Source organism: Pseudomonas sp. SF2 (assembly GCF_036858055.1).
Lineage (GTDB): Bacteria > Pseudomonadota > Gammaproteobacteria > Pseudomonadales > Pseudomonadaceae > Aquipseudomonas.
On record NZ_JAMBDI010000015.1, the window covers coordinates 1 to 51,268 of the forward strand.

50 protein-coding genes, 1 tRNA gene and 1 riboswitch are annotated in these 51,268 nt (G+C 63.5%); of the genes, 28 read left to right on the forward strand and 23 right to left on the reverse strand.

Annotated elements, in window-relative coordinates:
- Positions 1-850 precede the first annotated feature (850 nt).
- The 8 genes from ychF to M2S36_RS10985 form a co-directional block, all read right to left on the reverse strand.
- On the reverse strand, positions 851-1,951 hold the full coding sequence (gene ychF / locus M2S36_RS10950) for a redox-regulated ATPase YchF (protein WP_063911218.1): 1,101 nt from the start codon (positions 1,949-1,951) through the stop codon (positions 851-853).
- Positions 1,952-1,974: 23 nt separating this feature from the next.
- A complete protein-coding gene (pth, locus tag M2S36_RS10955; protein ID WP_008099045.1) occupies positions 1,975-2,559 on the reverse strand; it encodes an aminoacyl-tRNA hydrolase in 585 nt (194 codons plus the stop codon).
- A 79-nt stretch (positions 2,560-2,638) separates the two neighbouring features.
- A complete protein-coding gene (locus M2S36_RS10960; RefSeq protein ID WP_087502895.1) occupies positions 2,639-3,232 on the reverse strand; it encodes a 50S ribosomal protein L25/general stress protein Ctc in 594 nt (197 codons plus the stop codon).
- Between the two features lie 121 nt (positions 3,233-3,353).
- Complete coding sequence (locus M2S36_RS10965; protein ID WP_016391678.1) at positions 3,354-4,295, reverse strand: ribose-phosphate pyrophosphokinase; 942 nt, start codon at positions 4,293-4,295, stop codon at positions 3,354-3,356.
- Between the two features lie 47 nt (positions 4,296-4,342).
- Positions 4,343-4,417: transfer RNA gene (locus M2S36_RS10970), tRNA-Gln, on the reverse strand.
- A gap of 20 nt (positions 4,418-4,437) precedes the next feature.
- On the reverse strand, positions 4,438-5,298 hold the full coding sequence (ispE, locus tag M2S36_RS10975) for a 4-(cytidine 5'-diphospho)-2-C-methyl-D-erythritol kinase (RefSeq protein ID WP_207832422.1): 861 nt from the start codon (positions 5,296-5,298) through the stop codon (positions 4,438-4,440).
- A 3-nt stretch (positions 5,299-5,301) separates the two neighbouring features.
- The gene (gene lolB / locus M2S36_RS10980; RefSeq protein ID WP_207832423.1) at positions 5,302-5,919 is read right to left on the reverse strand and encodes a lipoprotein insertase outer membrane protein LolB; all 618 of its coding nucleotides are present in this window, start codon (positions 5,917-5,919) and stop codon (positions 5,302-5,304) included.
- Positions 5,920-5,923: 4 nt separating this feature from the next.
- Positions 5,924-7,645, reverse strand: coding sequence for a tetratricopeptide repeat protein (locus tag M2S36_RS10985; protein WP_333957166.1), 1,722 nt, complete (start codon positions 7,643-7,645; stop codon positions 5,924-5,926).
- A 270-nt stretch (positions 7,646-7,915) separates the two neighbouring features.
- Here M2S36_RS10985 and hemA point away from each other — a divergent pair, with 270 nt between their 5' ends.
- The 6 genes from hemA (at position 7,916) to M2S36_RS11015 (ending at position 13,261) form a co-directional block, all read left to right on the forward strand.
- Positions 7,916-9,193, forward strand: coding sequence for a glutamyl-tRNA reductase (gene hemA, locus M2S36_RS10990; RefSeq protein WP_333957167.1), 1,278 nt, complete (start codon positions 7,916-7,918; stop codon positions 9,191-9,193).
- Entirely contained in the window at positions 9,190-10,272 is a 1,083-nt protein-coding gene (gene prfA, locus M2S36_RS10995) for a peptide chain release factor 1 (protein WP_013970909.1), read from the forward strand. Before hemA ends, prfA begins: the two co-directional genes overlap by 4 nt.
- The gene (gene prmC, locus M2S36_RS11000; protein WP_207832427.1) at positions 10,272-11,102 is read left to right on the forward strand and encodes a peptide chain release factor N(5)-glutamine methyltransferase; all 831 of its coding nucleotides are present in this window, start codon (positions 10,272-10,274) and stop codon (positions 11,100-11,102) included. The genes prfA and prmC overlap by 1 nt, the downstream gene beginning before the upstream one ends.
- Positions 11,096-11,851 (forward strand): molybdopterin-synthase adenylyltransferase MoeB, encoded by a 756-nt coding sequence (locus tag M2S36_RS11005; protein ID WP_013970911.1) that lies wholly within the window; start codon positions 11,096-11,098, stop codon positions 11,849-11,851. The genes prmC and M2S36_RS11005 overlap by 7 nt, the downstream gene beginning before the upstream one ends.
- Complete coding sequence (gene murI / locus M2S36_RS11010; RefSeq protein WP_207832429.1) at positions 11,844-12,641, forward strand: glutamate racemase; 798 nt, start codon at positions 11,844-11,846, stop codon at positions 12,639-12,641. The genes M2S36_RS11005 and murI overlap by 8 nt, the downstream gene beginning before the upstream one ends.
- A gap of 101 nt (positions 12,642-12,742) precedes the next feature.
- On the forward strand, positions 12,743-13,261 hold the full coding sequence (locus M2S36_RS11015) for an acyloxyacyl hydrolase (RefSeq protein WP_207832431.1): 519 nt from the start codon (positions 12,743-12,745) through the stop codon (positions 13,259-13,261).
- 123 nt (positions 13,262-13,384) lie between these two features.
- Here M2S36_RS11015 and M2S36_RS11020 read toward each other — a convergent pair whose 3' ends face one another.
- From M2S36_RS11020 to M2S36_RS11040, 5 genes are all read right to left on the reverse strand, one after another.
- Positions 13,385-14,083: an SDR family oxidoreductase gene (locus tag M2S36_RS11020; protein ID WP_333957168.1), complete on the reverse strand. Its 699-nt coding sequence runs from the start codon at positions 14,081-14,083 to the stop codon at positions 13,385-13,387.
- A complete protein-coding gene (phrB, locus tag M2S36_RS11025; RefSeq protein ID WP_233693840.1) occupies positions 14,080-15,522 on the reverse strand; it encodes a deoxyribodipyrimidine photo-lyase in 1,443 nt (480 codons plus the stop codon). Before phrB ends, M2S36_RS11020 begins: the two co-directional genes overlap by 4 nt.
- Positions 15,513-16,412, reverse strand: coding sequence for a MerR family transcriptional regulator (locus M2S36_RS11030; protein WP_207832437.1), 900 nt, complete (start codon positions 16,410-16,412; stop codon positions 15,513-15,515). The genes phrB and M2S36_RS11030 overlap by 10 nt, the downstream gene beginning before the upstream one ends.
- Positions 16,402-17,370, reverse strand: coding sequence for a YbgA family protein (locus tag M2S36_RS11035; protein WP_333957169.1), 969 nt, complete (start codon positions 17,368-17,370; stop codon positions 16,402-16,404). The genes M2S36_RS11030 and M2S36_RS11035 overlap by 11 nt, the downstream gene beginning before the upstream one ends.
- A gap of 101 nt (positions 17,371-17,471) precedes the next feature.
- Positions 17,472-18,458, reverse strand: a complete 987-nt coding sequence (locus tag M2S36_RS11040) for an NAD(P)/FAD-dependent oxidoreductase (RefSeq protein WP_063911231.1) — start codon at positions 18,456-18,458, stop codon at positions 17,472-17,474.
- Between the two features lie 187 nt (positions 18,459-18,645).
- Between M2S36_RS11040 and M2S36_RS11045 the strand changes: the two genes are divergently transcribed.
- Positions 18,646-19,551, forward strand: a complete 906-nt coding sequence (locus M2S36_RS11045; RefSeq protein ID WP_207832441.1) for a TIGR01777 family oxidoreductase — start codon at positions 18,646-18,648, stop codon at positions 19,549-19,551.
- 13 nt (positions 19,552-19,564) lie between these two features.
- Positions 19,565-20,578: a ferrochelatase gene (hemH, locus tag M2S36_RS11050; RefSeq protein ID WP_207832442.1), complete on the forward strand. Its 1,014-nt coding sequence runs from the start codon at positions 19,565-19,567 to the stop codon at positions 20,576-20,578.
- 132 nt (positions 20,579-20,710) lie between these two features.
- Here the strand turns inward: hemH and M2S36_RS11055 are convergent, their stop codons facing one another.
- On the reverse strand, positions 20,711-21,985 hold the full coding sequence (locus tag M2S36_RS11055; protein WP_046616023.1) for a uracil-xanthine permease family protein: 1,275 nt from the start codon (positions 21,983-21,985) through the stop codon (positions 20,711-20,713).
- Positions 21,986-21,987: 2 nt separating this feature from the next.
- Positions 21,988-22,626 carry a uracil phosphoribosyltransferase gene (upp, locus tag M2S36_RS11060; RefSeq protein ID WP_063911234.1) on the reverse strand — a complete coding sequence of 213 codons (639 nt, stop codon included), beginning with the start codon at positions 22,624-22,626 and terminating at the stop codon, positions 21,988-21,990.
- Between the two features lie 160 nt (positions 22,627-22,786).
- On the opposite strand from upp, the gene M2S36_RS11065 reads away from it, so the two are divergent.
- From M2S36_RS11065 to M2S36_RS11080, 4 genes are all read left to right on the forward strand, one after another.
- Positions 22,787-23,344: a hypoxanthine-guanine phosphoribosyltransferase gene (locus M2S36_RS11065; RefSeq protein ID WP_003256346.1), complete on the forward strand. Its 558-nt coding sequence runs from the start codon at positions 22,787-22,789 to the stop codon at positions 23,342-23,344.
- A 2-nt stretch (positions 23,345-23,346) separates the two neighbouring features.
- On the forward strand, positions 23,347-23,820 hold the full coding sequence (locus tag M2S36_RS11070) for a WbuC family cupin fold metalloprotein (RefSeq protein ID WP_233693841.1): 474 nt from the start codon (positions 23,347-23,349) through the stop codon (positions 23,818-23,820).
- A gap of 77 nt (positions 23,821-23,897) precedes the next feature.
- Complete coding sequence (locus M2S36_RS11075; RefSeq protein ID WP_013970925.1) at positions 23,898-24,368, forward strand: hypothetical protein; 471 nt, start codon at positions 23,898-23,900, stop codon at positions 24,366-24,368.
- A 68-nt stretch (positions 24,369-24,436) separates the two neighbouring features.
- Positions 24,437-24,727 (forward strand): PA4642 family protein, encoded by a 291-nt coding sequence (locus M2S36_RS11080; RefSeq protein WP_063911237.1) that lies wholly within the window; start codon positions 24,437-24,439, stop codon positions 24,725-24,727.
- Positions 24,728-24,901: 174 nt separating this feature from the next.
- Here M2S36_RS11080 and mqo read toward each other — a convergent pair whose 3' ends face one another.
- Together mqo and M2S36_RS11090 are read right to left on the reverse strand one after the other, a co-directional pair.
- On the reverse strand, positions 24,902-26,410 hold the full coding sequence (gene mqo, locus M2S36_RS11085; protein ID WP_063911238.1) for a malate dehydrogenase (quinone): 1,509 nt from the start codon (positions 26,408-26,410) through the stop codon (positions 24,902-24,904).
- A 600-nt stretch (positions 26,411-27,010) separates the two neighbouring features.
- Positions 27,011-27,244 (reverse strand): hypothetical protein, encoded by a 234-nt coding sequence (locus tag M2S36_RS11090; RefSeq protein ID WP_063911239.1) that lies wholly within the window; start codon positions 27,242-27,244, stop codon positions 27,011-27,013.
- 145 nt (positions 27,245-27,389) lie between these two features.
- On the opposite strand from M2S36_RS11090, the gene M2S36_RS11095 reads away from it, so the two are divergent.
- The gene (locus M2S36_RS11095) at positions 27,390-27,974 is read left to right on the forward strand and encodes a YajG family lipoprotein (protein ID WP_013970929.1); all 585 of its coding nucleotides are present in this window, start codon (positions 27,390-27,392) and stop codon (positions 27,972-27,974) included.
- Positions 27,975-28,254: 280 nt separating this feature from the next.
- Positions 28,255-28,515 carry a hypothetical protein gene (locus M2S36_RS11100; protein ID WP_207832446.1) on the forward strand — a complete coding sequence of 87 codons (261 nt, stop codon included), beginning with the start codon at positions 28,255-28,257 and terminating at the stop codon, positions 28,513-28,515.
- A gap of 34 nt (positions 28,516-28,549) precedes the next feature.
- Here the strand turns inward: M2S36_RS11100 and M2S36_RS11105 are convergent, their stop codons facing one another.
- Positions 28,550-29,716, reverse strand: coding sequence for a 1-acyl-sn-glycerol-3-phosphate acyltransferase (locus tag M2S36_RS11105; protein ID WP_024086266.1), 1,167 nt, complete (start codon positions 29,714-29,716; stop codon positions 28,550-28,552).
- 125 nt (positions 29,717-29,841) lie between these two features.
- Here M2S36_RS11105 and M2S36_RS11110 point away from each other — a divergent pair, with 125 nt between their 5' ends.
- The 4 genes from M2S36_RS11110 to M2S36_RS11125 all read left to right on the forward strand — a co-directional run bounded on the left by M2S36_RS11110 (position 29,842) and on the right by M2S36_RS11125 (position 31,938).
- Positions 29,842-30,027, forward strand: a complete 186-nt coding sequence (locus tag M2S36_RS11110; RefSeq protein WP_063911241.1) for a CPXCG motif-containing cysteine-rich protein — start codon at positions 29,842-29,844, stop codon at positions 30,025-30,027.
- Complete coding sequence (locus M2S36_RS11115; RefSeq protein WP_133970277.1) at positions 30,027-30,287, forward strand: putative signal transducing protein; 261 nt, start codon at positions 30,027-30,029, stop codon at positions 30,285-30,287. The genes M2S36_RS11110 and M2S36_RS11115 overlap by 1 nt, the downstream gene beginning before the upstream one ends.
- Positions 30,288-30,302: 15 nt before the next feature.
- Positions 30,303-30,923: an SOS response-associated peptidase gene (locus M2S36_RS11120; RefSeq protein WP_207832449.1), complete on the forward strand. Its 621-nt coding sequence runs from the start codon at positions 30,303-30,305 to the stop codon at positions 30,921-30,923.
- 199 nt (positions 30,924-31,122) lie between these two features.
- Positions 31,123-31,938 (forward strand): M48 family metallopeptidase, encoded by an 816-nt coding sequence (locus M2S36_RS11125; protein ID WP_207832451.1) that lies wholly within the window; start codon positions 31,123-31,125, stop codon positions 31,936-31,938.
- A gap of 36 nt (positions 31,939-31,974) precedes the next feature.
- On the opposite strand, the gene M2S36_RS11130 is transcribed toward M2S36_RS11125, so the two are convergent.
- The 3 genes from M2S36_RS11130 to M2S36_RS11140 form a co-directional block, all read right to left on the reverse strand.
- Positions 31,975-32,559 (reverse strand): TMEM165/GDT1 family protein, encoded by a 585-nt coding sequence (locus M2S36_RS11130; protein WP_207832452.1) that lies wholly within the window; start codon positions 32,557-32,559, stop codon positions 31,975-31,977.
- An 87-nt stretch (positions 32,560-32,646) separates the two neighbouring features.
- A riboswitch (yybP-ykoY riboswitch) is annotated at positions 32,647-32,787 on the reverse strand.
- A gap of 39 nt (positions 32,788-32,826) precedes the next feature.
- The gene (locus M2S36_RS11135; protein ID WP_233693844.1) at positions 32,827-33,825 is read right to left on the reverse strand and encodes a class I SAM-dependent methyltransferase; all 999 of its coding nucleotides are present in this window, start codon (positions 33,823-33,825) and stop codon (positions 32,827-32,829) included.
- A gap of 54 nt (positions 33,826-33,879) precedes the next feature.
- On the reverse strand, positions 33,880-34,845 hold the full coding sequence (locus tag M2S36_RS11140; RefSeq protein WP_333957170.1) for a 2-hydroxyacid dehydrogenase: 966 nt from the start codon (positions 34,843-34,845) through the stop codon (positions 33,880-33,882).
- Positions 34,846-35,157: 312 nt separating this feature from the next.
- Here M2S36_RS11140 and M2S36_RS11145 point away from each other — a divergent pair, with 312 nt between their 5' ends.
- From M2S36_RS11145 to M2S36_RS11180, 8 genes are all read left to right on the forward strand, one after another.
- The gene (locus M2S36_RS11145; RefSeq protein ID WP_233687301.1) at positions 35,158-36,840 is read left to right on the forward strand and encodes a fatty acid--CoA ligase; all 1,683 of its coding nucleotides are present in this window, start codon (positions 35,158-35,160) and stop codon (positions 36,838-36,840) included.
- A 332-nt stretch (positions 36,841-37,172) separates the two neighbouring features.
- Positions 37,173-39,056, forward strand: a complete 1,884-nt coding sequence (locus M2S36_RS11150; protein WP_333957171.1) for a DUF1302 domain-containing protein — start codon at positions 37,173-37,175, stop codon at positions 39,054-39,056.
- 25 nt (positions 39,057-39,081) lie between these two features.
- Positions 39,082-40,446 carry a DUF1329 domain-containing protein gene (locus M2S36_RS11155; RefSeq protein ID WP_233687299.1) on the forward strand — a complete coding sequence of 455 codons (1,365 nt, stop codon included), beginning with the start codon at positions 39,082-39,084 and terminating at the stop codon, positions 40,444-40,446.
- A 338-nt stretch (positions 40,447-40,784) separates the two neighbouring features.
- Complete coding sequence (locus M2S36_RS11160) at positions 40,785-43,496, forward strand: LuxR C-terminal-related transcriptional regulator (RefSeq protein ID WP_333957172.1); 2,712 nt, start codon at positions 40,785-40,787, stop codon at positions 43,494-43,496.
- A 159-nt stretch (positions 43,497-43,655) separates the two neighbouring features.
- The gene (locus M2S36_RS11165) at positions 43,656-45,263 is read left to right on the forward strand and encodes a response regulator (protein ID WP_207832464.1); all 1,608 of its coding nucleotides are present in this window, start codon (positions 43,656-43,658) and stop codon (positions 45,261-45,263) included.
- Positions 45,260-45,952 carry a sensor histidine kinase gene (locus M2S36_RS11170; RefSeq protein WP_063911252.1) on the forward strand — a complete coding sequence of 231 codons (693 nt, stop codon included), beginning with the start codon at positions 45,260-45,262 and terminating at the stop codon, positions 45,950-45,952. The genes M2S36_RS11165 and M2S36_RS11170 overlap by 4 nt, the downstream gene beginning before the upstream one ends.
- Before the next feature lie 146 nt (positions 45,953-46,098).
- Positions 46,099-46,743, forward strand: a complete 645-nt coding sequence (locus M2S36_RS11175) for an MBL fold metallo-hydrolase (RefSeq protein ID WP_063911253.1) — start codon at positions 46,099-46,101, stop codon at positions 46,741-46,743.
- Positions 46,744-46,851: 108 nt separating this feature from the next.
- Positions 46,852-47,571, forward strand: a complete 720-nt coding sequence (locus M2S36_RS11180) for an OmpA family protein (protein WP_087503383.1) — start codon at positions 46,852-46,854, stop codon at positions 47,569-47,571.
- A 42-nt stretch (positions 47,572-47,613) separates the two neighbouring features.
- On the opposite strand, the gene pta is transcribed toward M2S36_RS11180, so the two are convergent.
- Complete coding sequence (gene pta, locus M2S36_RS11185) at positions 47,614-49,701, reverse strand: phosphate acetyltransferase (protein ID WP_207832467.1); 2,088 nt, start codon at positions 49,699-49,701, stop codon at positions 47,614-47,616.
- Between the two features lie 31 nt (positions 49,702-49,732).
- Positions 49,733-50,035, reverse strand: a complete 303-nt coding sequence (locus M2S36_RS11190) for a DUF3565 domain-containing protein (RefSeq protein WP_233687297.1) — start codon at positions 50,033-50,035, stop codon at positions 49,733-49,735.
- On the opposite strand from M2S36_RS11190, the gene M2S36_RS11195 reads away from it, so the two are divergent.
- Both M2S36_RS11195 and M2S36_RS11200 read left to right on the forward strand, forming a co-directional pair.
- Positions 50,034-50,519 (forward strand): FKBP-type peptidyl-prolyl cis-trans isomerase, encoded by a 486-nt coding sequence (locus tag M2S36_RS11195; protein WP_003259610.1) that lies wholly within the window; start codon positions 50,034-50,036, stop codon positions 50,517-50,519. The genes M2S36_RS11190 and M2S36_RS11195 overlap by 2 nt on opposite strands.
- A gap of 144 nt (positions 50,520-50,663) precedes the next feature.
- Positions 50,664-51,146: a glutathione peroxidase gene (locus tag M2S36_RS11200; RefSeq protein ID WP_207832471.1), complete on the forward strand. Its 483-nt coding sequence runs from the start codon at positions 50,664-50,666 to the stop codon at positions 51,144-51,146.
- Positions 51,147-51,268 lie beyond the last annotated feature (122 nt).

A 51,268-nucleotide genomic window follows, 5' to 3' on the forward strand; every position in this document is an offset into this window, starting at 1 on the left:
TTTTAAATGGGTCACCGCGCTGTGCCGGTGGCGTTGTCTGCGGTATGGATGCCATTCTGACGAAGGGTCTATTTCAAGACAATTAGGCTTAAACGGGAATGATTGTTCCTTTTTTGGGGACAATTAAGCTGCTCGCTTACGCAGACACTATCCATCCGGATAGTGCCTTTTAATGCTTCTAATGAACGGACGGGTGAATCTGGCACGCTGACTCAGCCCACCTCCACCCGTGGTCCCGACTCGATGCAAACATCCGAAATTCATTACATCCGCACTCTGTCAGGGTTGGTCCTGAGCGAGGCGGAGTGTTCGAGTTTCCGATTTGCCAGGCATTACCACTTGGATCACCACATTGGGCTGGTTACCGACGGCATTTTCCGCCAATGTCTGCAAGGCCTTTCATGCACGCAACAAGCTCGCCTCGATACTTATAGACCGATCTGTTTGAGATTCGAACTGGAAAATGGCGCCAGTCTAAGCCTGAACTTTCCAGGTGAGAGGCATAGGCGTGAAGGTGTTTAAGGAGAGCGTTTACCGTTTCAACATCTCGATGCTGAGTCTGGATTTTGTCTAACGCCCACAGATTCACCTCTGACCAGCTCGCACCCGTATCCCAGAAAATTTGCGGAAGGTGTTTGATGTCAGGTAGGCGTAGATGGGGGGGTAAAGGAGGAGGGACCACAGGAGGTGGTGGAGGAGACAGGAGAAAGGTGAACGTATTCCAGACAAGCCATATGAGCCTCCTCTAAAGAGCTGCCCGAGATGAGCTCGAGCTAGCACTTTACAGATTGACAGCCAACCATCGTGTCCATAGGTTGGCACATGATGGTTGGCTGCCAATGAGCACTCACTATACGTTAAAGCGGAAGTGCATCACATCGCCGTCCTTGACGATGTAATCCTTGCCTTCCAAGCGCCATTTACCGGCTTCCTTGGCACCGCTCTCACCCTTGAACTGGATGAAGTCGTCATAGGCCACCACTTCAGCGCGGATGAAGCCTTTTTCGAAGTCGGTGTGGATCACGCCAGCGGCTTGTGGTGCGGTGGCACCGACGCGTACGGTCCAGGCACGTACTTCCTGCACGCCGGCAGTGAAGTAGGTTTGCAGGTTCAGCAGTTCGTAACCGGCGCGGATCACGCGGTTCAGGCCAGGCTCTTCCAGGCCCAGGGCCTCGAGGAACATGTCCTTCTCTTCACCGTCTTCCAGCTCGGCGATTTCCGCTTCGATCTTGTTGCACACCGGCACCACCACCGCGCCTTCTTCCTCGGCAATGGCCTTGACCACGTCCAGGTGCGGGTTGTTGTCGAAGCCGTCTTCGGCCACGTTGGCGATATACATCACCGGCTTGCTGGTCAGCAGGTGGAAGCCGCGGATGACCGCCTTGTCTTCGGCGCTCATGTTCTTCATCAGGCTGCGTGCAGGCTTGCCTTCGGTGAAGTGCGGGATCAGCTGTTCGAGGATGGCCTTCTGCGCCAGGGCGTCCTTGTCGCCGCCCTTGGCGTTGCGGGCAACCTTCTGCAACTGCTTCTCGCAGCTGTCGAGGTCGGCGAAGATCAGTTCGAGGTCGATGATCTCGATGTCACGCTTGGGGTCGACGCTGTTGGAAACGTGGATCACGTTCTCGTCTTCGAAGCAGCGCACCACGTGGGCAATGGCGTCGGTCTCGCGGATGTTGGCGAGGAACTTGTTGCCCAGGCCTTCGCCTTTCGAAGCACCAGCCACCAGGCCGGCGATGTCGACGAATTCCATGGTGGTCGGCAGGATGCGGTTTGGCTTGACGATTTCAGCCAGCGCATTCAGGCGCGCATCGGGCATTGGCACGATGCCGCTGTTTGGCTCGATGGTGCAGAAAGGGAAGTTCTCCGCCGCGATGCCAGACTTGGTCAGGGCGTTGAACAGGGTGGACTTGCCGACGTTGGGCAGGCCGACGATGCCGCAATTGAAACCCATGGGTATTCCCCTCTCTAAGGAAATCAGGCCTTCTGGCTGTGCAGCTCGCGCATCGCTTTGGCGAAGTCGCCGGCAAGCACGTCCGGCAGCACGCCGAGGGCAAAATCGATGCTGGCGTCGAGCTTCTCCTGCTCGGCGCGCGGCGCGCGGCCCAGGACGAAGTTGGAGACCAGTTTGGCGTCGCCCGGGTGGCCGATGCCAAGCCGCAGGCGGTGGAAGTCGTTCTGGTTGCCGAGCTGCGCGATGATGTCGCGCAGGCCGTTGTGCCCACCATGGCCACCGCCGCGCTTGAGCTTGGCGACGCCCGGGGGCAGGTCGAGTTCGTCATGCGCCACCAGGATCGCTTCCGGCTTGATGCGGAAGAAATTGGCCAAGGCCGCCACGGACTGGCCGCTACGGTTCATGTAGGTGGTGGGGATGAGCAGACGAACGTCGTTGCCCTGATGGCTGAATTTAGCCGTCAGGCCGAAATATTTGCGGTCAGCGGTCAACGAGACGCGCTGGGCGCTGGCAATGCGTTCAACGAAAAGAGCCCCTGCGTTATGCCGGGTCTGTTCGTATTCGGGGCCGGGGTTACCCAGGCCGACGATCAACTGGATGGCGGTCACGTCAGGGGCTCTTCCTTGGAGTTGGTGGGTTACAGGGCGCGCGGCACTGTAACCCGATCAACGCCGGCGCGCGAGTGGATTACTCGGCAGCGCCTTCTGCTTCTGGAGCAACGCGTGGAGCGTGAACGTTGGCAACAGCTTTGTCATCACCGTGGGCCAGAGCTACGAACTCTACGCCTTTCGGAGCTTTCAGGTCCGACAGGTGGATGATGGTGCCGATTTCAGCGTTGGCCAGGTCAACTTCGATGAACTCAGGCAGGTCTTTGGCTTCGCAGGAAACTTCGATCTCGGCTTCTACGTGGGAGATCTCGCCGCCTTTCTTGACCGGGGCTTCTTCGTTGACGAAGTGAACCGGTACCTTGGCGGTCAGTTTCTGGCCAGCAACGACGCGAACGAAGTCGGCGTGCATGATGAAGCCTTTGGCCGGGTGACGCTGCAAGGCCTTGACCACGACGTTTTGCTTGGCGCCGTCGACGTTCAGTTCCAGAACGTGGCTGAAGGCAGCCTCGTTTTCGAACAGCTTGGTGATTTCCTTGGCCAGGATGGTCAGGGACTGAGCGTCCTGGTTACCACCGTAGACAACGGCTGGGATGTTGGCGGAGTGACGCAGGCGGCGGCTCGCACCTTTCCCCAGGTCAGTACGCGCTTGGGCGTTCAGAGTGAATTCGGTCATTTTGTTTCTCCAAAATAGCCCCCCGAGGGCGTTTGCGACCAGCGCCAACGGGGATGGCAAAAAAGCCCCGCCCCAACAACCAGTGTTGGGGCGGGGCGCTTTTCGTCAGCGTGTGTTCCGCTTAGCGGAACATCGCGCTGATCGATTCTTCGTTGCTGATGCGGCGGACCGCTTCAGCGACAACCGGTGCGATATCCAGCTGACGGATACGGTCACAGGCTTGAGCAGCGGCGGACAGCGGAACGGTGTTGGTCACCACCAGCTCGTCCAGTACCGACTTCTCGATGTTCTCGATCGCGCGGCCCGACAGGACAGGGTGCGTGCAGTAGGCGTAAACCTTGGCAGCGCCGTGTTCTTTCAGGGCTTTGGCCGCGTGGCACAGGGTGCCGGCGGTGTCGACCATGTCGTCTACCAGGATGCAGGTGCGCCCTTCGACGTCGCCGATGATGTGCATGACCTCGGAGTGGTTAGCCTTCTCGCGGCGCTTGTCGATGATACCCAGGTCGACGCCCAGGGACTTGGCGACGGCACGTGCGCGCACGACACCACCGATGTCCGGGGAGACGATCATCAGGTTCTCGAAACGCTGGTCTTCGATATCGTCGACCAGTACGGGCGAGCCGTAGATGTTGTCGACCGGGATATCGAAGAAACCCTGGATCTGGTCAGCGTGCAGGTCGACGGTGAGTACACGGTCGATACCGACGACAGTGAGCATGTCAGCGACGACTTTGGCGCTGATGGCTACACGTGCCGAACGCGGACGGCGGTCCTGGCGGGCGTATCCGAAGTAAGGAATCACGGCGGTGATTCGGGATGCTGAGGAGCGGCGGAAGGCGTCGGCCATCACTACCAGTTCCATCAGGTTATCGTTGGTCGGGGCACAGGTCGGCTGAATAATGAAGACGTCTTTACCACGAACGTTTTCATTGATCTCGGCACTGATCTCGCCGTCGGAGAACTTACCGACAGAGACATCACCGAGAGGGATATGCAGCTGACGTACTACACGCCGAGCCAGATCGGGGTTGGCATTCCCCGTAAAGACCATCATCTTGGACACGCGCAGTACCTGAAGGCTGAGGGTAACCTGGATGAGTATAAGGAAAATGGCAGGGGCGGCTGGATTCGAACCAACGCATGGCAGGATCAAAACCTGCTGCCTTACCGCTTGGCGACGCCCCTGTATCTGTTGCTGCGAACGCTTATGCGCTCGACTTCTTGACCAGACTTTGCAGCTTGCGATGCAACATCGAAACGTTGCTTCCTTTCGCCACAAACCCTGTTTGGGTCGCTGAAAGAAGGGCCAGAACTTTATCAGCTTCGGCTTTGCTTGGGAAGGCCCCAAACACACAACTTCCAGTACCGGTTAATCGAGCCTCAGTGAATTTGCCCAGTGAATTCAACGCATTGCGAACTTCCGGGTAACTCTGCTCTACCACCGGTTGGCAGTCATTTCGACTGTTTCCCTCGGGAACGGGGCGCATCTTAAGGGGGAGTGAATCACGTGTCAACTGTGGATGTGAAAAAATTTCTACTGTGCTGACAGACACTTGCGGCACCAGCACGACATACCACGGCTCCTCCGGGTCGACCGGGGTCAGTTGTTCACCCACGCCCTGGGCGAATGCCGCGTGGCCGCGCACGAATACCGGTACGTCGGCGCCCAGGCTCAGGCCCAGTGCGGCCAGGCGGTCTTCGTCCCAGTCCAGTTGCCACAGGTGGGTGAGGGCCAACAGGGTAGTGGCGGCATCCGAGCTGCCGCCGCCGATGCCACCGCCCATGGGCAGCACCTTGCTCAGCCAGATGTCGGCGCCCAACGTCGTGCCGGATTGCTCCTGCAGCTTGCGCGCGGCACGCACGATCAGGTTGCTGTCGTGCGGTACCGCCTCGATCTCGGTATGCAGGCGGATCACGCCGTCGTCACGCAAGGCAAAGTGCAGTTCGTCGCCGTGATCGAGAAACTGGAACACGGTTTCCAGCTCGTGATAGCCGTCGGCGCGGCGGCCGATGATGTGCAGCCACAGGTTGAGCTTGGCCGGGGCGGGCAGGGTAAGGGTTTGCATGTATCAGTGTCCCAGCTGGCGCGGCTGCCAGTCCTTGACCACCAGGGTCACGTCGATGTCCTTGCCGTGCAGCTTGAGGCGCTCGGGCAGCCAGTAGCCGTTCTGTTCGGTGTAGCTCAGGTACTGCACCTGCCAGCCATCCTGGTCGAGGCTGGCCAGGCGGCTGTCGCTGTCCAGGGTCAGCTTGCTCTTGCTGTCGGGGGCGGGCAGGCCGCGTACCCACCAGACCAGGTGCGAGACCGGCAGCTGCCAGCCCAGCTGTTCTTCCAGCAGGGCTTCGGGGCTGGGGGCCTCGTAGCGGCCCTGGTTGGCCACTTCCAGCACCACGCCACCGGGGCGCCCGGTCAGACGTGCGGCGCCACGGCCCAGCGGGCCGGCCAGGCGAATGTCGTAGTAGTCCTGGCGTTGCAGCCAGAACAGCGTGCCGCTACCGGAGTCGCGTGGGGCACGGATGCCGACCTTGCCGTTGATCTGCCAGCCATCGAGGCTGCTCAGCTGCTCTTTATGGGCGCGCCACTGCTGCGGGTTGCCGTGGCCCTGCAGGGCCTCGCGGCTACCGAAGCCGGCACAGCCTGCCAGCAGGGCGATCAGGGTGAAGGTAATGCAATGGCGCAGGAACATGGCGTTAGAGAGTCTCGGATCCGGTCAGGCGCAGGAGGGTCTTGCGCAGGATGGGGCTGTCGGCCTGGGCTTCGAAGCCCTTGGCCCAGACCTGGCGGGCTTCGCGGCGCTTGCCGTTGGCCCATAGCACTTCGCCCAGGTGGGCGGCCACTTCGTGGTCGGGGAAGCTGGCAAAGGCCTTGCGCAAGTAGGTTTCAGCCTCGTCGAGGTTGCCCAGGCGGTAGTTGACCCAGCCCAGGCTGTCGAGCACCGCCGGGTCGTCCGGGGTCAGCTGATGGGCCTTGTCGATCAGCGCCTTGGCTTCGCTGTAGCGGGTGGTGCGGTCGGCCAGGGTGTAGCCGAGGGCGTTCAGGGCCATGGCATTTTCCGGCTCGCGGGCGATGATGGCGCGCAGGTCTTTTTCCATCTGCGGCAGGTCGTCACGCTTCTCGGCCAGCATGGCGCGGGTGTACAGCAGGTTGAGGTCGTCCGGGTAGCGCTGGATGGCTTGCTGCAGCACCTGGCTGGCCTGGGCGTCCTTGTTGTTGTTGCTGTAGCTTTCCGATTCGATCAGGAACAGCTGGATGGCGTAATCCGGCTGGGCTTCGCGGGCGTCGGCGAGCAGGCGGGAGGCCTCGGTACCACGGCCGTTGGCGATCAGGATGTCGGCCTGGCGCAATTGCGCCGGCAGGTAGTCGGGGCCCGGGCCGACCAGGGCGTATTCACGCAGGGCGCCAGCGGGGTCGTGGCGCTCCTCGCGGATGCGGCCCAGGTTCAGGTGCGCGGCGTCGACGTTGCTGTCGCGCTCGATCAGCTCCTGCAGGTAGCCCTCGGCTTCATCCCAGTCCTTGTTTTCCAGGCACACCAGGGCCAGCGAATAGCGCAGTTCGTCGTCGTCGGGGTATTGCTGGACCAGGCTGAGGAACTCGCCCTTGGCATCGGCGATGCGGTCCTGTTCGACCAGGGTGCGGGCATAGGTCAGGCGCAGGCGCTTGTCGTCCGGGTTGTCGCGAATCGCGCCGCGCAGCAGTGGCAGGGCCTCCGGGCCGCGGTTCAGGGCTTGCAGCAGGCGCGCGCGCAGCAGGATCGGGGCGACTTCGTCGTTTTGCGGCGGGTGCGACTCGAGCAGCTCCAGAGCTTCTTCGGCCTTGCCGTCCTGGTTCAGCAGCAGGGCCTTGCCGAACACCAGCTGGCTGTTGTCCGGGTACTTCACCAGCAGGCGCTCGAAGCTTTGCAGCAGGCCGTCGCGGGTGCCCTGGTCGGTTTCGGCGGCGGACAGGGCGAGGAAGTCGAAATGGGTGTCGCCTTGGCCCTGCAGCACCTTTTCCATGTACGCCATGGAGTCGTCATAGCGGCCGGCGCGGGCCAGCTGGATGGCGGCGGCGCGCTGTGCGTCGAGGTTCTGCGGGTCGTTGCGGGCCCAGACCAGGGCGTTGTCCAGTGCCGGTTCGTCGGCGCCGAGGTATTCGGCAATGCGGTAGGCGCGCTCGGAAACCCCCGGGTCCTGGGTTTTCGCGGCCTGGTCGGTGTAGTTGGCCAGGGCGATGTCGAAGCGGTTGCGCTGGCCGGCCAGTTCCGCCACCAGCAGGCTATAGAGCGTGTCCTGCGTGAACGAGCCATACACTACGGGTTTTTCTGCCTCGGGCTTGCCGGCCTCGGCGACGGGAGGCTCGGCCTTTTGCGGGGCCAGGCTCTGGCAGCCCTGGAGCAGGGCGAAGGCAAGCAGCAATGCGTATGGTTTGTTCATAGAAGGCTTATTGGAGGACTCACCGGCGGTCGGAGCATGATGACACAAGCGCGGGGGCAAACCCACCTGTGCTGTGGCTGGTTAACTGCGACCTTTGAGGGGGGGGAAGGGTTCCGGACAGGTTGGTTGTGCCGGGTGTATGGCTTGATTGGTGTGGTGGCGCTCGATTTTACAGGCGCAGAAAGTGTCAAGGCGAACACCAACGGTGGTTGTCCTGAAACCTGCGAAAGAGGACAATTATCGGCTTCTCGTCACAACCAGCGACCTTGCATGGCCTTTCTTGCACTTGGTATCAACCATAAGACTGCCTCGGTAGACGTACGCGAGCGCGTGGCGTTTACCCCAGAGCAGCTGGTAGACGCCCTGCAGCAGCTCTGCCGACTGACATCCAGCCGCGAAGCGGCGATCCTGTCGACCTGCAACCGTAGCGAGCTCTATGTAGAGCAGGACCACCTGTCCGCCGATGCCGTGCTGCAATGGCTGGCCGACTATCACCGCCTCAGCCTGGACGAGCTGCGCGCCAGCGCCTACGTGCACGAAGAGCACGAGGCGGTGAAGCACATGATGCGGGTGGCCTCCGGCCTGGACTCGCTGGTGCTCGGCGAGCCGCAGATCCTCGGCCAGATGAAGTCCGCCTACGCCGTGGCGCGTGAGGCCGGCACCGTCGGCCCGCTGCTCGGGCGCCTGTTCCAGGCCACCTTCAGCGCCGCCAAGCAGGTGCGCACCGACACCGCCATCGGCGAAAACCCGGTGTCGGTGGCGTTTGCCGCAGTCAGCCTGGCCAAGCAGATCTTCAGCGACCTGGGCCGTAGCCAGGCCCTGCTGATCGGCGCCGGCGAAACCATCACCCTGGTCGCCCGCCATCTGCATGAGCAGGGCGTGCGCCGCATCGTCGTGGCCAACCGTACCCTGGAGCGGGCCAGCATCCTGGCCGAGCAGTTCGGTGCGCACGCGGTACTGCTGGCCGACATCCCCCAGGAACTGGCCAACAGCGACATCGTCATCAGCTCCACCGCCAGCCAGCTGCCAATCCTCGGCAAGGGCGCGGTCGAGAGCGCGCTGAAGCAGCGCCGGCACAAGCCGATCTTCATGGTCGACATCGCCGTACCGCGCGATATCGAAACCGAAGTCGGCGAACTGGACGACGTCTACCTGTACACTGTCGATGACCTGCACGACGTGGTGGCGGAAAACCTCAAGAGCCGCCAGGGCGCGGCCCAGGCCGCCGAGGAACTGGTGTCGGTGGGGGCCGAAGATTTCATGCTGCGCCTGCGCGAGCTGGCCGCGGTGGACGTGCTCAAGGCCTATCGCCAGCAAAGCGAGCGCCTGCGCGACGAAGAACTGCAAAAGGCCCAGCGCCTGCTGGCCAACGGCGGCAACCCCGAAGACGTATTGGCCCAACTGGCCCGGGGGCTGACCAACAAACTCCTGCATGCGCCAAGCGTGCAACTGAAAAGGCTCTCGGCCGAGGGCCGCCTCGATGCGCTGGCCATGGCCCAGGAACTCTTTGCCCTCAACGAGGGCTCGACGGACAAATCCCCGCAATGAAAGCGTCGCTGCTGAACAAACTGGAAATCCTCCAGGACCGCTTCGAAGAACTCACCGCACTGCTCGGTGATGCCGAGGTCATTTCCGACCAGACGCGCTTTCGCGCCTATTCCCGTGAGTACGCCGAAGTCGAGCCGGTCTACGCTGCTTATAAAGAGTGGCGCAAAGTCCAGGACGACCTCGAAGGTGCCCAGGCGCTGCTCAAGGACAGTGACCCGGACCTGCGCGAAATGGCCGTGGAAGAAGTGCGTGAAGCCAAGGAACAACTGCTGACGCTGGAGTCGCAGCTGCAACGCATGCTGTTGCCCAAGGACCCCAACGACGGCCGCAACGTGTTCCTCGAAATCCGTGCCGGCACCGGTGGCGACGAGGCAGCGATCTTCTCCGGCGACCTGTTCCGCATGTATTCGCGCTACGCCGAAAAGCGTGGCTGGCGCCTGGAAATCCTCTCCGAGAACGAAGGCGAACACGGCGGCTACAAGGAAATCATCGCTCGCGTCGAGGGGGAGAGCGTGTACGGCAAGCTCAAGTTCGAGTCCGGCGCGCACCGCGTACAGCGCGTGCCCGAGACCGAATCCCAGGGCCGTATCCACACCTCCGCGTGCACCGTGGCGGTACTGCCCGAGCCGGACGAACAGGCGGCCATCGAGATCAACCCGGCCGACCTGCGCGTGGACACCTACCGCGCATCCGGTGCCGGTGGCCAGCACGTCAACAAGACCGACTCGGCGATCCGTATCACCCACTTGCCAACCGGTATCGTGGTCGAGTGCCAGGAAGAGCGTTCGCAGCACAAGAACCGTGCCCGCGCCATGTCCTGGCTGTCGGCCAAGCTCAACGACATGCAGACCAGCGCGGCGCAGAACGCCATCGCCACCGAGCGCAAGCTGCTGGTCGGCTCTGGCGACCGTTCCGAGCGCATCCGCACGTACAATTATCCGCAGGGCCGGGTGACCGACCACCGTATCAACCTGACCCTGTACTCGCTGGACGACATCCTCGCCGGCGGCGTGGAGGCGGTGATCGAACCGCTGCTGGCCGAGTACCAGGCCGATCAACTGGCCGCCCTGGGGGACTGATGACCATCATCGCCAGCCTGCTGCGCAACGCGCAGTTGCCAGAATCGCCCACCGAGCGGCTGGATGCCGAGCTGCTGTTGGCTGCGGCCATCGGCAAGTCGCGCAGCTACCTGCATACCTGGCCCGAGCGAATCGTCAGCAGCGAAGACGCCGAGACCTATGCCGGTTACCTGCAGCGCCGCCGTGGCGGCGAGCCGGTCGCCTACATTCTCGGGCTGCAGGGCTTCTGGAAGATCGACCTGGAAGTGGCGCCGCATACCCTGATCCCGCGGCCGGATACCGAGCTGCTGGTCGAAGCCGCCCTTGAGCTGCAACCTGCCACGCCGGCCAAGGTCCTTGACCTGGGCACCGGCACCGGCGCGATTGCCCTGGCCCTGGCCAGTGATCGCCCGGCCTGGCAGGTAACCGCAGTGGACCGAGTGGAGGAGGCCGTCGCCCTGGCCGAGCGCAACCGCCAGCGCCTGGGCCTGGAAAACGTCCAGGTACGGCTCAGCCACTGGTTCGACAGCCTGGCCGGCGAGCGTTTCGACCTGATTGTCAGCAACCCGCCCTACATCGCCGCCGCAGACCCGCACCTGGTTGCCGGTGATGTGCGCTTCGAGCCCAGCAGCGCGCTGGTGGCCGGTGCCGATGGCCTGGACGACCTGCGCGTAATCGCCGCCCAGGCCCCCGCGCACCTGTTGCCGGGTGGCTGGTTGTTGCTGGAACACGGCTACGATCAGGCAGCGGCGGTGCGCGCCCTGCTGGCTGAACAAGGTTTCATCGAGGTCGCCAGCCGCATGGATCTGGGCGGTCATGAACGCATTACCCTGGGGCGCCTGCCATGTTGAGTGATCAGGAACTGCTGCGTTACAGCCGGCAGGTATTGCTGGCCCAGATCGATATTGACGGCCAGTTGCGGCTCAAGCAGAGCAAGGCGCTGATCGTCGGGCTCGGTGGCCTTGGCTCGCCAGTTGCCCTGTACCTGGCCGCCGCCGGGGTGGGGGAGCTGCACCTGGCCGACTTCGACACCGTCGACCTGACCAACCTGCAACGCCAGGTCATCCACGACAGTGCCAGCGTCGGCATGAGCAAGGTCGATTCGGCCTTGCAGCGCTTGCAGGCGATCAACCCGGAAATCAGCCTGGTCGCCCATCGCCAGGCGCTGGACGAGGATTCGCTGGCGGCCGCCGTGGCGGCGGTCGACCTGGTGCTGGACTGCTCCGACAACTTCGGTACCCGTGAGGCGGTCAACGCCGCCTGTGTCGCGGCTGGCAAGCCGCTGGTCAGCGGTGCGGCGATCCGCCTGGAAGGGCAGTTGTCGGTGTTCGACCCACGGCGTGACTACAGCCCTTGCTACCACTGCCTGTACGGCCATGGCAGCGAAGCCGAACTGACCTGCAGCGAAGCCGGCGTGATCGGCCCGCTGGTGGGCCTGGTAGGCAGCCTGCAGGCGCTGGAGGCGATGAAGCTGCTGGCCGGGTTCGGCGAGCCGCTGGTCGGCCGCCTGCTGTTGATCGATGCGCTCGGCACTCGTATCCGCGAATTGCGGGTCAAGCGCGACCCGGCTTGTGCGGTCTGCGGCAAGCGCGATGGCTGAGCGTTCGGCGCCGGTCGGCGTGATGGACTCCGGGGTTGGCGGCTTGTCGGTACTCGCCGAGATCCAGCGCCTGCTGCCCAACGAGACGCTGCTGTACGTGGGCGATTGCGGCCACATACCCTACGGCGAGAAGTCGCCGGACTATATCCGTGAGCGTCTCCGGCGCATTGCTGCGTTCTTCCATGAACAGGGCGCCAAGGCCATGGTACTGGCCTGCAACACCGCCACGGTGGCGGCGGTGGCCGACCTGCGCGAGTTGTACCCGAACTGGCCGCTGGTGGGCATGGAGCCGGCGGTGAAGCCCGCTGCCGCCGCTACGCGCTCTGGCGTGGTCGGTGTGCTGGCCACCACCGGTACCCTGCAGAGCGCCAAGTTCGCCGCCTTGCTCGACCGTTTTGCCAATGACGTACAGGTCATCACCCAACCTTGCCCGGGGCTGGTCGAGTTGATCGAGGCCGGCGACCTGGCCAGCCCGGCGCTGCGCCAGTTGCTGCAAGGTTATGTTCAGCCGTTGCTGGCCGCTGGCTGCGACACGCTGATCCTCGGCTGCACCCATTACCCCTTCTTGCGCCCGTTGCTGGCCGGCATGGTGCCAGCCGACGTGGCCATCATCGACACTGGCGCCGCGGTGGCGCGCCAACTGCAGAGGCTGCTGGGCGCGGATGACCTGTTGGCTGAAGGACCGGCTCGGGATACCCGTTTCTGGACCAGTGCTGATCCGCAATCTCTCAGGAAAATCCTACCTTTGCTGTGGCATAAGTCTGGCAGTGTGCAAAGCTTTTCATTGTAAAAAAAACGTGAAAAGCAACTGAACTACCGTACCGCTGCCGTTTTCTACCGCCTTGCCTGATATGAGGCGGACACTAATAACAGCAAAGAAGGATGTTGCTCATGAAGAAGCTGCTCGGCTTGGCGGCGGCTGCCGTCTTCACCCTGGGGCATTCATTGTCGGCGCAGGCTGCCGATGTTTCGTTTTCGGTGGGGCAGACCGGTGACTCGACCATGGTCTACCGGTTGGGGCTGCAATCGAATTGGGAGGCGAGCTGGTGGCAGACCAGCGTGGGGCGCCTTACGGGGTACTGGGATGGGGCCTACACCTATTGGGATGGCGACAAGACCGCGAGCAACCACAGCCTGTCGTTCGCGCCGGTGTTCGTTTATGAGTTTGCCGGGGAGTCGGTGAAGCCTTACATCGAGGCGGGGATCGGTGTGGCGGCATTCTCCAGCACCGAACTGGAAGACAACGAACTGGGCTCGGCGTTCCAGTTCGAGGACCGCATCGGCTTTGGTTTGCGCTTTGCCGGTGGGCATGAGATTGGCGTGCGGGCGATTCACTATTCCAACGCGGGCATCAAACAGCCCAACGATGGCGTGGAGAGCTACAGCCTGCATTACCGCATGGCGCTCTGAGCGCTCCTGTGCCGGCCTCTTCGCGGGTAAACCCGCTCCCACAGGGTGGACTGTATCTTGAGTGCAGTGGTGTACCTGTGGGAGCGGGTTGACCCGCGAAGAAGGCAGTGCCGATGCCAGACTCTACCGCGTCAACGGCCACAGGCCATTGAGGTCCAAAGCCTCCAGCACAAGCTCAGGTTCCCTCTGTGGCCACCGCCGCAGCAGTTCTTCTGCCGCATTCTGCGGCGTCCACACCTCTGGTATTGCCTGCGCCGGGGTTACAGGTGTCTTCAACGACTGCGGCCCAACCACTGTTAGCTCAACCCCCAGAGCCTTCAATGCCTGACGCTGCTCGCGCACCCACTGCGGCAAGTTGTTCCAGCCCGCAGTCACCTGCGTCGGCGCATATAACTGCAAGGCCGAATACCGGTTGAACACCGCCATCACCTGCGGCGAGTCACCCTTCGCCAGCAAGGGCAGCGCATTGGCCAGGCAATGCTCGCTGGCCAACTGGTTGCCAGTGACGATCGCCTCGAACAACTCGCTGTCCGCCACATCGTCCACCAGGTAATCGCTGGTACCGGCGTTGATGATCAAGCCATCCAGCGAGCACCAGGCATGGCAGATCTGTTGGCTGGCCTGGGCCGCCTGCTGTTCTTCATGCAACTGCCAGGGCAAGCGCAACAATTGGCTGCCATAACGCGCCGCCAAGGCATCCAGTGCCTCGCTGTCCTTGCCGCTGGCGGCTACCCGGTGTCCTTCAGCGAGCAACTCTTCCACCAGCGCCAGGCCTAGTCCATTGCCGGCGCCCGTTACCCAGATACTGCGTGCATTGTTCAAGATAGCGCCCTCTGATCCTGCCGGCGCGGGAGGCCCTTGAACGCCTCCAGCGCGCGCTGGCGACTGCTGTCAAGATCGACGATTGGACTGTAGTAGGATTGTCTGGCAAAAAGATCGGCTGATCTTACGGGAAGATGAATGGTTTTTTCATCCAGCCCCTGCAATTCCGGCAGCCAGTGCCGAATGAAACGCCCCTGCGGGTCGAAACGCTGCGACTGTGAAACCGGGTTGAAGATGCGGAAATAGGGCACTGCGTCGGTGCCGGTGGACGCGCTCCACTGCCAGCCGCCGTTGTTGGCGGCCAGGTCGCCGTCTATCAGGTGGCGCATGAAATGCCGCTCGCCCTTGCGCCAGTCGATCAGCAGGTTCTTGCTGAGGAACATGGCCACGATCATGCGCAGGCGGTTGTGCATCCACCCAGTGTGCAGCAGTTGGCGCATGGCGGCGTCGATGATCGGGAAGCCGGTACGCCCCTGTTCCCAGGCTTCAAGGTCGGCCGGTGCGTCGCGCCAGGGCAGGGCTTCGGTCTGGGCGCGGAAGGCGCGGTGACGCGAGACCTGTGGATAACCGGTCAGGATGTGTTTGTAGAATTCGCGCCAGAGCAGCTCGTTGATCCAGGTTTGCACGCCGCTGCTACCGCTGTCGAACTCGCCGCGGTTGCTGGCCAGGGCGCCGTGCAGGCACTGGCGCGGCGAGATCACGCCAGCGGCCAGGTAGGCGGAGAGCTGGCTGGTGCCGGGCCTGGCAGGCAAGTCGCGCAGTTGTTGGTAGTCGTCGATGGTCTCGTCGAGAAAGCGGGTCAGCCGCGCTTGTGCCTCGGCTTCACCGGCCGGCCAGTGGTCGCGCAGGGCCTGAGCGGGTTTTTCGAAGCCGTCCACGTGCTGGGGGATCGGGTCGCTGCTGATCTGCAGCGGTGCCTGGCGTTTGACTCGGTGGGCCAGGGCGGGGAGGCCGCGGTGCAAGTGCTCCAGGCAGCTCTTCTTGAACTGGCTGAACACCTGGAAGTAGTCGCCGCTGCGGGTAAGGATGGTGCCCGGGCGGAACAACAGCTGGTCGAGGTGGCTGTGGGCCTGGATGGCCGACTTTTCCAGCAGCGCCCGGGTGGCGGTGTCGCGACGTTGTTCGTTGATGCCGTACTCCTCGTTCCAGTGCACGCTTTGCACCTGGTGTTGGCGGCAGACATCGAGCACCGCCTGTGGCGCCTGGTCCCAGGTGTCGATCTTGCGGATCAGCAGGGGAATGTTCAGGCGTCCCAGCGACTGGCGCAGGTCGCGCAGGTTGCGCAGCCAGAAGTCGACTTTGCAGGTAGCGTCGTCGTGGGCCTGCCATTGCCCGGGGCTGACCAGCCACAGGGCGACGGTCGGGCCGCGCTCGCTGGCGGCGCTGAGCGCGGTGTTGTCATCGATGCGCAGGTCACTGCGCAGCCAGGTCAGGTGCATGGTGCGGTCATCTCTACGGGCTGGCGGTCATGGGCTTGCAGCAAACGCAATGCCGCCTGTGGGGTATCGAACAGGGCGAGGTTGGGCAGCCGGAGGGCTCGCAGCCGGGCTTCGTGCAGCGCCAGCGTTGGCCCACCGAGCAAGGTCGGTACGGGCAGGTTGGGCAGGGTGCGTTGCAGCGCCTTTTCATCGATGCGTGGCCCCAGGTGCAGGAGCACGGCGCGCGGTTTGAGCATGGTGACGGCGCATTGCAGGTGCGCGCCGGCAATGGCGTGCTCCAGCACTTCGACTGGCAGGCCGTTGCTGGTGAACAGCCAGGCGCACAACCACAAATCGGGGTTGAAGGTGCGTTCGCTGTCTTCAGCCAGCAAGATGGCAGGGCCTTGCAGCAACTGGTTGTCGTGGTAGACCCGGGCGCCCAGCTTGCTGCGCAGCCAGCTGTGGAAAAACACCTGCTCCAGCCGTGCATTGAAGTAGTTGCGCCAGCGCAGCTCCAGGAGGTCGAGCAGCGGCAACAGCAACTGCTCGCACAGGGTGACGGCCGGGTACAAGGCCATCGCCTGGTTGAGCTGCTGGTCGAGGGCGCGCTGCGACAGCGTGGCAATGGCCTCGATCAGCTGGAACTGCCGGGCTTGCCAGTCGCCTTTCGGCGCCGTGCTGGCCGGTTTGTCGAGCAGCTCACGTACCTGGCTGACGGAGGCACCGCGCTGCAGCCAGGCGAGGATCGCCTCGACGCGTGCGACCTGCTCCAGCGGATACAGGCGATGGCCCTTGGCAGTGCGTTGGGGCTTGAGCAGGCCGTAGCGGCGCTCCCAGGCGCGCAGGGTGACGGGGTTGACGCCCGTGCGGCGAGCCAGTTCGCCGATGGGCAACAGGATTTCAGACGGCATTGCGCAGGCCCAGGCGCTCTGGGTGCGGCTGCAGGTAGGCCTGTTGCTGCAGATACGGGTCGGGGTGCTTGCGCAAGTGGTGCTTGAGCAGGGTCAGCGGCACCACCAGCGGCACAACGCCTTGCTGGTATTGGCCGATGACGGTCTGCAGCTCGGCTTTGTCCTGCTGAGTGAGCGCGTCCTTGAAGTAGCCGCTCAGATGCTGCAGCACGTTGCCATGGGTACCACGGCTGGCGCAGCGGCGCAGGGCCTGCATCAGCTGGCTGAAGTAGCGCGGGCCGATGCTTTGCGGGTCGTCTTCCTTGCTCATGCTGCCGAGCAGGCGCCCCAGGCTGCGGTAGGCTTGGGGGTTGTTGGCCATCAGCAGGTACTTGTAGCGTGAGTGGAAGCGCACCAGGGCGCCCCGGCTCAGGCCTTCGGCCAGCAGGCGCTGCCAGTCGGCGTAGGCGTACACGCGGCTGATGAAATTCTCGCGCAGCACCGGGTCGTGCAGGCGGCCTTCTTCTTCCACCGGCAGGTCTGGGCGCCTTGCGCAGAACGCCTGGGCATACACGCCCCGCCCGCTGTTGAAGGCCGGATGGCCATTGTCCTGGTACACCTTGACCCGCTCCAGGCCACAGGAGGGCGATTTCTGCATGAAAATGTAGCCGCAGATATCGTCGAGTTCGGCGGCCATTTGCTCGCCGTAGCTGCGCAGCGGGCCGGTCAGGTCCATCCCGGGGTTGCGGGTTCCGACCACTTCCGGTTGCTCGGGGTCGCCGACCAGGCGGATCGGGTCGCGCGGTATGCCCAGGCCGATGGCCACCTCCGGGCACACCGGCAACCAGTCGAAGTGTTCCTCGAGCTGCGTGCGGCACAGGTCGGAGGCCTTGTGGCCGCCGTTATAGCGCACGCTGTGCCCGGTCAGACAGGCGCTGATGGCGATACGCGGCTTGCTGTGGGCGGATGAGTCGTGCATGGGCTGTCTCCAGATAACCTGTACGAAACCAAAAACTTGTACAGGTTTATTCCAGCACAGCCCTGAAGTTATGCAAACCAGTTTTTTTGTATAGCTCTACATCATTCGAGGTGTTCGAGCAGCCGGCGCGCAGCTTCCTGGCCGCTGAGCCAGGCGCCCTCGACCCGTCCGGACAGGCACCAGTCGCCGCAGGCGTACAAGCCTTGGTCTGCATCGGCCAGCGCGCCCCATTCATGGTTGCTGCTCGGGCGGGCATACAGCCAGCGGTGGGCCAAGGCAAAAGTAGGTGGCGGCACCACGCAGCCGACCAGTTCGGCGAACTCGCCCCTCAGCTGTTCGATCACCTCTTCCTTGGGCAGGTCGATGTGTTGCCGGCTCCAGTTCGAGGTAGCGTGCAGTACCCAGGTGTCGAACTTCTCGTCACGCCCGGGTTTGCTACGGTTGCGCGCCAGCCACTCGAGCGGGTTGTCCTGCACGAAGCAGCCTTGCATCGGCGTGTCCAGCGGGGTCTGGAAGGCCAGGGCGACGGCCCAGGTGGGCTCCATCTGCACGCCGGCGGCCACGGCGGCGAGCTTGGGGGTGGAGGCCAGCAGCGGGGTGGCCTGCGGTGCCGGCACGGCGATCACCACGCGGCTGTAGGGGCCGTGGCTGCAGCCTTCGGTGTCCTGCAGGTGCCAGTATTGCTTGCCGCGGAACACCTCGGCGATGCGGCAGCCGAAGTTGACCGTCACGTCCTTGAGCAGGCCGCGGGTGATTGCACTCATGCGCGGCACACCCACCCAGCGCGTCTGCTCGTCGGGGGAGGGGGTGAGCTCACCATCGCGGTAGTTGTACAGCTGCGGTTTCCATTGTTCGGCCCAACCGGCGGCGACCCACTGCTGCACCTGCTCGACGAAGCGCCGGTCACGGGCGGTGAAGTACTGGGCACCCAGGTCCAGCGCGCCGACTTCGCTGCGCTTGCTGGCCATGCGCCCGCCACTGCCGTGGCCCTTGTCGAACAAATGCACGGATTGCCCGGCCTTTTGCAAGGCCTGGGCGGCTGACAAGCCGGCTATACCGGCCCCGATGATGGCGATAGGTACTGTCATGATGGCCTCTTCAAACCTTGCTGTAAGCAGACTACGCTGTCAGGTAAACCTGTACAATGCACAAAATTTGTATAAGGTTATTCCGCGTTGGCAGACAGGTTGACCTATGTTTATCCGAGAGCGTCGGGTCAAAAAAGTGCCTTGATGTTAAAAATAGACCACCGCCGCATTCTGCGAGGACACAGCCATGCATATATTGCTGACAGGTGGCACCGGGTTGATTGGCAAGCACCTGTGCCAGTACTGGCTCGGCCAGGGTCATCGCCTGACGGTGTGGAGCCGGCGACCTGAGCAGGTGCCGAAAATTTGTGGCACCGGCGTGCGTGGCATCGCCCGCCTGGAGCAACTGGAGGCGGATGATCAGTTGGACGCGGTGATCAACCTGGCCGGCGCGCCGATTGCCGACCGGCCCTGGACAGCCGCCCGGCGCAACCTGCTGTGGGCCAGCCGCGTCAGCCTCACCGAGCAGTTGCTGGCCTGGCTGGGCACCCGTGAACAGCGCCCGCAAGTGCTGATCTCCGGCTCTGCGGTGGGCTGGTACGGAGACGGTGGCGAACGCGAGCTGACCGAGGCTTCACCGCCGGTGCGCGAAGATTTCGCCAGCCAGCTGTGCATTGCCTGGGAAGAGACGGCCCTGCGTTCCCAGGCCCAGGGTATTCGCGTGGTGCTGGTGCGTACCGGGTTGGTGCTGGCCAGTGATGGCGGCTTTTTGTCGCGCCTGCGCGTGCCCTTCAAACTGGGGCTGGGCGGGCCTTTGGGCGACGGGCGGCAGTGGATGCCCTGGATCCATATAGACGACCAGGTCGCCCTGATTGATTTTCTCTTGCAGCACAAGGATGCCAGCGGTCCTTATAATGCCTGCGCCCCGGAGCCGGTGCGCAACCGCGAGTTTGCCAGGCGCCTGGGGCGCACCCTGCACCGGCCGGCCTTGCTGCCGGTGCCGGCACTGCTGCTCAAGGCCGGCCTGGGTGAGCTGTCGACGCTGCTGCTCGGCGGCCAGCGCGCGCGCCCGGTACGTTTGCTGGCGGCAGGCTTCACCTTCCGCTTCAACGATTTGCAATCGGCCCTGGACAACCTGTCCAGCCGCCTCTGACATAGGACGCTGCATGACCGATCACGCTCTGCTGCTGGTCAACCTGGGTTCCCCGGCCTCCACCTCGGTGGCCGATGTGCGCCGCTACCTCAACCAGTTCCTCATGGACCCTTACGTGATCGACCTGCCTTGGCCGGTACGGCGCCTGCTGGTGTCGCTGATCCTGGTCAAGCGCCCGGAGCAGTCGGCACACGCCTATGGCTCGATCTGGTGGGACGAGGGCTCGCCACTGGTGGTGCTGACCCGTCGCCTGCAGGCGGCGATGGTCGAGCACTGGCCCCATGGCCCGGTGGAGATTGCCATGCGCTATGGCCAGCCAGCCTTGCCCGAGGTTCTTGAGCGCCTGGTGGCCCAGGGTGTGCGCAAGGTGACCCTGGCGCCGCTGTACCCACAGTTCGCCGATAGCACGGTAACCACTGTAGTAGAGCTGGCCAGGCAGACGGTCAGTGAACGCCAGTTGCCGTTGCAGATGCGCGTGCTGCAGCCGTTCTACGAGCACCCGGACTACATCGAGGCACTGGGCGCCAGCGCCAGGCCTTACCTGGAGCAGGATTACGATCACCTGTTGCTGAGCTTCCACGGCTTGCCGGAACGGCATCTGAAAAAGCTGGACCCGACTGGCAAACATGACTTCCAGGCGGCCGATTGCTGCAAGGATGCCAGTGCCGATATGCGTGCGGTGTGTTATCGCGGGCAGTGCCTGGCCACGGCCAGGGCCTTTGCGCAGAAAATGGGCATACCCGATGGCAAATGGTCGGTGTCTTTCCAGTCGCGGCTGGGGCGGGCCAAGTGGATCGAACCCTATACCGAGGCGCGGCTGGACGAACTGGCCAAGGCCGGGGTGAAGAAGCTGCTGGTGATGTGCCCGGCGTTCGTGGCCGATTGCATCGAGACGCTGGAGGAGATCGGCATGCGCGGCAGCGAGCAGTTTGTCGAGGCGGGCGGGCAGGAGCTGGTGCTGGTGCCTTGCCTGAATGATCACCCGGAGTGGGTGAAGGTGCTGGCGGGAATGTGCGAAAAAGCCTGAGTCCAAGGTTGCCTGTTCTGGCCTCTTCGCGGGTAAACCCGCTCCCACAGGTTTTGCACAAGGCCTGAGGGCAGCGGGGTACCTGTGGGAGCGGGTTTACCCGCGAAGTGGCCGGGTCAGGCTAAAGCCGAATCAAGGCAACTGATCATCCAGTTTCTTGTGCTTCCAGCCATCATTGCCCGGCAAGATCAGGTTCAGGGCAATAGCCACGATGGCGCACAGGGCGATGCCCTTCAGGCCCCAGTCATCCGGGCCGTCACCGCTGCCGATCAGCACGCCGCCGATACCGAACACCAGGGTTACCGACACGATCACCAGGTTGCGCGCTTCGGCCAGGTCGATCTTGTGGCGGATCATGGTGTTCATGCCCACCGCCGCGATCGAGCCGAACAGCAGGCACAGGATGCCGCCCATTACCGGTACCGGGATGCTCTGCAGCAGCGCGCCGAACTTGCCGATGAAGGCCAGGGTGATGGCGAAGACCGCCGCCCAGGTCATGATCTTCGGGTTGTAGTTCTTGGTCAGCATCACCGCGCCGGTCACTTCGGCATAGGTGGTGTTGGGCGGGCCGCCGAACAGGCCGGCTGCGGTGGTGGCCAGGCCGTCACCCAGCAGGGTGCGGTGCAGGCCAGGCTTCTTCAGGTAGTCACGGCCGGTCACGCTGCCGACCGCGATAACCCCGCCGATGTGTTCGATCGCCGGTGCCAGGGCAACCGGGACGATGAACAGGATGGCCTGCCAGTTGAACGCTGGCGCGGTGAAGTTGGGCAGCTCCAGCCACGGTGCGGCGGCGATCCTGGCAGTGTCGACCACGCCAAAGGCGAAGGACAGGGCAAAGCCTACCAGCACGCCGGCAATGATCGGCACCAGGCGGAAGATGCCCTTGCCGAACACGGCGACGATCAGCGTGGTCAGCAGGGCCGGCATCGAGATCATCATGGCGGTCTTGTACGGCAGCAGCACGCTGCCGTCACCGGCCTTGCCCATCGCCATGTTGGCGGCGATCGGCGCCATGGCCAGGCCGATGGAGATGATCACCGGGCCGATCACCACCGGTGGCAGCATGCGGTCGATGAAACCGGTGCCTTTGATTTTCACCATCAGGCCCATGAAGGTGTACACGAAGCCTGCGGCCATCACGCCGCCCATGGTCTCGGCCAGGCCGAACTGGCCCTTGGCGAGGATGATCGGGGTGATGAAGGCAAAGCTCGAGGCCAGGAACACCGGTACCTGGCGGCCGGTGACCAGCTGGAACAGCAGGGTGCCGATGCCGGCGGTGAACAGCGCGACGTTCGGGTCGAGGCCGGTGATCAGTGGCATCAGCACCAGCGCGCCGAATGCCACGAAGAGCATCTGCGCGCCCGAAACGACCTGGCGCCAGAGCGGGTCGTTGAAGCCGTCCTGCATGGTCAGGCGTCCTTTTGCTTGGTGCCGAAGATCTTGTCACCGGCGTCGCCCAGGCCCGGCACGATGTAGCCGTGTTCGTTCAGGCGCTGGTCGATCGAAGCGGTGTAGATCTGCACGTCCGGGTGGGCTTTTTCCACCGCTTCGATGCCTTCAGGCGCGGCGACCAGGACCATGGCGCGGATCTCCTTGCAGCCGGCCTTCTTCAGCAGGTCGATGGTGGCGACCATCGAACCGCCGGTGGCCAGCATCGGGTCGATGATCAGGGCCAGGCGCTGGTTGATGTCCGGCGCGAGCTTTTCCAGGTAGGTGTGGGCTTCGAGGGTTTCCTCGTTGCGGGCAACGCCGACGGCGCTGACCTTGGCTCCCGGGATCAGGCTGAGCACGCCATCGAGCATGCCGATACCGGCGCGCAGGATCGGCACCACGGTAATCTTCTTGCCGGCGATTTTTTCAACCTGCACCTTGCCGCACCAGCCGTCGATCTCGTAGGTTTCGAGCGGCAGGTCCTGGGTGGCTTCGTAGGTCAGGAGCGCGCCGACTTCCTGGGCAAGTTCGCGAAAATTCTTGGTGCTGATATCGGCACGGCGCATCAGGCCGAGCTTGTGGCGGATCAGCGGATGGCGGATCTCACGAGTGGGCATAGGGGGGCTCCGAAAGGCGGGCAAAAAAACCGCGCTAGATTAATCTATTCAGCCTGTGCTGTCGTCTGGTCATTCTGGACGTTAGTCCATAAATGCTTGATCTGTGACGAGCGGATGCGTACCTTTGCCCGCTTTTCCAAAATGCCCCCCGGAGAGCGCCATGTCCGCCGATCTCGAGCATATCCGTCAAGTCATGCGTGAAGCTGACTGCCTGTACACCGAAGCCGAAGTCGAAGCGGCCATCGCCAAAGTCGGCGAGCAGATCTGCAAAGACCTGCACGACAAGAACCCGGTGGTGTTCTGCGTGATGAACGGCGGCCTGATCTTCTCCGGCAAACTGCTGACCCACCTGCAGTTCCCGTTGGAAGCCAGCTACCTGCACGCCACCCGCTACCGCAACCAGACCAGTGGCGGCGAGCTGTTCTGGAAGGCCAAGCCGGAAGTGTCGTTCATCGACCGTGACGTGCTGATCGTCGACGACATCCTCGACGAAGGCCACACCCTCAGCGCCATCATCGAGTTCTGCAAGCATGCCGGCGCGCGCTCGGTGCACACGGCGGTACTGATCGACAAGGACCATGACCGCAAGGCCAGCCCGGAGCTCAAGGCCAACTACGTGGGCCTGCCCTGCGTCGACCGCTACATCTTCGGTTACGGCATGGACTACAAAGGCTACTGGCGCAACGCCAACGGCATCTTCGCCGTCAAGGGGTTGTGATCATGCGCCAGCCTGCGTTCATCGACCAATCGCTGTTCGCCGGGCTGGCCGCACAGGCCGCCGCCAACCCGCGCGGGCGGCAGCATCACACCTTCCATGAGATGGAAGAACCCTGCCACCGCATGGTGGTCGGCCTGCAGCCGGGCACCTACATCCCGCCGCACCGCCACCTGAGCGCCGACAAGGCCGAAACGCTGATTGCACTCAAGGGGCGCTTCGGTCTGTTGCTTTTCGATGAGCAGGGGGCGGTGACCGACAAGCGGGTGCTGCAGGCAGGCGGCAATTGCCTGGGGGTGGACCTGGCCCCCGGCATTTACCATGGGCTGGTGGTGCTGGAGCCGGACAGCATCCTGTTCGAGTGCAAGGCTGGGCCATACCGGCCGGTGGGCGAGGGTGAGCATGCGCACTGGGCACCGCGCGAAGGAGAAGAGGGCGTGGCCGAGTACCAGGCCTGGATGCTCGCGCAGTTCGATTGATGTTGCCTGCATCGGCCTCATCGCCGGCAAGCCCAGACACAGCATGCTAGAGTGCTCCTTCATTCAAGGAGCCTCACATGCGTGCGTTTCTTCCCCTCCTGCTGGCGGTCAGCCTGCCACTCGCCGCCGCACCGCTGCACAGCCAGTTCCTGCCACCTGACGACCAGTCCCTGCGCCAGGAAGCGCCGACCGGCCAGCAATTGCTGCAAGTGACCGACTACTCGGTGGTCGTGGGCACCCAGCGCCAGTCCGACCAGCAGCCGATCCCGATCACCTCGTCGTTGCAGGTGCGCCTCAAAGGCAAGCCGCTAAGCAAGGGTGCGACCATCGCCCAGGTGCTGCTGACCTTCGACGGTGAGGCTGCCAAGAGCTTGAAGAAGCCTGTGTACGACGAGAAAACCCGCACCCTGAGCCTGAATTACCCGCTCAGCGACTACCGGGTGATCATGGACCTGCTGCGCAACGAGACGCTGTATGTGCAGTTTCTCACGTACGGCAACGGCCACGTCTGGGCCGACCTGCACACCGGTACCGTACGTACGCGTTGAGGCGCCCGGCCTGCGGGGGGTACACTGCCGGCCTTCGAAATTTCGTGATGGTCCAGTTGGAGTCGGCAATGCGTAAAGACAAGAAACAGGTAATCGGTGACGAGATCAGCGACGACTACATCAAGACGTTCCTTCAGTTCGAGCCTGCCGATGGCGTGACCTCGCCGTCGCTGCACAAGCTGGTCAAGGCCTACCGTGGCCTGCGCATCGACGATTTCGAGCGTTTTGTCGGCTTCTTCGTCGAGGCCGGGCTGGACCTGGATGGCAAGGACGAACACGGCAAGACCTTTGTCGAACAGATTGCCGACCAGCGCAATGCGGCGGATTACATCGAGATCATCGCCAAGGCCCGTGGTTGATTTGTAAACCTGCTCCGGCCTCTTCGCGGGTAAACCCGCTCCCACAGGTACAGCGCAGCCCTAAGCTGTGGTGCTGTCCTTGTGGGAGCGGGTTTACCCGCGAAAGGGCAGGAACAGGCTGACATCCAGGCACAAAAAAACGCCCCGAGGGGCGTTTTTTCGTTACCGGGCGAATCAGGCGTAGTGCTTGGCTGCCGGGCTGCTTTCCACCAGTTCCAGTGCCACGTCGTTGTCGGCACTGATCTTGTGGTACAGGGCGGCATCGGTCGCCAAGGTCTTCTCGCGAGCCGGGAAGATTTCCTTGAGCTTGGCAGCCCAGGCACCTTTGGCCTGCTCGGGGAAGCAGCGTTCGATCAGTTCCAGCATGATCGACACGGTGACCGAAGCACCCGGCGATGCGCCGAGCAGTGCAGCCAGGCTGCCGTCCTGGGCCGAAACCAGCTCGGTACCGAACTGCAGCACGCCGCCTTTCTTCGGGTCTTTCTTGATGATCTGCACACGCTGACCAGCCACTTCCAGGCGCCAGTCTTCGGCCTTGGCCTGTGGGTAGAAGCGACGCAGGGCTTCCAGGCGCTGCTCCATCGACTGCATCACTTCGCTGACCAGGTACTTGGTCAGGTCCATGTTGTCACGGGCCACGGCCAGCATCGGGCCGATGTTGCCCATGCGCACCGACAGCGGCAGGTCCATCAGCGAGCCGTGCTTGAGGAACTTGGTGGTGAAGCCGGCATAGGGGCCGAACAGCAGCGATTTCTTGCCATCGACCACGCGGGTATCCAGGTGCGGTACCGACATCGGCGGGGCGCCTACTGCGGCCTGGCTGTAGACCTTGGCCTGGTGCTGCTTGACGATTTCCGGGTTGTCGCAACGCAGCCACTGGCCGCTGACCGGGAAGCCGCCGAAGCCTTTGCTTTCCGGGATGCCCGACAGCTGCAGCAGCGGCAGGGCCGCGCCACCGGCGCCGAGGAAGACGAAGCGGGCGTCCACTTCACGGCTGCCGCCGCTGTTGACGTCCTTGATGCTCACGGTCCAGCCCTTGCCGTTACGGCGCAGGCCGACGACCTTCTTGCTGTACTTCACTTGGGCGTCCTGCGAGTCGCCCAGCAGCTTCAGCAGCTTGTTGGTCAGGGCGCCGAAGTTGACGTCGGTGCCCTTGAGCACGCGGGTGGCGGCGATGTGCTGGTCGGCCGGGCGGCCTGGCATCATCAGCGGCATCCAGTCGTTCATCACGGCCTTGTCTTCGGTGTATTCCATATCGGCGAAGGCATGGTGCTGCTTGAGCAGCTCATAGCGCTTCTTGAGGAAGGAAACACCCTTGTCACCCTCGACGTAGCTCAGGTGCGGGACAGGGTTGATGAAGGCACGCGCCGAGCCGAAGTTGCCCTTCTTGCTCAGGTAGGCCCAGAACTGGCGCGAAACCTCGAACTGGGTGTTGATGTGCACGGCCTTCTTGATGTCGATGCTGCCATCGGCGGCCTGGGGCGTGTAGTTAAGCTCGCACAGGCCGGCGTGGCCGGTGCCTGCGTTGTTCCAGGGGTTGGAGCTTTCCGCGGCTCCGGAGTCCATCGCCTCCACGACCTCAAGCTTCAGGGTCGGGTCGAGCTCCTTGAGCAGTACGGCCAGGGTGGCACTCATGATGCCCGCGCCTACCAGTACCACATCAACCGATTCGTTCTGCGCCATTTAACGCGTCTCCACAATCTACAGCTACCTAATTGACAGCATAGGACCTGGGTTTGCCAGGTTCGCCATGTCCGACTTTTCGCAGTTCTTGCAACTTCCGCGGACACCGCCAATCAGTCTTCGGGTTCAGGTATTGAACGCGGCTTGCCACGGGTGCGGCAATTCGACTTATGGTCAAGGTGTCGTGCGTGCGTTATGGAACGGCTCAGACACTCATACGGGATGAGCGCATTTGCCGCCTGTTCAGGGCTGTTCGGGACACATCTGCCGCTTTTGCACATGCCAGACTGTTCATTTGCTCGCCACACTCTTGTGAAGTTGTGAAAACCGTTTTTTCACGCTCTTTTGGAGACGTGAACCTCAAAAGGGGACTGCGCGATGGCAACCCGCAGGTTCATGCAGTGTGAAGGGCCGGAAAAGCAGGCACGACAGCCGATGCAAGACCTGAGTGGAAGGCTCTCTGTGGGCGAAGCGTTGAAGTTGCCGGGGTCAATCGGCGAGTGCGGGGCCCGATCAGGAGACGTCCTTATAATCGGGGGGAGATTATAGCGATGTCGCGGGCAGAAATGTCGCCATTCGTGGTTTTTATTGCAGCGTTTGTCAGGCCGCGAGGATGCGCTGGTGCCAGCGGCGGCTTGCGCGGGCGCAAACCCGGGCGCTGGCGGGCAGTTCGCGGCCCAGCCAGGCAAGCTGGATTTCGCCGACCTGGACCCAGCCGCTGCCGCTGGGCGCCTGGCTGCATTGCTTGAAGGCCAGGCATTTGCCGTCGGCGTCGAGGCGGGCATAGGCGTTGTGGCGCGGGCGTTGGAAGAGCAGGGTCCAGAGCGAGGCCATGGCGACGAGTCCTTTGCGTTAGGGCTTGGCGCAAGGATAAGGGCGTGGCGATGAAACGATTGTGACAAGCGGGTCGGACCGATGACTGGTCGATGCGTGGCTAGGTATACTGTGGGCCTTCGCCGCTTTTTCTGGAGTAACGCGCATGTTGCAACGTCTGTTGTTCGGTTTGATCGCCGTGGCCAGCCTCAGCCTGGTCGGTTGTGCCCACAGCCCGCAACAACTCAACCCGCAACCCACGCTCAAGGCCCAGCTCGCCCCGGTCGGCCATGGCCAGCCGGTCGTGGTCCGGGTGGTTGACGGGCGGGCTTCGCAGTCCCTGGGCACTCGCGGTGGCATGTATCCCGAGACCAGCACCATCAGCGTCAGCGGTAACGACATCGTGCCCAAGTTGCAGGCCCAGGCCGAAGCCGCCGTGCGCCTGCTCGGCTTCACCCCGACGCCGAACGCCTACAACGCACCGCAGCTGACCGTGACCCTGGCCGAGCTGAAGTACCAGTCGCCGAAAGACAACCTGTACGTGACCGAGGCTACCATCGGCGCCACCTTCCGTGCCGACGTGTCCAATGGCGGCCGCCGCTACAGTGGTCGTTATGGCGCTTCGCTGGACCAGCGTTTCGGCATGGCGCCGAACCAGGAAACCAACACCCAGCTGGTGGGCGATGTGCTGAGCGATGCCCTGACCCGCATGTTCAAGGACCCGACCATCGGGCAGGTGCTGGGGCAGTAAGCCTTCATCAGGTAAAACTAAACCCGCTGCCTGTGATCCGGGCAGCGGGTTTTTTGTTGTCTGTACCGGCCCTTTCGCGGGCACGCCCGCTCCTACAGGGATATCACTGGACCTGAACATAGTGATGTTCCTGTGGGAGCGGGCGTGCCCGCGAAGAGACCGGCAAATCCTCATGCCATGCCAGATGAAACTTGATGACACTTTGTCGCCTGGGCCGGGCGTCAGGTAGCGACTTGGGTAAAATGCAGGCCTTTGCCGTCGCTCATACCGAGGTTGCGTGATGTCCTTGCAAGTACTCTGGGGGTTCCTGGCCGCCCACCCGATCAAGCTGATCAATCTGCTGGCGCTGCTGCTGACCTGCCCGGGCGGGTGGTTGCTGCACAGTGCACGGCGGCGCGAGGCCGAAACCCGCGAATACATGACAATGTGCGAGGGGGTAGTGGACGCATTCGACCTTCGGGTGCCGCGCTATTTCTACATTCTCGGTTTTTCGTGCCTGGCGATGGCGTTGCTGTTGTCCTGGTTCAGTACCTGGGTCTGAAAGCCTGGGGCTGCAAAGCAGCCCCGGCATTCGTTCAGGCAACCGGCGCCTGCTGCCTGACCTGGTACTGGTTACGCACCGGCGTCGCATACTGCAGCACCAGGTACGGCCGCTGCTCCTCAGGGCAGGCATCCAGGCGGCGTTGCCATTCCTCCTTGGCCCGGGCCAGCTCATCAGCCGGGAACACCTTCTCGGCGCTGGGCACCTGCAGCGCCTCATCCTTGCCATCCCACATCGCATAGGCCAGGTAGTGCACCGGGAACAGCCGGTAGCCACCGAGGATCTGCCGGTCGATTTCCGCTGCCAGCTGCTTGGTGTCCTCGTGGTACTCGGTCACCGGCGGGGCGAAGTTGATGTGCACCCGGCCCTTGTAGCCGGTAATGCCCTTGGCGATGCTGTTGTCGTCCTCGCCCGGCGCCTTCTTGTAGGTACCGGTGGTGGCGCGGATGTACAGCTCGCGGGCCTTGGCCTGGTCGCACGGGTCGTATTCGTAGCTGATCGACACCGGCGTCAGGTTCAGGCTCTGGATCACCGCGCCGAACGGCTCGTCCTTGCGGCTCATGTGGAACATCTTGAGGATTGCCGAATCGGTGCGGTCGTCACCGTCCTTGGCCCGGCCTTCGGCCTGGGCGATCCAGATCGACGTGGCGTCGTTGCGGATCGAGTGGTTGATGTAGGCCGAGAGCAGCTGGTAGGCCGCCAGCTTCTCGCGGCGCCCACTGATCGAGCGGTGCACGATGAAGCTCTTGTTCAGGCGCATCATGTCGCTGACAAACGGCTTTTGCAGCAGGTTGTCGCCAATGGCGATGCGCGGCGTGGGCAGGCCGGCGTGGTACACCGCATAGTTGACGAAGGCCGGGTCCATGACGATGTCACGGTGGTTGGCCAGGAACAGGTAGGCGGTACCGGCCTTGAGCTGCTCCACGCCCGAATAGGTGACGCCGTCGGTGGCGCGGTCGATGGTCTGGTCGACGTAGTACTCGACTTTGTCCTGCAAGGTCGAGACACAGGTGACGCCGGCGAACTCCTTGCGCAGGCGGCGAGCGATCAGCGGTTTGAGCAACCAGCCGAGAGCACCGGCCGCACGCGGGAAGCGGAAGTGGGTGAGGATATCGAGGAATGCCGGGTCGCTGAGCAGGCGTGCCAGAACGGCAGGGACCTCAGCGTCGTCGTACGGTCGGATGGCATCGAATTCGCCCATCATGCTCTCTTGTTGGAAACGGCTAGGGTAATAAGGTAGGGACGGGTTCCGAAAAACGGCTCGGACACACACAGGCCCTGTAAATAGACCGGCAATTATACGCATAAGTCACTGCGGAGACCTCGATGCTGGAAACCGACTTCTATGATTGCCCTTATTGTGGCGAACGTGTGGAAACCACTGTTGACCTGTCAGGTGGTGACCAGGTCTACACCGAGGACTGCCAGGTGTGCTGCCAGCCTGTGGTGTTCATTCTGCAGGTGCATGGTGACGAATGGATGCTCGAAGTCCGCCGCGAGGACGATACCTGATGCAACGCATCTACGAACCGGAAAGCCTGCTTGAGGCGGAAATGCTGGCGGGCATGCTCGCCAGCGAGGGGGTCGAGGCGCACCTGGTCGGCCGTGACCTGGTCGGTGCTGCCGGCGAGCTGCCGCTGCAGGGCCTGCTGGGGCTTGCCGTGGCTGATGAGCAGGCCGAATACGCACGGCAACTGATCGATGCGTACAATGACGCCCAGCCACTGGTTGGCGACGAACCGGAGAGTTTCCCCGGTACCTTGATCTGCTAGGTTCTGAAATCGCCCATGTGTGGACGTTACGCCCTGTTTCGCTGGCCCCAGGCCCTTGCCAGTCTGCCTGGCTTTCCCGCCGGCCAGCCACCTCAATGGAACATCTCGCCAGGCGGCACGGTGCTGATCCAGCGCCAGCTCGACGGCCAGCTGCAACTGGCCAAGGCGCGCTGGGGGCTGACCCCGGCCTGGCTCACCGACCTTTCGCGTACCCCCGCCCATGCCCGCGCCGAGACCCTGGCCGAGCAGCCGATGTTTCGTGACGCGTTTCGCCAGCGCCGCTGCCTGATGCCGGCCAACGGCTTTTACGAATGGCGTGGCAGCGTGCGCAAGCGCCCGTACTGGCTGACCCCGGGGGAGGGCGCGTCGCTGTACTTCGCTGCCGTGTGGGAGGCCTATCCGGTGCAGGATCAGGTGTGGCTCAGTTGCGCAGTGGTGACCCAGGCGGCGATGAACCAGCGTCGGCCGCTGATACTGGACGAGGCAGGGCAGGCGGCCTGGCTTGACCCGGACACGCCGCTGACCCGCCTGCATGAATTGCTGGCCAGCCCGTCGGCGACGTTGCGCGAGCGGGCCCTGGCGCATTTCGTCAATGACCCGAAGCTGGATGCACCGGAGTGCCTGACCCCGGCTTGATGGGTTGCCTGTACCGGCCTCTTCGCGGGCGCGCCCGCTCCCACAGGTATTACACTGACCTTAGGCTGACGGCATTCCCTGTGGGAGCGGGCATGCCCGCGAAGAGGCCAGTGCAGGCGAAGAAAATCTTCCGTGCGGCTATGGCGGCCCACCGACGAGTCAGCCTACGATACGGCGCATGTAAAAAGGGAGTGTTTTCATGCGTAAGTCTTTTGTCGTCAGTCTGTTGAGTGCCGGCATTCTGCTAGCCGGCTGCCAGGCGGTGAACACCACCAGCGGCGGTGCTGTCGGCGTCGAGCGCCAGCAGTACATGTTCAGCATGCTCTCGACCGATGAGGTCAACCAGATGTACGCCCAGTCGTACCAGCAGACCCTGGGCGAGGCATCGAACAAAGGCGTGCTCGACAAATCCAGCGCTGATGCCAAGCGTGTCCAGGTAATTGCCAACCGCCTGATCGCCCAGGCGCCCAAGTTCCGCCCGGATGCCGCGCAATGGAACTGGGAAGTCAACGTGATCAAGAGCGACGAGCTCAACGCCAACTGCGGCCCGGGTGGCAAGATCATCGTCTACACCGGGCTGATCGACCAGCTCAAGCTCACCGATGCGGAAATTGCGGCGGTGGTGGGCCACGAGATCGCCCATGCCTTGCGTGAGCACAGCCGCGAGGCGATGTCCAAGGCGTACGGTGTGGAAATGGCCCGCCAGGGTGCCGGCGCCCTCTTTGGCCTGGGCCAGAGCAGCATGGCCTTGGCCGACACCGTGGTGAACTACGCCATGACCCTGCCCAACAGCCGGGCCAACGAGAACGAAGCCGACCTGATCGGCCTGGAGCTCTCGGCGCGTGCCGGTTACGACCCGAATGCCGCGATCACCTTGTGGAACAAGATGAGCCAGGCTTCCGAAGGCGCACCGCCTGAGTTCATGAGCACTCACCCGGCATCCCAGAGCCGCATTGCTTCGCTGCAGGCGGCGATTCCGAAGGTGATGCCACTGTATCAGGCGGCCAGGAAGTAAGACCGTAAGGGGCCGCAGAGCGGCCCCCGTCAGCAGTCAACCCACCCAGCCACTGGCTTTCATCGCCGAGTACACGGCCACGATCGCCAGCACGAAGAACGCCGTGGCCGCCAGGCGACGGATCAGCGTCAGCGGCAGTTTGTCCGCCGCGAAGTTACCCGCCAGTACCACCGGCACGTTGGCAATCAGCATGCCCAGGGTGGTGCCGATAATGACCATGATCAGGTACGGATACTGTGCAGCCAGCATCACCGTGGCGACCTGGGTCTTGTCACCGATTTCAGCCAGGAAGAACGCGATCAGCGTGGTCAGGAACGGCCCGAAGCGGCGTGCCGGGTTCTCGTCGTCATCCATCTTGTCCGGTACCAGGGTCCACAGTGCAGTGGCGGTGAAGCTCGCAGCCAGAACCCAGTGCAGGGCCGAGTCACTGAAGAAACTACCGACCCACGCACCCACGGCACCGGCCGCGGCATGGTTGGCCAGGGTGGCGGCGATGATACCGGCGATGATCGGCCAGGGCTTGCGGAAGCGGGCAGCGAGAATGAGCGCGAGCAATTGCGTCTTGTCGCCGATTTCGGCGAGGGCAACGATGGCGGTGGGGACCAACAGAGATTCCAGCATCAGGATTCCTACGGGGGCGGGTCGACACGGCTATGACACGTACAGCCTTCCCGCCCCGGGTAAGGTGTGCGTGTCATAGGTCTTGTCAAACCCTGGATCCGTCTATGCGGATCTCGCCATGCAGGCTGGCATGGTGGGTCGCACGCGCCATGGTCTGTGGACCAAGTATGTTGACGCGTACCGGGCGAGCTGGGGGCTCGCGGGAGACTACTCCCCTAGGACGGTGCGGATTCTGCCTAGGCAGAACGCTTTCGGCAAGCGCTGTTTTTATCCGTGTGTTGCCTGGTAGATGCGGAAGCCGTCCGCCTCGTCGCGTACCTGGCAGTTGCCCAGTGCCCCTTCGATCAGCGGCTGGTAGCGCAGGAAGCTGTTGGCAACCAGGCGCATTTCGCCACCTTTTCGCAGATGAACGGCCGATTTTTTCAGCAAGTTTTCCGATGCCTGGTAGTTGGTGTGCACCCCGGTGTGGAACGGCGGGTTGCTCAGGATCAGGCTCAGCCCGGTCGGCGCCGCGTCGATGCCATCGCCGCTGATCACTTCGCCTTCCAGACCATTGGCGGCCAGGGTCAGGCGGCTGGCGGCCACGGCGAAGGCATCAACGTCCAGCAGGGTCACCTGGCTTTGCGGATAACGGCGCTTGACCGTGGCGCCCAGCACCCCGGCGCCGCAGCCGAAGTCCAGTACATGGCCGCTCGGCAGGCCATCGAGGTGCTTGAGCAGCAGGGCGGTGCCGCGATCGAGGCGACCATGGCTGAACACACCGGGCAGGCTGACCACCTGCAACGGGCCATCTTCCAGGCTGAGCTCGAAGCGTTCGGCCAGGCTTTCCAGGGGTTTGGCTTCTGGCGCGTGTTCGATGGTCACCTGCCACAGCTGGCAATGTCGGGCACTGTCGAGCTTGCGCGGCTTGCCAAAGGCCTGCAGCTGCTTGGCCGCGCCTTCGATGCCACCGCGTTTTTCGCCGACCAGGTACAGCTCGCGGCCGGCCAGGCGCGAGGCCAGGGCGTTGAGCAGGTAGGCGGCCAGTTCGCGGGACTTGGGCAGGAACAGCACGGCGCTGTCGAACGCCACTTCAGGGGGCTCGACTGCATAGTGGCTGCGGCCGGCGAAGCGGCTTTCGAGCATGGCCTGATCGCCCGCATGCCAGGTCCAGGCCTGGGCCTGGGGCAACTGAGCGAGCAGGCTGTCGGCGGGGGCGCCGGCGAGCAGCAGCGGCCCCTGGAACAGCTCTGCCTGGCGGAGCAACACTTCACTGCGCGGGTCCATGGACGACGCCTCCTGGAAAAAAGTGGCGCAGTGTAGCAGAGCTAGGCGCCGGGCTCAGCTGACCACGCGGCGTGGCTGCCCGGCGAAGAAGGCCTGGGCATTCTCGCTGAGCTGGCCGACGATGCGCTGGCGCGACTCCACCGCACCCCAGGCACTGTGCGGAGTGATGATCAGGCGCGGGATGCCGGGCTCCAGCAGCGGGTTGCCGTTGACCGGCGGCTCCACGCTCAGCACATCGGTAGCGGCGCCGCCCAGGTGGCCACTGCGCAGGGCGTCGGCCAGCGCTTGCTCATCGATCAGGCCGCCACGGGCGGTGTTGACTACCAGCGCGTTGGGCTTGAGCAGGGCCAGCTCGCGGGCGCCGAGCATGTGCCGGGTGTGCTCGTTCAGCGGGCAGTGCAGGGTCAGGGCGTCGACTTGCGGCAGCAGCTCGTCCAGTGGCAGCCGGTCGGCGCGATCCGGGCGGCCGGGGATCTGCCCGCTGAGCACGCGCATGCCGAAGGCTTCGGCCAGCCGCGCCACCGCGCCGCCCAGTTCACCATGGCCGAGCAAGCCAAGGGTCTTGCCTTCCAGTTCGACGATGGGGAAGTCCAGCAGGCAGAACTGGTTGGCCTTGGCCCACTGGCCGTCGGCTACCGCCTGGTTGTAGTCGCACAGGCGGGTGGCCAGGGCCAGCAGCAGGGCGAGGGTGTGCTGGGCGACGGACGGTGTGCCGTAGCCCTGGCAGTTGCACACGGTGATGCCCTGGGCACGCGCTGCCGCCAGGTCGACATTGTTGGTGCCGGTGGCGGCCACCAGGATCAGCTTCAGTTGCGGGTTGGCGGCCAGGGTCGCGGCGTCGAGCATGACCTTGTTGCTGACCACCGCCACCGCGCCCTGCAGGCGTTCGGCGACTTGCTCCGGGCGGGTGGCGGCGAACAGCTCGAACTCGTCGAACTGCTGCTTCAGGGGCGAGAGGTCGAGATCGCCCAGGTCCAGGGACTGGTGATCGAGAAACACGGCGCGACGCGGGCTGGGCATGAAGTTCTCCGAGGCTGGGCGGGATTTCGGTGTCACGGCCATTCGCGGGTAAACCCGCTCCCACAGATATTGCACAATTGCAGAGGCTGGTGCAGTACCTGTGGGAGCGGGTTTACCCGCGAACAGGCCCTCAGCTTCACCACATGACCTGAAGCTGCCGCCGCAGTGTCTAGCTCAACCTTGCCGCCCGTCAACGCCCGCCACTCATACCTTTGCCACGCAAATCATTCCTTCGGCTGATTTAGCCGTCACATTGGCGAACTACAGTAGTTCCCAGACTTGTCCGGCCCGCTTTTCAGAAAAGGGATACCCATGTTGCAGACCCGCATCATCAAGCCCGCCGAGGGCGCCTACGCCTACCCGCTGCTGATCAAGCGCCTGCTGATGTCCGGCAGCCGCTATGAAAAGACCCGCGAAATCGTCTACCGCGACCAGTTGCGGTTGACCTACCCACAACTCAACGAACGCATCGCGCGCCTGGCCAACGTGCTGACCGAAGCCGGGGTAAAGGCCGGTGACACCGTGGCGGTGATGGACTGGGACAGCCACCGCTACCTGGAATGCATGTTCGCCATCCCGATGATCGGCGCGGTGGTGCACACCATCAACGTGCGCCTGTCGCCCGAGCAGATTCTCTACACCATGAACCACGCCGAAGACCGCGTGGTGCTGGTCAACAGCGACTTCGTCGGCCTGTACCAGGCCATCGCCGGGCAACTGACCACCGTCGACAAGACCCTGTTGCTCACCGATGGCCCGGACAAGACTGCCGAGCTGCCCAACCTGGTCGGCGAGTACGAGCAACTGCTGGCCGCCGCCAGCCCGCGCTACGACTTCCCGGACTTCGACGAGAACTCGGTGGCCACCACCTTCTACACCACCGGCACCACTGGCAACCCCAAGGGGGTGTACTTCACCCACCGGCAACTGGTGCTGCATACCCTGGCCGAAGCCTCGGTGACCGGCAGCATCGACAGCGTGCGCCTGCTGGGCAGCAACGATGTGTACATGCCCATTACCCCGATGTTCCACGTGCATGCCTGGGGCATTCCCTACGCCGCCACCATGCTCGGCATGAAGCAGGTGTACCCGGGGCGCTACGAGCCGGACATGCTGGTCAAGCTGTGGCGCGAAGAGAAGGTCACCTTCTCCCATTGCGTGCCAACCATCCTGCAGATGCTGCTCAACTGCCCGAACGCTCAAGGGCAGGACTTCGGCGGCTGGAAGATCATCATCGGCGGCAGCGCGCTCAACCGCTCGCTGTACCAGGCCGCCCTGGCGCGCGGCATCCAGTTGACCGCCGCGTATGGCATGTCCGAGACCTGCCCGCTGATTTCCGCCGCCCACCTGAACGACGAGCTGCAGGCCGGCAGCGAGGATGAGCGCATCACCTACCGCATCAAGGCCGGCGTGCCGGTACCGCTGGTCGAGGCGGCCATCGTCGACGGCGACGGCAACTTCCTGCCCGCCGACGGTGAAACCCAGGGCGAGCTGGTGCTGCGTGCGCCGTGGCTGACCTTGGGCTACTTCAAGGAGCCGGAAAAGAGCGAGGAGCTGTGGCAGGGTGGCTGGCTGCACACCGGTGATGTCGCCACGCTGGACGGTATGGGCTACATCGACATCCGTGACCGCATCAAGGATGTGATCAAGACCGGTGGCGAGTGGATTTCCTCGCTCGACCTCGAAGACCTGATCAGCCGCCATCCGGCCGTGCGCGAAGTGGCGGTAGTGGGGGTGGCCGACCCGCAGTGGGGCGAGCGCCCGTTTGCCCTGCTGGTGGTGCGCGAAGGCCAGGTCATCGACGCCAAGGCGCTGAAGGAACACCTCAAGCCGTTCGTCGAGCAAGGGCACATCAACAAGTGGGCCATTCCAAGCCAGATCGCCGTTGTTACTGAAATTCCCAAGACCAGTGTCGGCAAGCTCGACAAGAAACGCATCCGCCAGGACATCGTCCAGTGGCAGGCCAGCAACAGCGCGTTCCTTTCCACGCTGTAACCGCCATGCGGGTCGCTTACCGCAGTACGCGATCCGCATGCTAGAGCGGGTGAGCCTTGCCAAACGGCAGAAATACGCCATCCTTTAGCACTGCCAGCGCGCAACCGGGACAACATTACAGCGAGTTGGCAGCACGGAGCGCAAATCACACTTTAGAGGGATCAAGCGCCTGTGCCTTGCTGGCTATAGTCGGGGCCAGGGGATTTTCAGGAATGGGGGAAGGCGACATGCGCAAGCCGTGTCGCCGCGGGCGCAAGCCTGTACACCGGTCGCTCGGGCCGTTCTTGAAAGGACTCACTGCCATAACAAAAAAAGTACATGGAGTAGCGTCGATGAAATCTGCAAACCTGTTCTGGCGCCGGGCCAAGTTGCCCCTGGCCGTCAGCCTTGCTTCCACGCTCGCAAGTCCTGCTTTCGCTGTCAGTTTCAACATTGGTGAAATCGAAGGCCAGTTCGACTCGTCGCTCTCCATCGGCGCCAGCTGGTCGACGGCCAACCCCAACAAGAACCTGATCGGGGTGAACAACGGCGGCAAGGGCCTGTCGCAGACATCCGACGATGGCCACCTGAACTTCAAGAAGGGCGAAACCTTCTCCAAGATCTTCAAGGGCATCCATGACCTGGAGCTCAAGTACGGCGATACCGGCGTGTTCGTTCGTGGCAAGTACTGGTATGACTTCGAACTGAAGGACGAAGGCCGCGAGTTCAAGGACATCAGCGACTCCAACCGCAAGGAAGGCGCCAAATCGTCCGGTGCCGAGCTGCTCGACGCCTTCGTCTACCACAATTACGCCATCGGCGATCAGCCTGGCTCGGTGCGCCTGGGCAAGCAGGTGGTGAGCTGGGGTGAAAGTACCTTCATCGGTGGCGGCATCAACTCGATCAACCCGATCGACGTGTCGGCGTTCCGCCGCCCGGGGGCCGAGATCAAGGAAGGCCTGATTCCGGTCAACATGTTCTACGTTTCGCAGAGCCTGACCGACAACCTGTCGGCCGAGGCCTTCTACCAGATCGAATGGGACCAGACGGTCGTCGACAACTGCGGCACCTTCTTCTCCCAGCCGGACATTATTGCCGACGGCTGTACCGATAATCTGCGCGTGCTCAGTAGCAGCCGCACCCTCAATGCGCTGCCGGCGCAGGCCGTGGGCATACTTGCCGCCAACAACGTCAACTACAACGAAGAGGGCGTGCTGGTAAGACGTGGTGCTGACCGCGATGCCCGTGACAGCGGCCAGTTCGGCGTAGCGTTCCGCTACATGTTCGAGCCGTTGGATACCGAGTTTGGTGCGTACTTCATGAACTACCACAGCCGTGCGCCCATCTTCAGTGCGACCGGCGCCTCCCAAGCCGCGTTCGATTTTGCCAACAGCCTGACGCAAACGCCGTTCACGAGGCTGCGTCCTGTGCTCATTGCAGGCAACTCGCAATACTTCGTCGAGTATCCAGAAGATATTCGCCTGTATGGCCTGAGCTTCTCCACCACGCTACCTACCGGTACCGCCTGGAGCGGCGAGCTTAGCTATCGTCCCAATGCGCCGGTACAGCTGAACACTACCGATATTCTGTTCGCTGGCGTCACACCGCTGGCCGGGTTTGGTAATGCGTCCGTGCTTCAAGGTGCTGCGGGACAGGACCTGCACGGCTATCGTCGCAAGGAAATCACCCAGTTCCAGACCACCTTCACGCACTTCTTCGACCAAGTCATGGGCGCCAGCCGCCTCACGATGGTGGGCGAAGTCGGCGTAACCCACGTCGGTGGCCTGGAAAGTACCAGCAAAGCACGCTATGGTCGCGACCCGGTATACGGCCCTGGGGAACTGCCTGAGGGCATGTGTACTGTGCTCAATCGGAGCACCATCGACGGTTCCGGCCTGGGGAGCTCCACCGCCAACCTGTCGCGCAACTGCAACAGTGACGGTTTCACCACGAGCACTTCCTGGGGCTACCGTGCCCGCGCCATCTGGGACTACAACGACGTCTTCGCCGGGGTCAACCTGAAACCCAGCGTGGCCTGGTCGCATGACGTCTCCGGCTACTCGCCGGGCCCTGGCGCCAACTTCGAGGAAGGCCGCAAGGCCGTTAGCCTGGGCCTCGACGCCGAGTACCAGAACACCTACACGGCAAGCCTGTCGTACACCAACTTCTTCGATGGCAAGTACACCACCGTGGATGACCGCGACTTCGTCGCGCTCAGCTTCGGCGTGAACTTCTAAGCATTCAGATCCAGGACGACACGACATGAACAAGACCAGAAGTCTGCTGCAAGCCGGTGTGCTGGGCCTGTCCCTGCTGGCGACCAGCGTCATGGCTGCAGTATCCGCCGACGAGGCGGCCAAGCTGGGCAGTACCCTGACCCCGATGGGCGCCGAAAAAGCCGGCAACGCCGATGGCTCGATCGGCCCGTGGGAGCCGCTGTCGAAGAGTGCGGGCAGTGCCGACGCCAAGGGCTTCCTGTCCGACCCGTATGGCAGTGAAAAGCCGCTGTTCACCATCACCGCGCAGAACGCCGACCAGTACAAGGACAAGCTTTCGCCGGGCCAGCTGGCCATGCTCAAGCGCTATCCGGAAACCTTCAAGATCCCGGTGTTCAAGACCCATCGCGGTGCCACGGTACCGGCTGATGTATTCGCCGCCATCAAGGAAAACGCCACCAAGACCACCCTGGTGGAAGGCGGCAACGGCTTGAACAACTTCCGCACAGCCGTGCCGTTCCCCATCCCGAAAAGCGGCCTGGAAGTGATCTGGAACCATATCACCCGCTACCGCGGTGGCAGTGTCAGCCGCCTGGTGACCCAGGCCACGCCACAGCAGAACGGCTCCTTCAACCCAGTGTACTTCTCCGACCAGTTCGTCTTCCGCGAGCGCATGAAGGACTACGACCCGAACAACCCAGGCAATATCCTGTTCTACTTCAAGCAGGAAGTGACCGCGCCTGCACGCCTGGCCGGGACCGTGCTGCTGGTGCACGAAACCCTCGACCAGGTGAAGGAACCGCGCAAGGCGTGGATCTACAACGCCGGTCAGCGCCGTGTGCGCCAGGCACCGCAAGTGTCGTACGACGGCCCGGGTACCGCCGCCGACGGTTTGCGCACCTCGGACAACCTGGACATGTTCAACGGTGCGCCAGACCGCTATGACTGGAAGCTGGAAGGCAAGAAGGAGCTGTACATCGCCTCCAACGCCTTCAAGCTCGACGACCCCAAGCTCAAGTATGCCGATATCATCAAGGCCGGCCATATCAATCAGGACCTGACCCGTTACGAGTTGCGTCGCGTGTGGCACGTGGTCGCTACCCTCAAGCCGGGCCAGCGACACATCTATGCCAAGCGTGACTTCTACATCGACGAAGACACCTGGCAGGCCGCGGTGATCGACCAGTACGACGGCCGTGGCCAGCTGTGGCGCGTGTCCGAGGCGCATGCCCAGCCGTACTACAACGTGGAGGTGCCGTGGTACACCCTGGAGGCCATCTACGACCTGCAGTCGGGCCGTTACCTGGCCCTGGGCATGAAGAACGAAGAGAAGCGCGCCTACGACTTCGGCTTCAGCGCCAGCAAGGCTGACTTCCAGCCAGCGGCACTGCGCCAGTCGGGTATTCGCTAGATATCGCGCAACCCCCGAGCGCCCCGGCTTGTCCGGGGCGTTTCATTTTCCTGTACCGGCCTCTTCGCGGGTGAACCCGCTCCCACAAGGATCGCACAGGTTTCAAGTCCAGTGCAGTAACTGTGGGAGCGGGTTCACCCGCGAAGAGGCCGGTACAGCAATAAAGCTGGTGAATACCTCAGCAAACCCCCGTCCCAGCCGCTGTCCATCGGACATGTTGCTTTTTGTCGCAGTCTTTTCCAGGCCAATTGCGCCCATCATCTTCAAATGCGTAGCGTTACCCGCTAGTCTCGCAAGCATCCATACCGCCGTAGTCTTCCAACCAGAACGAGCCGGCCATGACAGATCTGTCCCGTACGCATGGATTCACCAGCCAGGCCCTGGGCCTGCTGGACGGGCGTTTCTTCCGGCCGCCCTTGCCGGACGGCCATGTGCCGCGCCTGCGCCTGTGCCAGCGGCTGCAGGCCGGCCTCGGCGGGCGGCTGTTGCTGGTCAATGCCCCGGCGGGTTTCGGCAAAAGCTCCCTGGCCATCGAATTTTGTGAAGCGCTGCCCGAGCACTGGCGTAGCCTGTGGCTGGGCCTGAGCCAACGGGATGCCGACCCGGGCCGCTTCCTCGAACGCCTGCTCGAAGGCCTGCAGCAGTACTGCCCGGCGTTGGGCGGCCAGGCCATGGGCCTGCTGAAAATGCGCCAGCGCCACCAGCCGTTCGCCTTCGAGGAATGGCTCGACGGCCTGCTCGACGAGCTGGCGCTGTACCTGCAAGCCGATACGCCCTTGTTGCTGGTGCTGGACGACTATCACCTGGCCCAGGGGCCAGTGCTCGACCGTTGCCTGCAGTTCCTCCTCAATCACCTGCCCCCCGGGCTGGTGCTGCTGGTCACCAGCCGCCAGCGCCCGGACTGGCACCTGGCGCGCCTGCGCCTGTCGCGGCAACTGGTCGAACTCAACGAGCAGGACTTGCGCCTGACCGCCGAGGAGTCGCTGGCGGTGATCGGTCGCCAGCCCACCGGCCTGCGTGGCCAGGCCCTGGACAATCTGATCCAGCGCAGTGACGGTTGGGTGGCCGGGTTGCGTTTCTGGCAACTGGCGGCCAGCGAGTCCGCTGACGAGCATGCCTTGCCCCAGGCCTTGCATGGCGGTGAGGGCCTGATCCGCGATTATCTGCTGGAAGAAGTCATCGACATGCTGCCCGCCGACGTGCAGGCCTTCCTGTACGACACGGCCTGCCAGGAACGGTTCTGTGCCCCGTTGTGCGATGCCATACGCGGCCGCCATGACAGTGCCGCGATCCTGCGTTTCCTGCAGGCGCACCAGGTGTTCCTGGTGCCGCTGGACGAGCATGGCCACTGGTTCCGCTATCACCACCTGTTCTCCGACCTGCTGCGCAGCCGCCAGGCCAGCGAGCCGCTGGCCGGCCTGCAGTTGCGCGCCTGCCGCTGGTTCGAAAGCCAAGGCTTGCTGGACGAAGCGGTGGAGCAGGCGCTGCGTGCCGGGCATCTGGATGTCGCCGCCGGCCTGGTGCAGAGCCTGTCCGAGGAACAACTGCTGGCTGAACAGAACGTCGGCATGTTGCTGCGCTGGAAGATGGACCTGCCCGACAGCCTGCTCATCAGCACGCCACGGCTGATCGTGCTGTACAGCTGGGCATTGGGCCTGGCGTGCCAGCTGGATGCGGCCGAGGAGCTGGCGGGTTACCTCAGCCGCTTCCTGCCCGCACCTTCGGCAACCGCGCAAAAGTCCATGCTGGCCCAGTGGCTGGCGCTGAGTGGTGTGATCGCCCGTGGCCGTGGCGACCGCGAGCGTACCCTGGCCTATTGCAGCGAAGCGCTGCAGAGCCTGCCGAGCAAGCGCTATGGCCAACGCCTGGTATGCCTGTCGACGCTGTCCAACCTGGCGATTGCCGATGGCGATTTCTGGCGGGCCCGTGGCTGGAACCGCGAGGCCCTGGAACTGGCCCAGCGTGTCGGCAACCCATTGTTCGAGGCCCTGGCCCATTACGACCGGGCGCGGGTGCTGCATGCCCGTGGCGAGGTGTTGCGCGCGCTGGACGAAGTGCGCCAGGGGCTGCAGCGACTGCAAGGGCTGTCGGCACAGCGCCTGTATGCCGTGCGCGCCCGTCTGACGCTTTACGAAGGCTACCTGCTGGTCTCGCGCCTGCAGCCGGCCCAGGGCCGTGCCCGTTTGCGTGCGGGGCTGGGCGAGGCGCGGGCCTGCCGCGACATCAGCGTGCTCATCGGCCACTGCGTGATCGCTACGCTCGATGGCCGGGAAGGGCACTTTGCCGAAGCCTTTGCCGAACTGGCCGAGGCCGAGCGGTTGATGCACATCTGGGATGTGCCGCCGGTCTACTACCTGGCCATGATCACCCTGGTCAAATGCGAGTTGTGGCTGGCCCAGGGGCGCATTGACCTGGCCGAGTCCTGGCTGCTGCGCCTGGGCCAGACCTATGGTGGCGAGCAACCCGCGGCGGCCCCGGAGTTCCACCCGTTGCTGCCGTTGCACATCGCCTTGCAGCAGGCATTGCTCGAGCGTATCCAGTCGCGCAGCGACGACGCGGCGCAACGCCTGGCCGGCCTGGTCGAGCGCGGCCAGGCCAGTGGCGGCATGATGCTCTGCGTCAGTGCCCTGTGCCAGTGGCTTGGCTTGTTGCTGGGCGAAGGCCGGGAAGGGCAGGCAGCCCAGTTGTTGCCAAGGTTGCTGGAAGCAGCCCATGGCGGCGTGCTGCAACCCTTTCAGCCTTTGCTGGAGCAACACCCGCAGTGGCTTCTTGAACAGTTGCAGGCAGTTGCCGCTTGCCCGGTACAGGCCGAACTGCTCAAGCGCTTGCCGCAAATGCCAAGCGCCAGCACCGGCGAGGCCCTGAGTGGCCGCGAGCTGGCCGTGCTCGAGCTGATTGCCCAGGGTTGTTCCAACCAGCAGATCAGCGAGCGGTTGTTCATTTCCCTGCACACGGTGAAAACCCACGCCAGCCATATCAACAGCAAGCTGGGTGTGGAGCGGCGTACCCAGGCGGTGGCCAAGGCCAAATCCCTGGGGTTGCTGGCATGATTCTGGCCCTGCAGGGCATTGCCCGCTAAAGTAATGGCCCGAGGCCATGGTTCGTGGCCGCCAATGCTCTACCCTCATCTTTCCCGACCAGCTGCCGATACAGCGATCGGTGGCATCGCCTCGCGCGATTTTTCAATTATTCCAAGGCAGGTCGTGTTGATGCTGCAGTACGGGCAAAAGAGCTTTCTGATCGTCGACGACTTTACCGACTTTCGCACGTCGACCCGTTCCATGCTGCGCGAGCTGGGCGTGCGTGACGTGGACACCGCCGACAGCGGCGAGCAGGCGCTGCGCATGTGCGCGCAAAAGCGCTATGACGTCATCCTGCAGGACTTCCACCTGGGCGACGGCAAGAAGAACGGCCAGCAGGTGCTCGAAGACCTGATTCTCGACAAGCACATCAGCCATGAGTGCATATTCATCATGGTCACGGCCGAGAGCAGCCAGGCCATTGTCCTGAGCGCCATCGAGCATGAGCCTGATGCCTACCTGACCAAACCGTTCAACCGGGTTGGCCTGGCCCAGCGCGTCGAGAAACTGTACCAGCGCAAGACCCTGCTCAAGCCGATCCTGCAGGCCCTGGACCGCAATCGCCCGGCCGAAGTGCTGGCGGCCTGCGCCGAGCTGTGCAAGCGTGACCCGCGCCTGGCCCCGCTGTGCCTGCGCTATCGGGCCGATGCCTTGCGCAACCTCAACCGTTTCGAGGAGCTGGAGAAGTTCCTCAAGGCCATCCTGGCCAGCCGCCCGCAGCCGTGGGTGTATTCGGCGTTGGGCAGCCTGATGCACAAGCGTGGCCAGAATGCCCAGGCTCAGGGTGTGTACGAGCAGGCGCTGAAGGCCTTCCCGATCATGCCAGGCCTGTACGATGGCATGGCCGAGGTGCTGGTGGCCCAAGGCGAAACCCGGCGTGCGCAGAACATGCTTGAGGAAGCCGTGCGCCTGTCGCCATTGTCGGTGCGTCGGCAGTCAACGTTGGGCAAGCTGGCGTTGGAAAACGAAGACTTCGAGAGTGCCTCGAAGGCGTTCCGCCATGCGGTAAACCAGGGCCAGAGCTCACGCTACAAGGACCCCGAGAACAACCTGGGCCTGGTGCAGGCGCTGATGAGCAAGAATGCCGGCTTTGGCCTGGATGCGCGCACCCGGGTCGAGATCAACAGTACGCTCAGCGAAGTGGCCAAGGACAACCCCGAGGACCAGGGTCTGCAGGTGCGTGCCCGCATGATGAAGGCCGCCAGCCTGCAGCAGGCCGGCGACCCTGAAACGGCTGCCAAGCTGACCGAACAGGCGATCCAGCGCCTGGACAAGATGAACCAGTTCTTCTCGGTCGATTCGGCCCTGACCGTTGCCGCGCAGCTGCAGGCCATGGGGCAGGAAGCCGCCGCCATCGGCGTGCTGAAGAGCTGTGTGGAAAGTTATGGCGATGACCCCAAGGTCATGGAGAGGGTCGGCAAGCTGACGGACGACCCCAGCGTGCTCAACGCCATCACCGAAGCGGTCACGCTCAATCGCCAGGGGGTGCGCAGTTACCAGGGCGGGCAGCTCGGCGAGGCGTTGCAACTGTTCCGCAAGGCGCTGGGTTTGCAACCGAAGAACATCAGCATCGCCCTCAATACTGCCCAGGCGCTGCTGCGCATCGGCGGTGACAGCCCTCAGCCGGCGATCATGCAGGAGTGTCGCGACGCCCTGAGCAGCGTGGCCGGCATCCCCGCCAGCGACAACCGCTACGACCGCTACCGCAAACTGCACATCCGAGTGTTCGGCGCATGAATCAAGACAATCAGGGGCTGGATTTTTCCACGGTGATCGCCTCCACCGTGCACGACCTGAAGAATTCCCTGTCGGCGCTGATCCAGTCCCACAACCAGTGGGTGCAGCGCTTGCCCGAGGAGCTGCGCGGTGGTGCCGAGCAGGGGGTGATGGAGCATGAGTTTCGCCACCTCAACGGCATGCTGGTGCAGTTGCTGGGGTTGTACAAACTGGGCGTGAACCAGCTGCCGGTGTGCCCGGACTACCACGAACTGGACGACTTCATCGAAGCCCAGCTGGCCGCGCACGAGGAAGTGCTCAAGCACAAGGATATCCTTGCTACCTGGCGCATCGATACCGACAACCCACTGGGCTTCTTCGACCGCGAGCTGGTGGCCTCGGTAATCGCCAACGTGATCACCAACGCCACCCGCTTTGCCGCGCATGCCTTGCTGATCACCATCGAAGAGGCAGACAACCAGCTGGCCATCTGCGTCAACGATGACGGCCCGGGTTATCCACAGCGCATGCTCGAACGCCAGGAGGAATTCATCCAGGGTATCGACTCGACCAGCGGCAGTACCGGCCTGGGCCTGTATTTTGCGGCGCGGATCGCGGCACTGCATGAAAGCGGCGGGGTACGCGGGCGGATCGAGATCTCCAATGGCGGGGCGCTTGGGGGAGGGTTGTTCAGGTTGTTCTTGCCTTAGGATGTGTGGTGCCTTTGAGATCGAGCGCCGCGTGGGCGGCGCTCGATCTCACAGGCGCCACACATCTCAAGGCATGAACCTCGTGCACCCACCCCAATTTCCTGTCAGGCTCTCAGCAGAACTCCAGCTTTGCCATCGAGAACACCATGACCCAAGCCCCGCCTGCGCTCATCCGCGAAACCTTCCCCGTAGGCCCCCTGCAATGCAACTGCACCCTGATCGGCGACCCGCTGACCAGGAAGGCCATCGTCGTCGACCCGGGGGGTGACCCGGACAAGATCCTTGCACGCCTGCAGGCCCACGGCCTGACGCTGGTGAGCATCATCCACACCCACGCGCATTTCGATCACTTCCTCGCCTCGGGCAAGCTCAAGGAACTGACCGGCGCTACGCTGCACTTGCACAAGGATGACCAGGCGCTATGGGACAACCTGGAAATGCAATGCCAGATGTTCGGCGTGCCGTACACCCCGGTACCTGCGCCAGACCGTTGGCTGGGGGATGACGAGGAGCTGGCCTGCGGCTGTGGCGTGGCCCTGCATACGCCAGGCCACACGCCGGGCTCGATGAGCTTCTGGTTTGCCGATGCGAAGCTGCTGATCGCCGGCGATACCCTGTTCCGCCGTGGCATTGGCCGTACCGATCTGTGGGGCGGCGACCAGCGGGCTATCGTACGTTCCATCAAGGAGCGGCTGTACCGGCTGGACGAGGAGGCCATCGTGGTGACCGGCCACGGGCCCGATACCCGCCTGGGCGACGAAATGCGCGAAAACCCCTTCGTGCGTGCCTGATGGCACATGAAGGCACTTTCATGGAATTTTTCGTTGCCGATGCAATCCAAGGCTGGCATAGATCCCGTTATGATCTGCCGCATTCATGAATTCAGTAGGAGCTTGTCCATGTTCACCATGCGTCGTCTGATTATCGTCGCAACCGCCGCTGCCCTGATGACCGGCTGTGCCGGCCAGAACCCTTATGACAGCCAGGGCCAGGCGCAGGGCTCCACGGGGATGAGCAAGACCGCCAAGTACGGCGGCCTGGGCGCGCTGGCCGGTGCTATCGCCGGTGCCGCCATCGACCACAACAACCGTGGCAAGGGTGCACTGATCGGCGCCGCCGCCGTAGGTGCCGCTGCAGCCGGTTATGGCTACTACGCCGACAAGCAGGAAGCCGAGCTGCGCGCACAGATGGCCAACACCGGTGTGGAAGTGCAGCGCCAGGGTGACCAGATCAAGCTGATCATGCCGGGCAACATCACCTTCGCCACCGATTCGGCCAACATCGCGCCAAGCTTCTACTCGCCGCTGAACAACCTGGCCGGCTCGTTCAAGCAGTTCAACCAGAACACCATCGAAGTGGTTGGCTTCACCGACAGCACTGGCAGCCGCCAGCACAACATGGACCTGTCCCAGCGCCGTGCGCAGGCGGTCAGCACCTACCTGACCTCGCAGGGTGTGGATGCCTCGCGTATCTCGGTACGTGGCATGGGCCCGGATCAGCCGATCGCCAGCAACGCTGACGCCAATGGCCGCGCGCAGAACCGTCGTGTGGAAGTGAACCTGAAGCCGATCCCGGGGCAGCAGTATGACCAGCAAGGTCAGGTTCAGCAGTATCCCTGATCGATCAGCGCTCCCACTGGGGCTGCAAGGCAGCCCCTGTTTTTAGCCCGCCACGCTCGCCTGAATCGCCGTCAGGGCAATGGTATGCACGATATCGTCAACCTGCGCCCCGCGCGGCAAGTCGTTCACCGGCTTGCGCAACCCTTGCAGCATCGGCCCCAGGCTGACCCCGTCGGTGCTGCGCTGCACCGCCTTGTGGGTCGTGTTGCCGGTATTCAGGTCCGGGAACACGAACACCGTTGCACGCCCGGCCACCGGGCTGTTCGGCGCCAGTTCTCGTGCAATCGCCGGGTTGGCCGCCGCGTCATACTGCAGTGGCCCGTCGATCAGCAGCTCCTGCGCCGCACCCTGTGCCAGGCGGGTTGCTTCACGCACTTTCCCGACCTCTTCATCGCTGGCCGAATCGCTTGAGTAACTGATCATCGCCACCCGCGGCGCGATGCCGAAGGCCTGCGCAGATTCGGCACTCTGCCGGGCGATCTCGGCCAGTTCGGCAGCGCTCGGGTGCGGGTTCATCACGCAGTCGCCGTACACCAGCACCTGCTCGGGGAACAGCATGAAGAACACCGACGACACCAGGCTTGAGCCCGGTGCGGTCTTGATCAGCTGCAGGGCCGGGCGGATGGTGTTGGCAGTGGAGTGCACCAGGCCCGAGACCAGGCCGTCCACTTCGTCCAGGGCCAGCATCATGGTGCCGATCACCACCGGGTCTTCCAGTTGCTGCTCGGCCATTGGCGCATTGAGGTTCTTGCTCTTGCGCAGCTCGACCATCGGCTCCACATAGCGCCCGCGAATCAGCTCGGGGTCGAGAATCTCCAGGCCCGGCGGCAAGGTGATGCCTTGGGCGCGGGCCACGGCGTCGACATCCTCGGGCTTGGCCAGTAGCACGCAGCGGGCAATGCCGCGGGCCTGGCAGATGGCCGCAGCCTGCACCAGCAGCGGCTCGGCGCCTTCCGGCAGGACGATGCGCTTGTTGGCCTGCTGTGCCCGCTGGATCAGCTGGTAGCGGAACACTGCCGGCGACAGGCGCAGTTCGCGTGGGGTGCCGCAACGCTGATGCAGCCAGGCGGCGTCGAGGTGGCTGGCGACGAAGTCGGTGATGAATTCGGCGCGCTCGCGGTCGTCCACCGGGATTTCGCGGTTCAGCGAATTGAGCTGGTTGGCGGTGTCGTACGAGCCGGTACTGACCGACAGGATCGGCAGGCCGGCCTGCAGGGCACCACGGCACAGACCAAGGATGCGTGCGTCAGGTTTGCTGTCGCTGGTCAGCAGCAGGCCGGCCAGTGGGACGCCGTTGATCGCTGCGAGGCTGACGGCGAGGATGATGTCGTCGCGGTCGCCCGGGGTCACCACCAGCGTGCCCGAGGTGAGCAGTGGCACCGTGTTGGCCACGGTGCGCGCGCAGATGATGATCTTGCTCATGCGCCGCTGCTCGTAGTCACCGGCATTGAGCACCTGGGCACCGAGCAGGTCGGCCACGTCGCGGGTGCGCGGGGCGTTCAGTTCGGGCTGGTAGGGGATGCAGCCGAGCAGGCGGAAGTCGTTGCCGCGCAGCAGTGGCGAGTGCTCGCGCAGGCGGGTGGAAAAGTCCGCCATGCTTTCGTCGGTGCGCACTTTGTTGAGGATGACCCCGAGCACCTTCGGGTCGCGTGGGCCGCCGAACAGCTGGGCCTGCAGTTCGACCCGCCCGGACAGTTCACTGAGCACTTCGTTTTCCGGTGCCGACACCAGGATCACCTCGGCATCCAGGCTCTTGGCCAGGTGCAGGTTGACCCGCGCGGCGTAGCTGGCATGGCGCGTAGGCACCATGCCCTCGACCACCACCACGTCGTTACCGATGCAGGCTTGCTGGTAAAGACGGATGATTTCTTCGAGCAACTCGTCCAGCTGGCCATCGCCAAGCATGCGCTCGACGTGGGCCAGGCTCAGCGGCACGGGGGGCTTGATGCCGTGGGTGCGGGCGACCAGCTCGGTGGAGCGCTCGGGGCCGGTGTCACCCGGGTGGGGCTGGGCGATCGGCTTGAAGAAACCGACCTTCAGGCCGGCGCGCTCCAGGGTGCGCACCAGGCCCAGGCTGATGGAGGTCAGGCCGACACCGAAGTCGGTCGGCGCAATGAAAAATGTCTGCATGCGTGCTTCTCGAAATAAGCGGTGCAAGAAATTAACGGCCAAGGGTAGCGCTATCGGCCCCCTGTGCGCACCAGCCGCAAGCGAAAGGCTGGCCGATGCGCTGCGCGCGCCGGGCCGGGTCGAGCACCCAGGGGCGTGCCTGCCACGGCGGCTGGTGGCGCAGGTGCTGGGTGTGGCCGCAGGACAGTTCGGCCACCCAGTGGCCCTCTTCGTCCTGGTGGAAGCCGGTGATCCGACTGATGGGCCGTTGCTCGTCCGCGGTGCGTTCGCATTCGGGCGATGGCTTGGTTACACTTGTCCGCTCTACATACTTTTGCAAAAGGTCTTGCCCCATGCTGATCGCCGCCAACAAGGCTGTCTCCATCGACTATACCCTGACCAACGACGCCGGGGAGACCATCGACAGCTCCGCTGGCGGTGCACCGCTGGTTTACCTGCACGGTGCCGGCAACATCATCCCGGGCCTGGAAAAAGCCCTGGAAGGCAAGCAGGCCGGTGACGAGCTGAACGTTTCCATCGAGCCGGAAGATGCCTACGGCGAATACCTGGCCGAGCTGGTCAGCACCCTGAACCGCAGCCTGTTCGAAGGCGTCGACGAGCTGGAAGTGGGCATGCAGTTCCACGCTTCGGCACCGGATGGCCAGATGCAGATCGTCACCATCCGCGACATCGACGGCGACGACGTGACTGTTGACGGCAACCACCCGCTGGCCGGTCAGCGCCTGACCTTCCAGGTCAAGGTAGTCAACGTGCGTGACGCCAGCGACGAAGAAATCGCTCACCGCCACATCCACGGTGAAGGTGGCCATCACCACTGATTTTCTGCGCTAAGCTCAGAAAGTCGCCAGGCGCTCGGGCAAGCCGATTTGCCTTCCTACGGGAGGTGGACGGTTTGGACGAGCGCCTTTTTAGTGGGCGGATTTCGCCTGCGCGGCAACCGGGAACCTGAGAGGGGATTCATCATGAGTGCATTTCACGACCTGAAACTGGACGCGTTGAACGGCGGGGAGCTGCCCCTCGCACCGTTCAAGGGCCAAGTGGTGCTGGTGGTCAACGTTGCCTCCAAGTGTGGGCTCACGCCGCAATACAAGGCCCTGGAAAACCTCTACCAGGTTTACAAGGACAAGGGCTTCAACGTGCTTGGCCTGCCGTGCAACCAGTTTGCCGGCCAGGAGCCGGGCAGCGAAAAGGAAATCCGGGAGTTCTGCAGCCTCAACTACGGGGTGAGCTTCCCGCTGGGTGCCAAGCTGGAGGTCAACGGGCCGGGGCGTCACTCGCTGTACCGCCTGCTGGCGGGCGAGGGGGCAGAGTTTCCGGGTGACATTACCTGGAACTTCGAGAAGTTTCTGGTCGGCAAGGACGGGCGGGTGCTGGCGCGTTTCTCGCCGCGCACGGCGCCGGATGATCCGGCGGTGGTGCAGGCTATCGAGAAAGCGTTGGGCTGAGTAGCTGGGGACGTATCAAGGCTGCCAGGTGATTGTCGCAATATGTGCAGCGCCTGTGAAATCGAGCGCCGCCCGCGCGGCGCTTCGCGGGACAAGCCCGCTCCCACATTTGTTGCAACGTG

Bases quoted from the DNA above. Each gene is read 5' to 3' on its own strand.
- ychF (WP_063911218.1), bottom strand. From the start codon at position 1,951: ATGGGTTTCAATTGCGGCATCGTCGGCCTGCCCAACGTCGGCAAGTCC.
- M2S36_RS10960 (WP_087502895.1), bottom strand. From the start codon at position 3,232: ATGACCGAATTCACTCTGAACGCCCAAGCGCGTACTGACCTGGGGAAA.
- ispE (WP_207832422.1), bottom strand. From the start codon at position 5,298: ATGCAAACCCTTACCCTGCCCGCCCCGGCCAAGCTCAACCTGTGGCTG.
- lolB (WP_207832423.1), bottom strand. From the start codon at position 5,919: ATGTTCCTGCGCCATTGCATTACCTTCACCCTGATCGCCCTGCTGGCA.
- M2S36_RS10985 (WP_333957166.1), bottom strand. From the start codon at position 7,645: ATGAACAAACCATACGCATTGCTGCTTGCCTTCGCCCTGCTCCAGGGC.
- hemA (WP_333957167.1), top strand. From the start codon at position 7,916: ATGGCCTTTCTTGCACTTGGTATCAACCATAAGACTGCCTCGGTAGAC.
- prfA (WP_013970909.1), top strand. From the start codon at position 9,190: ATGAAAGCGTCGCTGCTGAACAAACTGGAAATCCTCCAGGACCGCTTC.
- prmC (WP_207832427.1), top strand. From the start codon at position 10,272: ATGACCATCATCGCCAGCCTGCTGCGCAACGCGCAGTTGCCAGAATCG.
- M2S36_RS11005 (WP_013970911.1), top strand. From the start codon at position 11,096: ATGTTGAGTGATCAGGAACTGCTGCGTTACAGCCGGCAGGTATTGCTG.
- murI (WP_207832429.1), top strand. From the start codon at position 11,844: ATGGCTGAGCGTTCGGCGCCGGTCGGCGTGATGGACTCCGGGGTTGGC.
- M2S36_RS11015 (WP_207832431.1), top strand. From the start codon at position 12,743: ATGAAGAAGCTGCTCGGCTTGGCGGCGGCTGCCGTCTTCACCCTGGGG.
- phrB (WP_233693840.1), bottom strand. From the start codon at position 15,522: ATGCACCTGACCTGGCTGCGCAGTGACCTGCGCATCGATGACAACACC.
- M2S36_RS11030 (WP_207832437.1), bottom strand. From the start codon at position 16,412: ATGCCGTCTGAAATCCTGTTGCCCATCGGCGAACTGGCTCGCCGCACG.
- M2S36_RS11035 (WP_333957169.1), bottom strand. From the start codon at position 17,370: ATGCACGACTCATCCGCCCACAGCAAGCCGCGTATCGCCATCAGCGCC.
- M2S36_RS11040 (WP_063911231.1), bottom strand. From the start codon at position 18,458: ATGACAGTACCTATCGCCATCATCGGGGCCGGTATAGCCGGCTTGTCA.
- M2S36_RS11045 (WP_207832441.1), top strand. From the start codon at position 18,646: ATGCATATATTGCTGACAGGTGGCACCGGGTTGATTGGCAAGCACCTG.
- hemH (WP_207832442.1), top strand. From the start codon at position 19,565: ATGACCGATCACGCTCTGCTGCTGGTCAACCTGGGTTCCCCGGCCTCC.
- M2S36_RS11055 (WP_046616023.1), bottom strand. From the start codon at position 21,985: ATGCAGGACGGCTTCAACGACCCGCTCTGGCGCCAGGTCGTTTCGGGC.
- upp (WP_063911234.1), bottom strand. From the start codon at position 22,626: ATGCCCACTCGTGAGATCCGCCATCCGCTGATCCGCCACAAGCTCGGC.
- M2S36_RS11065 (WP_003256346.1), top strand. From the start codon at position 22,787: ATGTCCGCCGATCTCGAGCATATCCGTCAAGTCATGCGTGAAGCTGAC.
- M2S36_RS11070 (WP_233693841.1), top strand. From the start codon at position 23,347: ATGCGCCAGCCTGCGTTCATCGACCAATCGCTGTTCGCCGGGCTGGCC.
- M2S36_RS11075 (WP_013970925.1), top strand. From the start codon at position 23,898: ATGCGTGCGTTTCTTCCCCTCCTGCTGGCGGTCAGCCTGCCACTCGCC.
- M2S36_RS11080 (WP_063911237.1), top strand. From the start codon at position 24,437: ATGCGTAAAGACAAGAAACAGGTAATCGGTGACGAGATCAGCGACGAC.
- mqo (WP_063911238.1), bottom strand. From the start codon at position 26,410: ATGGCGCAGAACGAATCGGTTGATGTGGTACTGGTAGGCGCGGGCATC.
- M2S36_RS11090 (WP_063911239.1), bottom strand. From the start codon at position 27,244: ATGGCCTCGCTCTGGACCCTGCTCTTCCAACGCCCGCGCCACAACGCC.
- M2S36_RS11095 (WP_013970929.1), top strand. From the start codon at position 27,390: ATGTTGCAACGTCTGTTGTTCGGTTTGATCGCCGTGGCCAGCCTCAGC.
- M2S36_RS11100 (WP_207832446.1), top strand. From the start codon at position 28,255: ATGTCCTTGCAAGTACTCTGGGGGTTCCTGGCCGCCCACCCGATCAAG.
- M2S36_RS11105 (WP_024086266.1), bottom strand. From the start codon at position 29,716: ATGGGCGAATTCGATGCCATCCGACCGTACGACGACGCTGAGGTCCCT.
- M2S36_RS11110 (WP_063911241.1), top strand. From the start codon at position 29,842: ATGCTGGAAACCGACTTCTATGATTGCCCTTATTGTGGCGAACGTGTG.
- M2S36_RS11115 (WP_133970277.1), top strand. From the start codon at position 30,027: ATGCAACGCATCTACGAACCGGAAAGCCTGCTTGAGGCGGAAATGCTG.
- M2S36_RS11120 (WP_207832449.1), top strand. From the start codon at position 30,303: ATGTGTGGACGTTACGCCCTGTTTCGCTGGCCCCAGGCCCTTGCCAGT.
- M2S36_RS11125 (WP_207832451.1), top strand. From the start codon at position 31,123: ATGCGTAAGTCTTTTGTCGTCAGTCTGTTGAGTGCCGGCATTCTGCTA.
- M2S36_RS11130 (WP_207832452.1), bottom strand. From the start codon at position 32,559: ATGCTGGAATCTCTGTTGGTCCCCACCGCCATCGTTGCCCTCGCCGAA.
- M2S36_RS11135 (WP_233693844.1), bottom strand. From the start codon at position 33,825: ATGGACCCGCGCAGTGAAGTGTTGCTCCGCCAGGCAGAGCTGTTCCAG.
- M2S36_RS11140 (WP_333957170.1), bottom strand. From the start codon at position 34,845: ATGCCCAGCCCGCGTCGCGCCGTGTTTCTCGATCACCAGTCCCTGGAC.
- M2S36_RS11145 (WP_233687301.1), top strand. From the start codon at position 35,158: ATGTTGCAGACCCGCATCATCAAGCCCGCCGAGGGCGCCTACGCCTAC.
- M2S36_RS11150 (WP_333957171.1), top strand. From the start codon at position 37,173: ATGAAATCTGCAAACCTGTTCTGGCGCCGGGCCAAGTTGCCCCTGGCC.
- M2S36_RS11155 (WP_233687299.1), top strand. From the start codon at position 39,082: ATGAACAAGACCAGAAGTCTGCTGCAAGCCGGTGTGCTGGGCCTGTCC.
- M2S36_RS11160 (WP_333957172.1), top strand. From the start codon at position 40,785: ATGACAGATCTGTCCCGTACGCATGGATTCACCAGCCAGGCCCTGGGC.
- M2S36_RS11165 (WP_207832464.1), top strand. From the start codon at position 43,656: ATGCTGCAGTACGGGCAAAAGAGCTTTCTGATCGTCGACGACTTTACC.
- M2S36_RS11170 (WP_063911252.1), top strand. From the start codon at position 45,260: ATGAATCAAGACAATCAGGGGCTGGATTTTTCCACGGTGATCGCCTCC.
- M2S36_RS11175 (WP_063911253.1), top strand. From the start codon at position 46,099: ATGACCCAAGCCCCGCCTGCGCTCATCCGCGAAACCTTCCCCGTAGGC.
- M2S36_RS11180 (WP_087503383.1), top strand. From the start codon at position 46,852: ATGTTCACCATGCGTCGTCTGATTATCGTCGCAACCGCCGCTGCCCTG.
- pta (WP_207832467.1), bottom strand. From the start codon at position 49,701: ATGCAGACATTTTTCATTGCGCCGACCGACTTCGGTGTCGGCCTGACC.
- M2S36_RS11195 (WP_003259610.1), top strand. From the start codon at position 50,034: ATGCTGATCGCCGCCAACAAGGCTGTCTCCATCGACTATACCCTGACC.
- M2S36_RS11190 (WP_233687297.1), bottom strand. From the start codon at position 50,035: ATGGGGCAAGACCTTTTGCAAAAGTATGTAGAGCGGACAAGTGTAACC.
- M2S36_RS11200 (WP_207832471.1), top strand. From the start codon at position 50,664: ATGAGTGCATTTCACGACCTGAAACTGGACGCGTTGAACGGCGGGGAG.